This is a genomic window from Actinacidiphila acidipaludis, from assembly GCF_019890725.1.
Classification (GTDB): Bacteria; Actinomycetota; Actinomycetes; order Streptomycetales; family Streptomycetaceae; genus Actinacidiphila; species Actinacidiphila acidipaludis.
Genome location: NZ_JAINZZ010000056.1, coordinates 1 through 53,269, shown reverse-complemented (window position 1 = coordinate 53,269; position 53,269 = coordinate 1). Strand labels below are relative to the sequence as shown.

Genomic DNA, 53,269 nt, shown 5'->3' with positions numbered 1-53,269 from the left:
ACTCACGGTCCGCTCCTACAACTGCCTCAAGCGCGAGGGCATCCACTCCGTGGGTGAGCTCGTCGCCCGTTCCGAGGCCGACCTGCTCGACATCCGCAACTTCGGTGCGAAGTCGATCGACGAGGTCAAGGCGAAGCTGGCCGGCATGGGCCTGGCCCTCAAGGACAGCCCGCCCGGATTCGACCCCACTGCCGCGGCCGACGCGTTCGGCGCCGACGACGACGTCGACGCCGGTTTCGTGGAGACCGAGCAGTACTGAACTCTCCGAGGGTCCGTCGCGTAGTGCGGCGGGCCCGGAGTACCCAGGGGCGTGAGCCCTGGCAGTCCGGGGCGAGCCCGGAACCCACGAGCTGGCAGCCGCCAGTTCGCACTGACATCGGTACCTGACACGGCCGGTGCAGCGTAGAAGGAGAAAGACATGCCTCAGCCCGCCAAGGGTGCCCGTCTGGGCGGCAGCGCCGCGCACGAGAAGCTGCTCCTCGCGAACCTCGCGAAGTCGCTCTTCGAGCACGGCCGCATCACCACCACCGAGGCCAAGGCGCGGCGTCTGCGCCCGGTCGCGGAGCGTCTGATCACCAAGGCGAAGAAGGGCGACATCCACAACCGTCGCCAGGTGCTGCAGCAGATCACGGACAAGGGCGTCGTCCACACGCTCTTCACCGAGATCGCGCCGCGGTACGAGAACCGCCCCGGTGGTTACACCCGCATCACCAAGATCGGCAACCGTCGTGGCGACAACGCCCCGATGGCCGTGATCGAGCTGGTCGAGGCCCTGACCGTGCAGCAGTCCGCGGTCGGCGAGGCCGAGGCCGCCACCAAGCGTTCCGCCAAGGACCGCGCCGGTGACGAGGCTCTGGCCGAGGTCAAGGACGCCAAGTCCGAGGAGACCACGGAGGACGCGGCCCCCGCCGAGGCCGCGGACGAGGAGTCCAAGGACGCCTGAGCGTCCCGAGACCGGTGAGCGGGCCCGTACCCCTGGGGGTGCGGGCCCGTTCCGTATGGGCAGCGAGTGGTGAGGAGGCAGGCGTGAGCGACGATCCCGCGCCCGGGCAGGTCCGGGTCCGGCTGGACCTGTCGTACGACGGGGCGGAGTTCTCCGGCTGGGCCAAGCAGCGCAGCCGGCGCACCGTGCAGGGCGAGCTGGAGTCGGCGATCCGCACGGTGCTGCGGCTGCCGGAGCCGGTGGAGCTGACGGTGGCGGGCCGCACCGACGCCGGTGTGCACGCCCGCGGGCAGGTCGCGCATGTCGACCTGCCGGCCGAGGTGTGGGCCGCGGAGGGGGAGAAGCTCCGCCGGCGGCTGGCCGGGCGGCTGCCGTGGGACGTACGGGTCTGGCAGGTCGGCGAGGCCCCGGCGGGCTTCAACGCGCGGTTCTCGGCGATCTGGCGCCGCTACGCCTACCGCGTCGGCGACCACCCCGGCGGCGTCGACCCGCTGCTGCGCGGGCACGTGCTCTGGCACGACCGTCCGGTGGACGTGGATGCGATGAACACCGCGGCCGCCCTGATGCTCGGCGAGCACGACTTCGCGGCGTACTGCAAGAAGCGGGAGGGTGCGACGACCATCCGCACCCTGCTCGACCTGCACTGGGAGCGCACCCCCGAGGGCCTCGCGGTGGCGACCGTGCGGGCCGACGCGTTCTGCCACAACATGGTCCGCGCGCTGGTCGGCGCGATGCTCCTGGTGGGCGACGGGCACCGCGCGCTCGGCTTTCCGGCGGAGGTGCTGGCCGGACGGGTCCGGCACTCCGCGGTCAACGTGGTGCGGCCGCACGGCCTGACCCTGGAAGAGGTCGGCTACCCGCCGGACGACCAGCTCGCCGCCCGCAACCTCCAGGCCCGCAACCTGCGCACCCTCTGCCGGTAGGTGTCGCCCGCCCCGGGCGGAGGTCTCCGCGACGGCGCCCCGCCCGCGCACGGGCGGGGCGCCGGCAGGTCAGTTGCGGGACGGGTCCGCCGCGGCGGCGTCGCGCCCGCGCTGGATGATCCGCTGGAACGCGAAGTTCGAGGCGTCGTTGGCGGACTGGAGCGCCACCGTGTCGGACGCCGTGATGGTCTTGCCGTTCTTCAGTCCGGCGATCGCGAAGTAGGCGTACCGGCCGACCGCGTTGGACGTCATCCGGCAGGCCACCGCGTGGCAGAAGTCCGCCACTCCGCCGCCGTTGAGCGGCGCCAGGTACTGCGCGACCTTCTGCACCTTCTGCGCGTGCGCCTTGTCGTCGAAGACGGCCACGCCCACGGTGACCGCGGTGCCGCCGTTGGTGTACGTGACGCGGATGAGCTTGCGGCAGGCGCTCTTGCCCAGCGCCACCGACAGGTTCGCGCGCGCGGCGCCCGCGCACGCGTTCGTCGACGTGATCGCGGTCTTGACGTACACCCGGCCGTCCATCAGGAACTGCTTCCCGGGGAAGAGCGAGTTCGCGGTGAGCGGGGCCGTGTCCTTCCCGGCCGTCGACAGGTAGTCCAGCGGGTTCGCGGGCGGCGGCGGGGCGACCGAGGAGAACGACGGCGCCGGCGGCAGCGCGGAGGTGCCGGCCGTGCCGGAGCTGCTCGGCCCGGCGATGGTCGGCTTGGAGCTCTTGCCGGACATCACCACCGCGGTGGCCACACCGCCCGCGATGACGGCGATCGCCACGATGCCGCCGGTGAGCATCATCACCTTGCGGCGGCGGGCGCCGCTGGCCTCCTGCTGCTCGGCCAGCGCGCCCCAGTCCGGCGTACCCGAGGCCGACGACGGCGCCGGGCGGCGGCCGGTCGTGCCCGTGCCCATGGGGAAGGACCCGGAGGACCCCGAGGACCCGGTGGACGCGGGGGAGGGACTCTGGCGGGGGAGTCCCGCGCCCGGGCCCTGCGGGGGCGGCCCCTGCTGCGGGAAGCCCTGCGGGGGGATGCCGCCGTGCTGCGGGCCACCGCCCTGCTGGGGTGCGCCGCCCCACGCCTGCGGTTCCCCGGCGCCCGGCTGCTGCCCGCCGGGGCCCTGCGGTTCCGGAAGCTGGGTCTGCGGCGGGCGGGCCTGGCCCTGCTGGTGCGGGCCGGGCCGCTCCGAGGCGGGCCCCTCGCGGTGCGGCAGCGGCGGCTGACCGGTCTGGCCGCCCTGACCCCCCGACCCGCTCTGGCCGCCCGACCCGCCCTGGCCGGCCTGGGCGGCCTGCGGGACAGAGCCCTGGGGGATCTGCGGCGCCTGGCCCTGCGGGATCTGCGGCGCCCGGCCCGCCGTCGCCGGGGCCTGCGGTGACGACCACGGCTCGCCCTGCGGGCCGGGCCCGGCGAACTGCTCGCGCGGGTCCTGCGGGGCCGGTTGCTGCTGGTGCGCCTCGAACGAGCGCTGCTGCTGCCGGCTGGAGGGGATGACGCGTCCCTCCAGGACCTCGCGCCCTTCGGGGGCGCTGGGGCGGGGACGCTGCGATGGCTGCTGCCCGGGGCCTTCAGTCATGGGGCGCATCATAGGGCCGTCGCGGCCCGCCACCTATCGCGGGAAGCCCACGGCGAATCCTCACAGGAGGACCGGAGGAAGCGGCCCCGGGAAAACGACTTGGGGCCTCCGGCGGCGGCGGGGAGAATTCAGGACATGGGTCATGTGGAAGCAGCGCACGTGGAGTACTACCTGCCGGACGGGCGGGCGCTGCTCGGCGACGTCTCGTTCCGGGTGGGCGACGGCGCCGCGGTGGCCCTGGTCGGCCCCAACGGCGCCGGCAAGACCACCTTGATGCGGCTGATCGCGGGCGAGATCAAGCCGCACGGCGGGACGGTCACGGTCAGCGGCGGCCTGGGTGTCATGCCGCAGTTCGTCGGCAGCGTGCGGGACGACCGCACCGTCCGGGACCTGCTGGTCTCGGTCGCGCACCCGCGGCTGCGGGTCGCCGCCGAGGCGGTGGACGCGGCGGAGCTGGCGATCATGGCGCAGGACGACGAGCCGGCGCAGATGGCGTACGCGCACGCGCTGAGCGAGTGGGCCGAGGCCCGCGGCTACGAGGCCGAGACGCTGTGGGACATGTGCACGATGGCCGCCCTCGGCGTCCCGTACGAGCGGGCGCAGTGGCGCGAGGTGAAGACGCTGTCCGGCGGCGAGCAGAAGCGGCTGGTGCTGGAGGCGCTGCTGCGCGGCCCCGACGAGGTGCTGCTGCTCGACGAGCCGGACAACTACCTGGACGTGCCGGGCAAGCGCTGGCTCGAGGACCAGATCGCGCAGACGAAGAAGACGGTGCTGTTCGTCAGCCACGACCGCGAGCTGCTGGCCCGCACCGCCGAGAAGATCGTCAGCGTGGAGACCGGCCCGGCCGGCTCGACGGCCTGGGTGCACGGTGGCGGCTTCGACACCTTCCACGAGGCGCGCAAGGAGCGGTTCGCCCGCTTCGAGGAGCTGCGCCGCCGGTGGGACGAGGAGCACGCCAAGCTCAAGGCGATGGTGCTGCGGCTGCGGCAGCAGGCGGCGATCAGCCCCGACATGGCCTCGCGGTACCACGCGGCGCAGACCCGGCTGAAGCGGTTCGAGGAGGCCGGCGCCCCGCAGGAACCGCCGCGCGAGCAGGACATCCGGATGCGGCTGCACGGCGGCCGGACCGGCGTACGGGCGGTGACCTGCGAGAAGCTGGAGCTCACCGGCCTGATGAAGCCGTTCGACCTGGAGGTCTTCTACGGCGAGCGGGTCGCGGTGCTGGGCTCCAACGGCTCCGGCAAGTCCCACTTCCTGCGGCTGCTGGCCGGCGATCCGTCGGTCGCGCACAGCGGCACCTGGAAGCTGGGCGCCCGGGTGGTCCCCGGCCACTTCGCGCAGACCCACGCGCACCCGGAGCTGGTCGGCCGCACCCTGGTGGACATCCTGTGGACCGAGCACGCCCGGGATCGCGGCCGGGCGATGTCCGTGCTGCGCCGCTACGAGCTGGAGCGGCAGGGCGACCAGCCCTTCGACAAGCTCTCCGGCGGCCAGCAGGCCCGTTTCCAGATCCTGCTGATGGAGCTGGAGGGCACCACCGCCCTGCTGCTCGACGAGCCGACCGACAACCTGGACCTGGAGAGCGCCGAGGCGCTGCAGGACGGCCTGGAGTCGTACGAGGGCACGGTGCTGGCGGTCACGCACGACCGCTGGTTCGCCCGCTCCTTCGACCGCTATCTGGTCTTCGGCTCGGACGGCCTGGTCAGGGAGACGAGCGAGCCGGTCTGGGACGAGCGCCGGGTCGAGCGCGAGCGCTGAACGGGCGGGCCGGCTGCGGCCCGTCCCACCGCCCCGCGGCGACACCCGCGGGGCGGTCCCGCGGCCCGGAGGCCCGGCGTTTTGACCCGCCCGCGCCCGCACGGGTATTCTTGCGGTTCGTTATGCGTATTGGCTTGCTCTATCTCACGTGAGGGGCCCTTACGCCGGTCCACCGGGCCGATGACCAGCGGCAGGCGAACGGGTTGCGTCCCCGTGCGTCGCCAGGGCTGTCGTGATCGTCCGGGTGGCCTTGCCAGGACCCCTCCTCCTGGTCCGAGCGGCCGGGGGGAAACCACTACTGAGAAGAAGCGAAGGCTACGACCGTGCGTACGTTCAGCCCCAAGCCCGGCGATGTCCAGCGCCAGTGGCACATTATCGACGCGCAGGACGTCGTCCTGGGCCGTCTGGCCTCCCAGGCCGCCAGCCTCCTGAGGGGCAAGCACAAGCCCATCTACGCGCCCCACGTCGACACCGGCGACTTCGTCATCGTCATCAACGCCGACAAGATCCACCTCTCCGGGAACAAGAAGACCCAGAAGATGGCGTACCGCCACTCCGGGTACCCGGGCGGTCTGCGTTCGGTGCGGTACGACGAGCTGCTCGCCAAGAGCCCCGAGAAGGCCATCGAGAAGGCCGTCAAGGGCATGCTCCCGAAGAACTCCCTGGGCCGTCAGATGCTCTCGAAGCTGAAGGTCTACGCGGGCGACCAGCACCCGCACGCTGCGCAGCAGCCGGTCCCGTTCGAGATCACCCAGGTCGCGCAGTAGTCCCGGCCACCAGCTACCAGAAAGAACCTGAGGAGAATCGTGGCTGAGACCACCGCCGAGACCCCGCTCGAGGGCGAAGAGTCCTACGACGAGATCACCACCTTCGAGTCCGAGGCCGTGGAGTCGGAGTACACCTCCGAGTCCCTCGCCTCGCGCTTCGGTGACCCGCAGCCGGCCGCCGGTACCGGCCGTCGCAAGCAGTCCATCGCCCGCGTCCGGATCGTCCCGGGCTCCGGCAAGTGGAAGATCAACGGCCGCACCCTCGAGGGCTACTTCCCGAACAAGGTGCACCAGCAGGAAGTCAACGAGCCCTTCAAGGTGCTCGAGCTGGACGGCCGTTACGACGTGATCGCCCGCATCAGCGGTGGCGGCATCTCCGGCCAGGCCGGTGCGCTGCGCCTGGGCGTGGCCCGCGCCCTGAACGAGGCGGACGTCGACAACAACCGCGGCCCGCTGAAGAAGGCCGGCTTCCTGACCCGTGACGACCGCGCGGTCGAGCGGAAGAAGGCCGGTCTGAAGAAGGCGCGCAAGGCGCCGCAGTTCAGCAAGCGCTAAAGCCCGACAAAGTCGCCTCCTGCGCGGGAACCGATCCCGCGCCCGGCGCATCGAACGCCTCGGAGACACTCTGGTGCCTCCGAGGCGTTCGCATTACCGGGAACCGGCGTATATGTCTGTTGATATGCCCCTGCGTGCTGGATGGTTGAGGCAGGTCCCCGAGCGGGGACGTGGCCGCGGACGACGCCGGGTGTCACCAGAGCGCAGCGCCGCCGTACGGCTGCACCACCGCACAGATCATCGGAGGAAATACTGTGGGACGACTCTTCGGCACCGACGGAGTGCGGGGTATCGCCAACGCGGACCTGACCGCCGAGCTGGCACTGGGCCTGTCGGTCGCGGCGGCACACGTGCTGGCCGAGGCGGGCAGCTTCGCCGGGCACCGGCCGGTCGCCGTGGTCGGCCGTGACCCCCGGGCCTCGGGCGAGTTCCTGGAGGCCGCCGTCGTGGCCGGCCTGGCGAGCGCGGGCGTGGACGTCCTGCGGGTCGGTGTGCTGCCCACCCCGGCGGTGGCGTATCTCACCGGTGCGCTGGGTGCCGACCTCGGCGTGATGCTGTCCGCCAGCCACAACGCGATGCCGGACAACGGGATCAAGTTCTTCGCCCGCGGCGGCCACAAGCTCGACGACGTCCTGGAGGACCGCATCGAGGAGGTCTACGGCGAGCACCGCACCGGCGCCCCCTGGAACCGTCCCACCGGGGCGGGCGTCGGCCGGGTCAAGGACTACGACGAGGGCTTCGACCAGTACGTCGCCCACCTCATCGGCGTGCTGCCGAACCGCCTCGACGGTCTGAAGATCGTCCTGGACGAGGCGCACGGCGCCGCGTCCCACGTCTCGCCCGAGGCGTTCTCCCGGGCCGGCGCCCAGGTGATCACCATCGGCGCCCAGCCCGACGGCCTCAACATCAACGAGGACTGCGGCTCGACCCACCTGGACCTGCTGAAGTCCGCGGTCGTCGAGCACGGCGCGGACTTCGGCATCGCCCACGACGGTGACGCCGACCGCTGCCTGGCCGTGGACGGCAGCGGCGCGGAGGTGGACGGCGACCAGATCCTCGCCATCCTCGCCCTGTCGCTGCGCGAGCGCGACGCGCTGCGGGAGAACACCGTCGTCGGCACCGTGATGTCCAACCTCGGCTTCAAGCTGGCGATGGAGCGCGAGGGCATCCACGTGGTGCAGACCGCCGTCGGCGACCGCTACGTGCTGGAGTCCCTGAAGGAGTACGGCTACGCGCTCGGCGGCGAGCAGTCGGGGCACGTCATCGTGCTCGACCACGCCACCACCGGCGACGGCACCCTGACCGGCCTGCTGCTGGCCGCCCGGGTCGCGGCCACCAAGCGCCCGCTGGCCGAACTGGCCGCCGTGATGGACCGGTTGCCGCAGGTCCTGATCAACGTCCCGGACGTGGACAAGAGCCGGGTGGCGAGCACCCCCGAGCTGTCCGCCGCGATCGCCGAGGCCGAGGCCGAGCTGGGCACCACCGGACGGGTGCTGCTGCGCCCCTCGGGCACCGAGCCGCTGGTGCGGGTCATGGTCGAGGCCGCGGACATCGACCACGCCCGTGCGGTGGCCGGCCGCCTCGCCGACGTGGTGAAGTCCACCCTCGGCTGACCGCCCTGATCCCTTCCCGGCTCACGCGCCGTCGCGCTGCCTCGCCCAGAACCACTGCTGGGCGAGCAGCGTGAGCGTGCCGGCGAGCACGATGCCGGCCAGGTTGACCGCCAGTTGCGCGGTCGAGCCGCGGACCTCGTGCCAGTTGCCGAAACTGAGGGCCAGCGCGGCGTTGGCCGCGGCCGGCACCGTCGTCACCGAGATCGCGACGCCGACGAGCGCGCCGGACTTGGCCGACGTCAGCGAAAGAATCCCGGCCACGCCGGCCAGCAGGGCGACCACGAAGGAGTCCCAGGTCGGCTGCCAGATGAAGCCGGTCGCCGGGTGCGGCGCGTCGAACCGTGCCCGCGTGAACAGCCCGAACACGTCCATCAGGCCGCTGAACGCGCCCGTCAGCAGCATCGCCACCAGAAAGCCCACGGCGAGCGCGACGACGGAGCGCGCGAGCAGGCCGCGGTCGCGCCGCACCAGCGACGTGCAGACTCCGGCGAGCGGCCCGAACTCCGGGCCGACGACCATCGCGCCGACGATGAGGATCGAGCTGTCCAGCATCACGCCGTAGGCGGCGAGCATGGTGGCCACGGTGAGGAAGCCCAGATAGGTGAAGGTGAGAGTGGACTCCTCGTGGGTCTCCTCGACCAGGGACTCCCACAGCACGGCGTCGGTGCCCTCACCCGGAGCTGCCGCCTCGGCGCGGTCGGCGCTCGCGGACAGCGTCAGGTCGACGTCCTCCACGGTGATCGCGCCGGCGTCGGCGATCCCGTCGGCGCGCAGCCGCTCCAGCAGACCGTCGGCCGCCTCCCTGGCCACATCGCAGGTCAGCACGTCGCCGGGCGGGTCGAGCGCGGCGCCTCTGAGCAGCGTCAGATGGGTGGTGCCGACGCTGTTCGCGAGCAGCGTGGCGACGTCGTCGGTCCGGTCGGACGGCACGATCATCCGCAGGTGAAGCACTCGGCGCTCCCGTTCACAGCTTGCGCAGCGAGAGCCGCTGCACCTTGTGCTGCGGGCCCTTGCGCAGGACCAGGGTGGCCCGGCTGCGGGTCGGCTCCACGTTCTGCTGGAGGTTGGGACGGTTGATCGTGCGCCACATCAGCCGGGCGTAGTCCAGTGCCTCGTCCTCCGGCACCTGGGTGTACCGGCGGAAATAGGAGTCGGGGTCCTGGAACGCGGTCTGCCGCAGCTTGCGGAACCGGCCCAGGTACCACTGCTCGATGTCCTCGGTCCGCGCGTCCACGTACACGCTGAAGTCGAAGTAGTCGGCGAGGCCGATCCGGGTGCGGCCGTCCTTGCCGGGCAGCGCGGGCTGCAGGACGTTGAGGCCCTCCACGATGAGGATGTCCGGGCGGCGCACCACCAGCCGCTCGCCGGGCACGATGTCGTAGATCAGGTGCGAGTACACCGGCGCGCTGACCTCGGGCTTCCCGGCCTTCACATCGGCGACGAAGCGGGTCAGGGCGCGGCGGTCGTAGGACTCGGGGAAGCCCTTGCGGGACATCAGGCCGCGCCGGTGCAGCTCGGCGTTGGGCAGCAGGAAGCCGTCGGTGGTCACCAGCTCCACCCGGGGGTGCTCCGGCCAGCGGGCCAGCAGCGCCTGCAGCAGGCGGGCGGTCGTGGACTTGCCGACCGCGACACTGCCGGCGACGCCGATCACGAACGGCGTCCCGGGCTGCGCGCCCTCGCCCAGGAACGTGTTGAGGGCGCCGCGCAGTCCGCTGTGCGCGCCGACGTAGAGGTTGAGCAGCCGCGACAGCGGCAGGTAGACGTCCACCACCTCGTCGAGGTCCACCACGTCCCCGAGCCCGCGCAGCCGCTCGACCTCCTCGGCGGTCAGCGGCAGCGGGGTGCGGTCGCGCAGGGCGCTCCACTGGTCCCGGGTCAGATCGACGTACGGGCTGGTGGGGGTGATCGTCGTCGTCGGCACGGGCCTCATTGTCCTGCGCGACGGCCTGCGTTTCCCGTCGAAGACCGGGTGGTCTGCGTCACTGCCCGGCCACCACGCCCTAAGCTGACGGCCATGTGCGGCATCGTGGGGTACGTCGGCGGGCAGAGCGCGCTGGACGTCGTGATGGCAGGTCTGGAACGCCTGGAGTACCGCGGTTACGACTCCGCCGGGGTCGCCGTGCTGGCCGACGGCGGGCTGGCCGTCGCCAAACGGGCGGGCAAACTGGCGAACCTGCGCGAGGAACTCGCCCGGCAGCCGCTGCCGGACGGCCGTACCGGCATCGGGCACACCCGCTGGGCCACCCACGGCGCACCCACCGACGGCAACGCCCACCCGCACCTGGACAACGCCGGCCGGGTCGCGGTGGTCCACAACGGCATCATCGAGAACTTCGCGGACCTGCGCACCGAGCTGGCCGAGCGCGGTCACGACCTGGGGTCTGAGACCGACACCGAGGTCGTCGGGCACCTGCTGGCCGAGCAGTTCTCGTCGTGCGGCGACCTCGGCGAGGCGATGCGGCAGGTGTGCCTCCGGCTCGACGGCGCGTTCACCCTGGTCGCCGTGCACGCCGACGACCCGGACGTGGTCGTCGGCGCCCGGCGCAACTCCCCGCTGGTGGTCGGCGTCGGTCGGGGCGAGAACTTCCTCGCCTCCGACGTCTCGGCGTTCATCGCGCACACCCGCGAGGCCGTCGAGCTCGGCCAGGACCAGGTGGTGGAGCTGCGCAGGGACGGCATCACCGTCACCTGCTTCGACGGCAGCCCGGCCGAGATCCGCCCCTACAACGTCGACTGGGACGTCTCCGCCGCCGAGAAGGGCGGCTACGACTACTTCATGCTCAAGGAGATCGCCGAGCAGCCCAAGGCGGTCGCCGACACCCTGCTCGGCCGGATCGACGCCTCCGGCCGCCTCACCCTGGACGAGGTGCGCATCCCCGACGCGGTGCTGCGCGAGATCCAGAAGATCGTCATCGTGGCGTGCGGGACGGCGTTCCACGCCGGGATGATCGCCAAGTACGCCATCGAGCACTGGACGCGGGTGCCCTGCGAGGTGGAGCTGGCCAGCGAGTTCCGCTACCGGGACCCGATCCTGGACCGGCGCACCCTGGTCATCGCGGTGAGCCAGTCGGGCGAGACGATGGACACCCTGATGGCGCTGCGGCACGCCCGCGAACAGGGCGCCAAGGTGCTGGCCGTGTGCAACACCAACGGCTCCACGATCCCCCGCGAGTCCGACGCGGTCCTCTACACCCGGGCCGGGCCGGAGGTCGCCGTCGCCTCCACCAAGGCCTTCCTGACCCAGCTCGTGGCGTGCTACCTCGTCGCCCTGTGGTTCGGCCAGACCCGCGGCACCCAGTGGGGCGACGAGATCCAGGTCGTGATCCGCGAACTCGCCGAGATCTCCGGCAAGGTCGAGCAGGTCCTCACCACGATGGAGCCGGTCCGGAAGCTGGCGCGGTCGCTGTCCGACCGCAACACCGTGCTGTTCCTGGGCCGTCACGTGGGATACCCGGTGGCGCTGGAGGGCGCGCTCAAGCTCAAGGAGCTCGCCTACATGCACGCCGAGGGCTTCGCGGCGGGCGAGCTGAAGCACGGCCCGATCGCGCTGGTCGAGGAGGGCGTGCCGGTGGTCGTGGTGGTGCCGTCCCCGCGCGGGCGCTCGGTGCTGCACGACAAGATCGTGTCCAACATCCAGGAGATCAGGGCGCGCGGCGCCCGCACGATCGTCATCGCGGAGGAGGGGGACGAGGCGGTCGTCCCGTTCGCCGACCACCTCGTGCGGGTCCCGCAGACCCCGGTGCTGCTGCAGCCGATGGTCACCACCGTGCCGCTGCAGGTGTTCGCGTGCGAGTTGGCGACCGCCCGCGGCAACGAGGTGGACCAGCCCCGGAACCTGGCCAAGTCGGTGACCGTCGAGTGATCGTCGGCATCGGCATCGACGTGGCCGAGATCGAGCGGTTCCAGGCCGCGCTGGACCGCACCCCGGGCATGGCCGAGCGCCTGTTCACCCCGGCCGAACTGCTGCTGCCCTCCGGTGAACCGCGGGGTATCGCCTCGCTCGCGGCCCGGTTCGCGGCGAAGGAGGCGCTCGCCAAGGCCCTCGGCGCCCCGCCCGGCCTGTCCTGGCTCGACGCCGAGGTCACCGTCTCCGACAACGGCCGCCCCCACCTCACCGTCACGGGCACCGTCGCCGCCCGCGCCGACACCTTGGGCGTCCGCCACTGGCACGTCTCCCTGAGCCACGACGCGGGGGTGGCCTCGGCGGTGGTGATAGCGGAGGGCTGACGCTCGAGCTCCCGGAGTGGCCGGCTGATGGGCCCCTCCTGCCCGATGGCGGGCAAGGAGGGAGAGGCCGTCCGCGGAGGGAGGGAGGAGGAAGCCCGACCGAAAAGGCGGAGGGCTGACGCTCGGGCTCCCGGAGCGGCCGGGTCAGGTAAGAGGCCGTCCGCGACGGGGGCGGGTGACGTGATGTTGTGCTGCCTGGCAAGGGGGGTACGGCGTCCGTAAGCTCGGGCGCACCGAGCGCGGGAGGATCACGATGAGGTACGGGCACACCGTCGAGACCGTCCGGGCCGCGGAACAGGCCCTGATGGCGCGGCTCCCCGAGGGCGCGCTGATGCAGCGGGCCGCCGCCGGACTCGCCGCGGTCTGCGCGGACGCCCTCGGCCGGGTGTACGGCACCCGGATCGTGGTCCTCACCGGCAGCGGCTCCAATGGCGGCGACGCCCTCTACGCCGCCGCCCGGCTCGCCCGGCGCGGCGCGCAGGCCACCGCGGTGCTGCTCGTCCCCGACCGCGCCCACCAGGAGGGGCTGGCCGCGCTGCGGGCCACCGGCGGCCGGGTCGTCGAGGCCCGCGACGGCGCGGCGGCGATCGCCCGCGCCGACCTCGTCCTGGACGGCATCACCGGCATCGGCGGCAAGGGCGGGCTCCGCCCGGAGGCCGTCCCACTGGCGGAGGCGGCCCACGAGGCACGGGCGGCCGTCGTCGCCGTGGACTTGCCCAGCGGCGTGGACGCCGACACCGGCGAGGTGCAGGGCCCGGCCGTCCACGCGGACGTCACCGTCACCTTCGGCACGTACAAGCCGGGCCTGCTCGTCGACCCGGCGGCCGCATCGGTCGGCGCGCTGCGGCTCATCGACATCGGCCTCGGCCCCGACCTCGGCGCCCCGGCGCTCGAAGCGCTCCAGCACGCGGACGTCGCGGCGCTGCTGCCGCGGCCGACGGGGGAGAGCGACAAGTACCGGCGGGGTGTCGTGGGCATCGCCGCCGGTTCGCAGCGGTACCCCGGCGCGGCGGTGCTCGCCGTGTCCGGTGCGCTGCGCGCGGGTGCGGGGGCCGTGCGGTACGCGGGGCCGGGCGGGGACGCGGTGCTCGCCGCGCACCCGGAGACGCTGGTCTCCGCGGGCCCGCCGCACGCCGCGGGCCGCGTCCAGGCCTGGGTGGTCGGGCCCGGGCTCGGCGACACGGCGGACGCCCGCACGGCGGTGGAGCAGGTGCTGGCCTCCGACGTGCCGGTGCTGGTCGACGCGGACGGACTGCGGCTGCTCGACGCCGAGACGCTGCGGAGGCGGCAGGCGCCGACGGTGCTGACCCCTCACGCCGGGGAGGCGGCGGCGCTGCTCGGGCGCGCCCGGGAGGAGGTCGAGGCCCGACGCCTCGACGCGGTACGGGAGTTGGCGCGGCGCTTCGGGGCGACCGTCTTGCTCAAGGGGTCCACCACGGTGGTGGCCGGGCCCGACGAGGGCCGGGCGGTACGGGTGAACGCGACGGGGACGCCGTGGCTGGCCACGGCGGGCAGCGGGGACGTGCTGTCCGGGCTCACCGGGTCGCTGCTGGCGGCGGGGCTCGCGCCGGTCGACGCGGCGTCCGTCGGGGCGTATCTGCACGGGCTGGCCGCGCGGCTGGCCGAGGGGCCGCTGTCGGCGCTGGACGTGGCCGATGCGGTGCCCACTGCGTGGCGCAACGCCCTGTCCTGAGCTCGGGTAGGTTCCCGTGCCCCTGTGCGGCTTCCGGGGTGCCCCCCGGGCTGCTCGTCGGCGTCTGACGGTGCGTTGTGGCTTGTCGCGCGGTTCCTCGCGCCCCTGCGGGGCCTGCGCGGCCCGGGCCGGGGGCTTTCAGGCGGCGGGGCGGTGAACTTTAGGTCAGGTGACTGATCGCTCCGCAGTCGCGGAGGTGGCGATACTCACGTCGCGCGCACCGCCTCCCCCGACAGTCAACGGAGACCAGCATCGTGACCCGTTCTGGTGAGGACGCCCCGAACGACGGGCGTCCGGCCGGACCACGCCCTCCGGACGGCCCCGCGCCGTCCGAGGAGGAGCAGAACCCTCCCGAAGCCACCCGGCCCCCGACGGACCCGGACGACGACCCCTTCACCGGCTACGAGCCCGTGTGAAGCGGACGCTCCGGGATCCCGACCACCGAAAGGCGACCACCGCAGTGAATCGACGCATACCCCTGCCCGGGCACCGCAGGCGCCCGCTGCTGGCCCTCGGACTCGCCGCCGCCTGCGGCCTGTTCGTCGTGCCGGCGTCCCACGCCCAGGGCGCGCCGCCCGCGGCCTTCACCCCGACCGCCGCCGCGCACACCGCCGCCGCGCACTGCCGCGTCACGCTGCCCGGCGGGCTCCAGGCGACCGTCACCTCCGACGGCACCCGCCTCACCGACCCGGCCGCGGCCGCCGGCCGGACGATGCTCGGCTTCCGCGACGAGGGCCACCAGTACCTCGTCCCGCAGGACGTCGCCGTGCACGCCGCGACGAGGAGCCTGGCCGCGTACGACACCACCGCGCTCGCGGCGCGGACCTGCGCCGGCGACTGGCTCGCGCCCGCCGCGCGGCCCGCGGCGGCGGCCGCCGCCCACCGGCCTTACACGATGGGCCGGTTGACCACGCACCTGATCAACGACCAGGGGCGGCCCGCCTTCCAGGGGCTGCTCTTCCTCGTCGACGCGGACCACACCACCTATGCGAACCAGCTCTTCGGCGTGGTCAACGGCAGCCTGAGGATGGCCGTGCCGACCGGCCACTACGCGGCCGTGTACGTCGACACCTCGCACATCACCGTCGCGCCCGACGTGACGGTCGGCGACGGCACCAGCATCACGCTGGACGCCCGCACCTCCACGCACGAGATCCCGGTGCCGGCCACGCCCCGCCCGGCGACGCTCACCAACACCGAGCTGTCCCTGTACCGCAGCGACGGCACGCCGAGCGGCGACGACGCCGGCCCGGTCCTGCAGATCCAGAACATGGGCTCCTCGCCGTCCGGCCTCACCCTCAACACCACGGCGCCCGTTAGTCACGGCCGGTTCGCCGCGGTGACCACCACCGACCTCGCCTCGCCGGACGGCACGCAGCCGTACGCGTACCACCTCGCCAACTCCTACGACCACCTGCCGAGTTCGTACCCGGCCTCGGTCGCGCAGTCGTCGCTGGCCACGGTCACCCGGACGTACTCCGCGCCCGCCGGGGCCACCGGCACCGACCTGCTGGTGGAGAACGTGACGCCGCTGTGGGCGTCGACGGCGGGCATGCAGACCGCCACCGGCTTCGAGTTCCTGACGCCCGGCACGGTCCGCACCGAGTACATCGGCTCGTCCACCGGCCTCAACTGGCGGACCCAGGTGGAGGACGAGCAGACCGCGAACACGCTCACCGGCGCCGACACCGTCTACCGCCCCGGCGCCCGGCTGTCCGAGACCTGGGAGGCCGGCGCCCCGCATCCGAGCGTGCAGCTCGACATCGGCAACGCGGCCGTCTACTGCGGCGCGTGCGCGAGCGCGGACACCATGGTCTTCGCCATCGGCTCCGACGGCGACAGCTCGCCCGGCACGATCGGCCTGGGCTTCGACGAGACGAACTCCGTCAGCCTGACCCGCGACGGCACGCTGCTGGCCACCGGCGACGACGGCCTGTTCGAGGCGAGCGTCCCCGTCCCGGCGGGCCGCGCGACCTACCGCCTGGAGCAGCGGACCGCCCGCAACGGGCAGGACCTGTCGCCGGGCACCGACACGACCTGGACCTTCACCGCCGACCCGGGCAAGGGCGCGGCCCTGCCGGACCGGGTGCACTGCGCCGGGCCCGTGGACTCCTGCGCCGCGCTGCCGCTGCTGTTCGCCTCGACCAGCACCGACGCCGACCTCCAGCACCAGGTCACGCCCGGCCCGCACACCCTCGGCCTCACCGTGACGCGGCAGCAGTACGCCGCCGCCGCGGCCGTGGCCGGTGCCTCGCTGCAGGTGTCGTACGACGGCGGCACGAGCTGGCAGAGCCTGCGGGTGACCGGTGACCACGGCTCCTACCGGGCCGCCTACACCGTCCCGGCCGCCGCGGCCGGCAGCACCGTCTCGTTCCGGCTCGCCGCCTGGGACAGCCGGGGCAACCGGATCGACCAGGTGCTGCCGCGCGCCTACCGGGTGCGGTGACCGTGACCACCTCAGCTTCCCAGGAGCCCTCCGTGACGAAGACCTCCGTGACGAAGACCTCCGTGACGAAGAACCACCTCATCCGGCCGCTGGCCGGCGCGGTCGCGGTCGCCGGGACAGTCGTCGGCCTGGTCACCGCCGTCTCGCCCACGTCCTTCGGGGCCGGCGACGACACCGCCGGCGCCGCCGCGCCGGTCAGCGTCTGCTCGACGCCGCCGCCCGGGCAACTCGCCTGCCAGGCCGAGGTGATGCCGGACCATTCGGTGCCGGGGGCGCGGTCCTTCACCGCCAGGAGCGGCGCGGCGCTGCCCGCGGGCTACGGCCCGGCGGACATCCAGTCCGCGTACGCGGTCGCGGCCGACGTGCGGGCGCATGCCGGGAAGGGCCGGACCGTCGCCATCGTCGACGCCTACGACGCGCCGACGGCCGAGGCCGACCTCGCGGTCTACCGCGCCACCTACGGGCTGCCGGCCTGCACCACGGCCAACGGCTGCTTCCGCAAGGTCAACCAGCGGGGCGACGCGGCGCCGCTGCCGCAGGCCGACCCGAGCTGGGCGGTGGAGATCAGCCTGGACGTGGACGCCGTCTCGGCGGCCTGTCCCGACTGCGACATCCTGCTGGTCGAAGGGGACATGCCCGCCGCGGCGGCGCTCGCGGAGAGCGTGGACACCGCGGTGCGGCTCGGCGCCGCCGCCGTCTCCAACAGCTACAGCGCCGCGGAGTCCGCGGTCACGGACAACGACCTGACGGCGAAGGGCGGCCTGCCCGCGAGCGCCGCCTCGTACGCCCACCCGGGCGTGCCGATCCTCGCCGCGTCCGGCGACTCCGGCTTCCAGCTGGACGCCCCCTACCCCGCCGACCTCACCTCGGTCATCGCGGTCGGCGGCACCTCGCTCAGCCGCAGCGACGCCCCGCGCGGCTGGACCGAGACCGCGTGGGGCCCGGTGCAGCGGCCCTCGGGCGCGGGAGCGGCCTGCTCGGCGCACGTGGACAAGCCGTCCTGGCAGCACGACGCCGCGTGCCCCGGGCGGACCGTCGCCGACATCTCCGCGGACGCCGATCCCTACACCGGGCTCGCCGTGTACGACAGCACCCCTGACCCGGCCGACGGCCTGCCCGGCGGCTGGCTGCGGGCGGGCGGCACCAGCGCGGCCACCCCGCTCGTCTCGGCGATGTACGTGATGGCGGGACCGGCGGCGGGCGTCAAGGGTGCCGCGGGGCTGTACACCCACCGCGACCACCTCGACGACGTGGCCGGCGGGGCGAGTGTCAGCATCCCCGGCAGCGGCCACGAGTGCCCGGCCAGCAGCACCATGTGCGCCGCGCTCCCGGGCTACGACGCCCCCACCGGCCTCGGCTCGCCCGACGGCCTCGCGTCGCTGCGGTACTGAGGTCCGGGCCGGCTCTCCGGGCCGGCCCGCACGGCCGGACCCGCGGCGTCCGGCACTCCCTGCAGGGCGAGTGCCGGACGCCGCGGCGGCCCGACGCCCCTGGACTTGGCGCCGGTCGCCGTCGCCAAGTGCAGGGGCGAGCTCAGCCCCGGAGGGTCCGCAGTGCCCGGGCGAAGGAGGGGAGGCCGTCCCCGAGGGCGGCGAAGAAGTCCCCGTCGCAGGCCTCGACCGAGGCCACCGCCCGGTTCGCCAGGTCCCTGCCCTCCGCGGTGGCGGTCAGCGCCCGCGCCCGCGCGTCGTGCGGGTGCGGGCCGCGCACCAGCAGCCCGCGGTCCTCCAGGGCCCGCAGCACCTGTGACGTCATCATGGGGTCCGTGACCGCGTGGTCCGCCAGCGCCCGCTGGGTGACCGGCTCGTCCGACATCCCCTCCAGCCAGGTCAGCGACGCCAGCAGGACGAACTGCACGTGCGTCAGGCCGTACGGCTTGAGCGCGGCCCGCTGGGCGGCCTGCCACCGGTTGGTGACCTGCCACAGCAGCAGCCCGGGACTCTCCTCGGCCGCCCCGAACCCGGTGGAGAGCCCGGTCACGCCACGGTCCCGGCGCCGGCCTCGGTCCCGGCTCCAGCCCCAGCCCCAGCCCCAGCCCCAGCCCCGGTTCCGGTCCCCGCCCCGGCCCCGGCCTCGTGCTCCGCGGCGGCCGCCGCCAGCCGGTCGAGGTCGGCCGGGAGGCTCGCCGTGATGCCCTTGCCCAGGGGCAGGTTCCAGAAGAAGGCCAGCGGCCCGGTGAGGGTGACCTCGACGTCGACCCGGGTGGCGCCCGCCGCGTCCCGGCTGACGAGGTGACGGAACGTCAGCCGTGCGCCGGGCAGCCGGGAGACGTCGGTGAACTCCCGGCCGGGCACCAGCACGGCCACCTCGAACGGCACCTTCGGGCCGCCCTTGGGTTTCAGCGCGCCAGTGGCGCCCTGGGCGAACGGGCCGTCGAGCCGCACCCACGCGGTGTCGGTGTTCCACTGCGGCCAGGTGGCCATGTCGGCCCAGCGGGCGAAGAACGCGGCGGGGGAGGCGGAGGAGGTCACATGCGCCTGTGCGATCGTCGTCATGGCATTTAGTATGCGCGCATATCAATCGCGGGCGCAAGACCTTCCGGCGGTCCGACCGCCGATTTCCCGCCGCTCGCCTGAGAGACTGGGCGGGAACGAGCGAACGGAACGACGTGGACGCGAACGACACCTGTACGCGCGCCTGGGCGCGCATCGACCTGGCGGCACTGCGGGCGAACGTCACGGCACTGCGGGCGAAGGCCCCCGGCGCCGCGTTCATGGCCGTGGTGAAGGCGGACGGCTACGGCCACGGCATGGTGCCGTGCGCCCGCGCCGCGCTGGAGGCCGGTGCGACGTGGCTGGGGGCGGCGACACCCCACGAGGCGCTGGCCCTGCGGGCGGCGGGCCTCGGCGGCCGGGTGCTGTGCTGGCTGTGGACGCCCGGCGGCCCCTGGCGCGAGTGCGTCGAGGCCGACATCGACGTGACCGTCAGCGGGCGCTGGGCGCTGCACGAGGCGGCGGCCGCCGCCCGGGACGCCGGCCGGCAGGCCCGTGTGCAGCTCAAGATCGACGCGGGCCTGGGCCGCAACGGCGCCCAGCCGGCCGACTGGCCCGACCTCGTGCGGGCCGCCCGGCGGGCCGAGCGCGACGGCCTGGTCCGGGTCACCGGCGTGTGGGCGCACTTCTCCTGCGCCGACGAGCCCGGCCACCCGTCGACCGAGCGCGAGCTGGACGTCTTCCGCACCGCCGTGGCGCAGGCCGAGGACGCCGGGCTGACCCCCGAGGTGCGGCACATCGCCAACTCGCCGGGCACCCTCACGCTGCCCGAGGCGCACTTCGACCTGGTCCGGCCCGGCGTGGCGATGTACGGCATCTCGCCGGTGCCGCAGACCGGAGGGCCGGCGGACTTCGGGCTGCGCCCGGTGATGACGCTGGCCGGCCGGCTGGCCTCGGTCAAGCGGGTGCCCGGCGGACACGGCGTCAGCTACGGCCACCAGTACGTCACTCCCGGCGAGACCACGCTTGCGCTGATTCCCCTGGGGTACGCAGACGGTGTGCCCCGGCACGCGTCCGGTGCGGGCCCCGTACTGGTGGCCGGGAAGTGGCGGACGGTGGCGGGACGGGTGGCGATGGACCAGTTCGTGGTGGACCTCGGCGGGGACACCGCGTCCCCCGGTGACGAGGCGGTGCTCTTCGGTCCCGGCGACCGCGGCGAGCCGACCGCCGAGGACTGGGCCCGGGCCTGCGGCACCATCGCCTACGAGATCGTCACCCGGATCGGCCCCCGGGTGCCCCGCGTGTACGCCGGCGCCCGCTGATGGCCGACGTGAAGTGGGAGCGCGCCGGGCTCGTCGGCGCCGCGATCGGCGTGGTCGCCGCGGGCGCGGCGGCGGGCGTGGCCATAGAGCGGGCCACCGTGGGCCGCGGGGTGCGCCGCAAGGCGCGGCTGGCGCTGGACGCCGCCGGCTCCTACGGCAGTCTGCGCGGCACGCCCGGCACGGTGATCGCCGAGGACGGCACCGAGCTGTACTTCGAGGTCGAGGAGGGGGCGCCGCCGGCCGAGCCGCCGCGCCAGCGCACCAAGCGCGGCTGGCGGCGCGGCCGCAGCCGCCCGGAGCCGCTGCCGGTCACCGTCGTCTTCTCGCACGGCTACTGCCTGACCCAGGACTCCTGGCACTTCCAGCGGGCCGCGCTGCGCGGCACCGTCCGGGCGGTCTACTGGGACCAGCGCAGCCACGGCCGCAGCGGGCACGGCCGCGACCAGGCCGAGGGCGGTCCGGTCAGCATCGACCAGCTCGGCCGGGACCTGAAGGCGGTGCTCGACGCGGCCGTGCCCGAGGGGCCGGTCGTCCTGGTCGGCCACTCGATGGGCGGCATGACGGTGATGGCCTTCGCCGACCAGTTCCGCGAGTACGTCGCCGAACGGGTCGCGGGCGTGGCCCTGGTGTCGACCTCGGCCGGCAAGCTCGCCGCGGTGACCCTCGGGCTGCCGGCCGCCGGCGCCCGGGCCTTCCGGGCGGTCGCGCCCGGGCTGCTGCGGATACTCGGCAGCCAGGTGGACCTGGTGGAGCGGACACGCCGGGCGACCGCGGACCTCTTCGCCGGGGTCATCAAGCGCTACTCCTTCGGCTCCGAGGACGTCGACCCCGGCGTGGCGCGGTTCGCCGAGCGGCTCATCGAGGGCACCCCGATCGACGTGGTCGCCGAGTTCTACCCGGCCTTCACCGAGCACGAGAAGGGCGAGGCGCTGGCCGTGCTGGACGGGCTGCCGGCCCTGGTGCTCGCCGGCGAGAAGGATCTGCTGACGCCGAGCGCGCACAGCACCGAGATCGCCGAGCGGCTGCCCGGCGCCGAGCTGGTGCTGGTTCCCGGCGCGGGCCATCTGGTCCTCATGGAGCAACCCGAAGTGGTGAACGCGGCGCTCGCCCGGGTGATCGCGGAGGCCGCCGACGCCGTCCGCGCACCGGTCCCGCCGCGCCTGCGTGAGCTGACCGCCGCGGTCGACGCGTAGCATTCGCCGATATGGGCACACCGCACGACCGGTACCCCGCGGGTACCGCCGAAGACGCTCCGGCCGTCCGTATCACCGTCCGCACCGCCGAACGCATGCGGGAGCTGGGCCGGCGGCTGGCGGCCCTGCTGGCCCCCGGCGACCTGGTCCTGCTCAGCGGTGAGCTGGGCGCCGGGAAGACCACGCTGACCCGGGGGCTGGGCGAAGGCCTCAACGTCCGTGGCGCGGTCACCTCGCCGACGTTCGTCATAGCCCGCGTCCACCCGTCGCTGACCGGCGGTCCCGCGCTCGTGCACGTGGACGCCTACCGGCTCGTCGGCGGCCTCGACGAGATGGAGGACCTCGACCTGGACGTGTCGCTGCCGGAGTCGGTGGTGGTCGTCGAGTGGGGCGAGGGCAAGGTCGAGGAGCTCTCCGAGGCCCGGCTGCAGGTGGTCATCTCCCGCACCATCGGCGGCCCCCACGGCACCGCGCAGGGCGCGGCCCCGGGGGCGGAGGACGGCACGCACACGCCCGCCGCCGGCGGCGGGAACGGCGCCGTGACCGCGGACGACGTGCGCGAGGTGACGGTCACCGGCGTCGGCTCGCGCTGGGCCCAGGAGGACCTGACGGCGCTGGCGCGGTGAGTGCTCCCCCCGCGCCGGGGCGAATGCGCCGACAGTGTGTCGGGAAGATGTTGCGCAGGGACGGGCGCCCGTGGTGTGCTGGATACGGGCACCTACTTAGGGCTGCCTAACTTCGTCCGCTTGGGGAGGCGCGCATGTCGGCCCACGACCCGCAGGACCAGCACCACGACGCTCCTGTCCCGCCCGGCCGTCCGCAGGTCAGCCCCGGTGCCCCCGGGGACGCGACCCCGTCGGTCCGGGATCTGCTGGCGTCCTGCGAAGCCGCCCGCACCGTCTCCACGCCGCCCGCCGACACGCCGGCGCCCCGGCCTGCCTCCCGCGGGCAGGACGCGGCCTGACGGATCCGGTCCGGCGCACCGGATCCGTCAGGCCGCGTCCTCCTTCACCCGTACGAGTGATTCTCGCCACGAGTTGCGGGACCGCCGGATTGTGCGTCCCCCGCCGGGACCTCCGGCGGGGACGGCCGCGGCGTCACTCCACCACCTCGACGGTGGTGCCGATCGTCGCGAACTGCCAGAGCGCGGCGCCGTCCGGCCGGGTCTCCCGGATCGCCGGCGTCGGCTCCGCGGTGTGCCCCTTCCTCGCGCGGCCGACTGCCGCGCTGAAGCCGATGTTGCTGCCGCCGGTCTGCGCGAAGAGCACCACGTGCTCGACGGGGGCGCCGTCGCCGCCCTGGCCGCGCGCCCCACGGGCGAAGACCTGATGGGTGCCGAGCGCCGGCGGCGGGTCGCCGGCCGTCACCTCGTAACTGCGCAGCACGCGTTCGTCGTTCCTGACCAGCCACACCCGGTGCCGGCTGACGCTGTAGACCACGCGCATCCCCGAGCCGCAGTCGGCCGGCAGCCCGGCGTGCCGGCACGCGCCGTCCGAGGCGCCGGCCGCGCCGTGCCCGGCGGAGTAGCGTCCGGCGGGTGCTGACCCGGTGGCGGCCGCGGTCAGTCCGCAGACGGTGGCCAGGGCCGCGGTGACGATGCCGGCCACCAGGGTGCCGGAGGTGAACCGTGGCAAGGGAGCTCCCTCGGGGTCCGCGCCTGCTCCGGCGCCGTTGCCGACATGAGGACGGTCGGCGGGCGCGCCCGGCGGGGCCGTCCCAGCCGTCCGGTTGGCACGGCCCTTCCCCGGCGGTGTCCTCTGTGAACCGTTCTGTCCGGAAATGCGCCCGCCCGGCGGGTACGGTGATCCCGCCCGCCACCCGTGTGGCCGCGGCGCGCGCCGTACTCTGGGGGCGTGCTGCTGCTTGCCTTCGACACCGCCACTCCCGCCGTGACCGCCGCCCTTCATGACGGGGAGCGGGTGCTCGCCGAGTCCACGGTCGTCGACGCGCGCAGGCACGGCGAGCTGCTGGTCCCCGCCGTCGACCGTGTGATGGCCACCGCCGGGCGCACCCTGGCCGAGCTCACCGGCGTCGTCGTCGGCGTCGGTCCCGGCCCCTACACGGGCCTGCGGGTGGGCCTGGTGACCGCGGCGGCGTTCGGCGACGCGCTCGACGTCCCCGTGCACGGCGTCTGCACCCTCGACGGCCTGGCCTGGGCCGCCGGCGAGGCCGGTCTGGAGGGCCCGTTCACCGTGGCCACCGACGCCCGCCGCAAGGAGGTCTACTGGGCGCGGTACGACGGCCCCGCGCAGCGGGTCACCGAGCCCGCCGTGGACCGCCCGGGCGCGCTGCCGGAGGACGTCACCATCCTGCCGTCGGTCGGCGCCGGCGCCGCGCTCTACCCCGACGTCTTCACCGACCACCGCCCGGACCCCGCCCACCAGTCCGCCGGGGCGCTGGCCGCGCTCGCCGCCCGCCGCCTCGCCGCGGGCGAGCCGTTCGAGCCCGCGCTGCCGCTGTACCTGCGGCGGCCGGACGCGCAGGTGCCGGCGGGCTACAAGGCGGTCCTGCCGACGTGACCGGAGCCGTCCTGCGGGACATGCGCTGGTGGGACCTGGACGCGGTGCTCGCCCTCGAACACGACCTCTTCCCCGAGGACGCCTGGTCGCGCGGCATGTTCTGGTCCGAGCTCGCCGACGCCCGGCACCCGGCCGCGACCCGGACATACGTCGTCGCCGAACAGGGCGACGGGCGGATCGTCGGGTACGCCGGGCTCGCCGCGGTGGCCGGCACCGCCGACGTGCAGACCATCGCCGCCGCCCGCGACCACTGGGGCACCGGCCTGGGTGCCCTCCTGCTGACCACACTGCTCCGGGCCGCGACCGCCGCCGAGTGCCACGAGGTGCTGCTGGAGGTCCGGGTCGACAACCCCCGCGCGCAGCGCCTGTACGAGCGGTTCGGTTTCGCGGCGATCGGCGTCCGCAAGGGCTACTACCAGCCCGGCAACGTGGACGCGGTCGTCATGCGGCTCGCCGATCCGGCACAGAACACCGTTGAGGACATCCATGGCTGACGAACCCCTAGTGCTCGGTATCGAGACCTCGTGCGACGAGACCGGCGTCGGCATCGTGCGCGGGCACACCCTGCTCGCCGACGCGGTCGCCTCCAGCGTCGACGAGCACGCCCGCTACGGCGGGGTCGTCCCCGAGGTCGCCAGCCGCGCCCATCTGGAGGCGATGGTCCCGACCATCCAGCGGGCGCTGAAGCAGGCCGGCGTCTCCGCCCGCGACCTCGACGGCATCGCCGTCACCGCGGGGCCGGGGCTGGCCGGCGCGCTGCTGGTCGGGGTGTCGGCGGCCAAGGCGTACGCGTACGCGCTCGGCAAGCCGCTGTACGGCGTCAACCACCTGGCCTCGCACATCTGCGTCGACCAGCTGGAGCACGGCGCGCTGCCCGAGCCGACGATGGCCCTGCTGGTCTCCGGCGGCCACTCCTCGCTGCTGCTCGCGCCGGACATCACCAGCGACGTCCGCCCGCTCGGCGCCACCATCGACGACGCGGCCGGCGAGGCGTTCGACAAGGTCGCCCGCGTACTCGGCCTCGGCTTCCCCGGCGGCCCGGTCATCGACCGGTACGCGCGTGAGGGCGACCCGGAGGCGATCGCGTTCCCGCGCGGCCTGAGCGGCGGCCGCGACCCGATCTACGACTTCTCCTTCTCCGGCCTGAAGACCGCGGTCGCCCGCTGGGTGGAGGCCCGCCGCCGGGACGGCCAGGACGTGCCGGTCGCCGACGTGGCCGCCTCGTTCCAGGAGGCCGTGGTGGACGTGCTCACCCGCAAGGCGGTCCGCGCCTGCCGCGACAACGGCGTCGACCATCTGATGATCGGCGGGGGAGTGGCCGCCAACTCCCGGCTGCGCGCGCTCGCCGAGCAGCGCTGCACCGACGCCGGGATCCGGCTGCGGGTGCCGCGGCCCGGCCTGTGCACGGACAACGGCGCGATGGTCGCCGCGCTCGGCGCGGAGATGGTCGCCCGCGGCCGTGCCGCCTCCACCCTGGACCTGCCGGCCGACTCCTCGCTGCCCGTCACCGACGTCTCCGTGCCGGGCTACGCCCAGCTCCCGGCGCCCGTGCCGACCGGCGGCGGCGCGGGCCACGGGCACGGCCACGGCCACGGCCACAGTCACAGTCACGGGCACGACCATGTGCACGAGGTCAGCAAGGACAACCTCTACGGATGACCGTCACCCTGATGTGGGAGGCCGCCGCGGCCGACGGCCGCGGCGCCGAACTCCTGTCCTGGGCACGGGAGCAGGCCGCCACGCTGCCCGGTGAGCCGCGCCGCCGCGAGTTCCTGACCGCGCCCGGCGACCGGGTCCTGGTGCTCACCTGGTGGGACGCCCCGTACTCCGCCGACCTGCCCGATCTGGCCGACGCCCCGGCCGCGCTGGTCCGCCGCGAGGTGCACCGCTGGCGGTTCGTGTCCGTCTCGGTGGAACCCGGGGACTGAATCGCGCATCACCGTGAATGAGTGCGCGGCCCGGCTGACCGGTCCCGTGTTCGCCCGGGCTTCCTCCTCCCTCCCTGCGCGGACGGCCTCGTACCTCGGCCGGCCACTACGGGAGCTCGAGCGTCACCCCTCAGCCGGGCCGCGCACTCGTTCCTTCTCCTCCGCGCGGTCCGGCTTCGAGGTAGGCGCTCCCGTCATGCGTGTCAGTGTCAGAGTCAAGCGTGCCCACATACGGCGGTTCAGGGCCGTGGTCCCGGCCCTGGCGGTGAGCGGGGTGCTGGCCCTCGGCGGCTGCGCGCCGTCCTCGCACGCCGCGCCCCGGCCGACCGGGACGGCCTCCGGCGGCCCGTCGGCGAGCGGAACCGCCGCGCCGGGCAGCGGCGGTCCGGGGAAGTCCGGCGCCGACCGCGCCGCCGCGTTCCGCCGGTGGGGCGTCCCGCTGCTCGCACCGCCCCCGCCGCCCCCGGCCGTCAAGCCGGTGCGGACCGGCGGCGGGGTGATACCGGTGGTCAGCCGCGTCCCCACCACGCGCAAGATCGTCTTCGTCACCTTCGACGACGGCGCCGAGAAGGATCCGCGCTTCGTGGCGATGATGAGGGACCTGAAGGTCCCGTTCACCATGTTCCTGACCGACAGCATCATCAAGAACGACTACGGCTTCTTCAAACCGCTGCAGGCGCTGGGCAATCCGATAGAGGACCACACCCTCACCCACCCCGACCTGCGCACCAGGACGTTCGCCCAGCAGCACACCGAGATATGCGGTCAGCAGGCCCGGCTCACCCACGAGTACGGCACCCGCCCCGGCCTGTTCCGCCCGCCGTACGGCGCCTACGACTCCGCCACCCGGGCGGCAGTGAAGGCCTGCGGGGGCCTGCGGGCGATCATCCTGTGGCGCGAGTCGATGCAGATCAAGAACGTGGCCTTCCAGGACCCTGCCAAGCACTTCCACCCCGGCGACATCATCCTCGCCCACTTCCGCGGCCCCTCCGAACTCAAGGGCGAGACGATGACGGTGATGGTGCGGAACATGCTGCGGGAGATCGCCCGTCAGGGGTACACGGTGGCGCCGCTGGAGGACTACGTCTGACGGCCGGTGCGTGCGGGCGCCTGGCGCCGCTGCCGGGTGCCCGTGGCCCCGAGAGCGGGTGACCGGACGTCAGGCGGTGTCGGCGGGCTGCCCGATGAGCATCGAGGGCGCGCCGGCCACCCGGGTCAGGAAGACCGTCGCCGCCTTCGGGCCCTGCACCTTCACCCGGCGCCGCACCTCCTCCGGCTCGACCGCGGAACCGCGCTTCTTGACCGTGAGCGTCCCCACCGCTCGCTCGCGCAGCAGCGCCTTGAGCCGCTTGAGGTTGAACGGCAGGACGTCGGTGATCTCGTAGGCGGTCGCATACGGCGTCGGCCGGGCCTCGTCCGCCGTCACATAGGCGATGGTCGGATCGATCAGGCCGCCGCCCAGCTGCTCGGCGACCGCGGCCACCAGATGGGCGCGGATGACCGCGCCGTCCGGCTCGTACAGGTACCGGCCCGGCGCCCGCACCGGCGGGTCGGGCAGCCGGCCGGTGCCGCTCAGCGCGGCGCCGGAGGGCAGCAGGGTCGCGGTGACGCCGCCCGGTGCGGTGCCGAACCACAGCGCGGCCTCCTTCACGTCCCCGCGGTCCGAGACCCACTCGGCCTCGGCGTCCGCGGGCACCGCCTCGTGCGGGATGCCCGGCGCGACCTTCACCGCGGCGACCGGCACGGTACGGGCGGCGGTCACCGCCCAGGACAGCGGCGGGGAGTACGCCTCGGGATCGAAGGTCCGGCCGCGCCCGGTCCGGCGGGCCGGGTCCACGAACACGGCGTCGAAGCCGGCGGTGGGCACGTCGGCGACGTCCGCGCAGCGCACCTCGATCCGGTCGGCCAGGCCCAGCGCCTCGGCGTTGGCGCGGGCGACCGCGCAGGTCAGCGGGTCGCGGTCCACCGCGAGCACGGAGATGCCGGCCCGGGCCAGCGCGACGGCGTCGCCGCCGATGCCGCCGCAGAGGTCGGCCACCCGGCTGACACCGGCGGCCCGGAAGCGCCCGGCGCGGTGGGCGGCGACCGAGGCGCGGGTCGCCTGCTCGACGCCGTTGGGCGTGAAGTACATGCGGGCGGCGTCGTCCGGGGCGAACTTGGCGGCGGCGCGCCCGCGCAGGCGGGCCTGCTCCAGGGCGGCGGACACCAGCGGCGCCGGATGGTCGCGGCGCAGCCGGGTCGCCGTCGCCAGCTCGTCCGCCGGGTCGTACTCCCGCACCTGGGCGAGCAGTTCCTGCCCGCGCGCGCCGATCAGTTCCCCGAACACCTCCACGTCCACGCCGCCATTCTCCCCGATCGGCGGGCCCCTCGGTCGCGGGCGGGGGAAGTGCGGCGCGGCCGTCCGTTCCGGCCGGGCACGGGGGGCCGCGGCGCGACACCCGGCGCGCGCCTGGCACTCCGCTTGACCGAGTGCTAAGAGCGTCCTAGTCTCGGACCTGGCACTCGGCACCGCTGAGTGCCAGCACTCAGCGACGGGCAGGTCCGGCACCCGCGACGACGGGCCTACCAGGTCGCCGACCCAGACAGACACTCCCGTGAGCCCTTTGAAGGGGGAGGTCGGATCGTGACGACCGCCAGCACCAAGGTTGCCATCAAGCCGCTTGAGGACCGCATCGTGGTCCAGCCGCTCGACGCCGAGCAGACCACGGCCTCGGGCCTGGTCATCCCGGACACCGCCAAGGAGAAGCCCCAGGAGGGCGTCGTCCTGGCCGTGGGCCCGGGCCGCTTCGAGGACGGCAACCGGCTGCCGCTCGACGTCGCCGTCGGCGACGTCGTGCTGTACAGCAAGTACGGCGGCACCGAGGTGAAGTACAACGGCGAGGAGTACCTCGTCCTCTCGGCTCGCGACGTCCTCGCGATCGTCGAGAAGTAAGTCATCGGCTTCACCGCGCAGCCGTGATCCCGCCCCGGGTTTTCCGTGTCGTTGAGGCCGGGCCCGGGGCGGTTTCCGTGACACACGACGACAAGACGAGGTAGTTCGCAGGCATGGCCAAGATTCTGAAGTTCGACGAGGACGCCCGTCGCGCCCTTGAGCGCGGCGTCAACAAGCTCGCCGACACCGTGAAGGTGACCATCGGCCCCAAGGGCCGCAACGTCGTCATCGACAAGAAGTTCGGCGCCCCGACCATCACCAACGACGGCGTGACCATCGCCCGTGAGGTGGAGATCGAGGACCCGTACGAGAACCTGGGCGCCCAGCTCGTCAAGGAGGTGGCGACCAAGACCAACGACATCGCGGGTGACGGCACCACCACCGCGACCGTCCTGGCCCAGGCGCTGGTCCGCGAGGGTCTGCGCAACGTCGCCGCCGGCGCCTCCCCGGCCGCCCTGAAGAAGGGCATCGACGCCGCGGTCAAGGCCGTCTCCGACGAGCTGCTCGCCTCCGCCCGCGCGATCGAGGGCAAGGAGGACATCGCCGCCGTCGCCGCGCTGTCCGCGCAGGACAAGCAGGTCGGCGAGCTGATCGCCGAGGCGATGGACAAGGTCGGCAAGGACGGCGTCATCACCGTCGAGGAGTCCAACACCTTCGGCCTGGAGCTGGACTTCACCGAGGGCATGGCCTTCGACAAGGGCTACCTGTCGCCCTACTTCGTCACCGACCAGGAGCGGATGGAGGCCGTCCTCGACGACCCGTACATCCTCATCCACCAGGGCAAGATCTCCTCGATCCAGGACATGCTGCCGCTGCTGGAGAAGATCATCCAGGCGGGTGCCTCCAAGCCGCTGCTGATCATCGCCGAGGACGTCGAGGGCGAGGCCCTGTCGACCCTGGTCGTCAACAAGATCCGCGGCACGTTCAACGCCGTCGCGGTCAAGGCGCCGGGCTTCGGTGACCGCCGCAAGGCCATGCTGGGCGACATCGCGACGCTGACCGGCGCCACGGTCATCGCCGAGGAGGTCGGCCTCAAGCTCGACCAGGCCGGTCTGGACCTGCTGGGCAGCGCCCGCCGCGTGACCGTCACCAAGGACGACACCACCATCGTCGACGGTGCCGGCGACAAGTCCGAGATCGAGGGCCGGGTCGGCCAGATCAAGGCCGAGATCTCCACCACCGACTCCGACTGGGACCGCGAGAAGCTGCAGGAGCGCCTGGCCAAGCTGGCCGGCGGCGTCTGCGTCATCAAGGTCGGCGCGGCCACCGAGGTCGAGCTGAAGGAGAAGAAGCACCGCCTGGAGGACGCGATCTCCGCGACCCGTGCGGCCGTCGAGGAGGGCATCGTCTCCGGCGGTGGCTCCGCGCTGGTCCACGCCGTCAAGGTGCTGTCCGAGAACCTGGGCAAGGAGGGCGACGAGGCCACCGGTGTCGCCGTCGTCCGCCGCGCCGCGGTCGAGCCGCTGCGCTGGATCGCCGAGAACGCGGGCCTCGAGGGCTACGTGATCACCTCCAAGGTGGCCGAGCTCGACAAGGGCCACGGCTTCAACGCGGCCACCGGCGAGTACGGCGACCTGGTCAAGGCCGGCGTCATCGACCCGGTCAAGGTCACCCGCTCCGCCCTGGAGAACGCCGCCTCCATCGCCTCCCTGCTGCTCACGACCGAGACCCTGGTCGTCGAGAAGAAGGAAGAGGAGCCGGCCGAGGCCGCGCACGGTGGCCACGGCCACTCGCACTGACGCGATGACGCGCCGGCGCGGGTGACGCCCCGGCCGCGGTGCACGACGGGTGAGGCCCGGCGTCCTTCGGGATGCCGGGCCTCACCCGTGCCCGGGCGCCGCTTCTCGGCGGTCGCGGGCGTTCTCGGCCTGCGCGGGCGCCGCTCCTCAAGCGGTGGGCAGGGTGACGACGCCGAGGTCGCGCATCATCCCGAGCGTGTCCCAGTGCCACCAGCCCTCCGCGATCCGGCCGTCACGGAAGGCGAACGTCGTGGTGCCCTCCATGTCCACGGTGTTGCCGGTGGCCGGGATGCCGCGCAGCGGGCCGGTGTTGGTGCCGTGCCAGGTCCAGCGGGTCACCACCCGGTCGCCCTCGGCGATCTGGTCCTCGACGGTGAAGGCGAAGTCCGGGAAGGCGTCGCGGTAGCCGAGGGTCTCCTCGCGGAAGGCGTCGACCCCGCGGGTCTCCGAGCCCTTGGCCACGTCGTGGTCCCGGTAGTCCGGTGCGAACAGCGCGCGGTAGGCGGCCGGCTCGTCGCGCCCGCACAGGTCGGTGAGGAAGTTCCGCACGGCGGTCTTGTTGAGCTGCTCGTCACGGACCACGTCCAGGTCGGTGAAGGTGGGCCGCTCGTCGCAGAGCGCGACCATCTCCTCGAAGATCCGGCCGGTCTCGGGCAGCCCGGAGTTCTTCATCGCCTGTTCGTAGGAGGGGAACTCCACGATCTCGACGTAGTGGCCCTCGGCGGACCGGTCCTTGCCGACGACGGCGTGCGTCGCGGTGCGGATGCCCTGCGTCGCCTCCGCCCAGTCGTCCATGAGCCGGTTCATGTCCTCGTACTTGCTGGTCCTGCAGTCGATGAGCTGGACGAACGTCATGGCGCCTCCTCGGGTCGCCCGCCGGTTGCCCTTCCCCTTCTGTTCCATTTTAGGGCGATTCGCCATGTCTTCCTGTGGGTGAGCGGGTGGGCGGCCCGGCAGGGTGCGACCCGCGGACGCGCGGCGAACGGCAGTTCGCCCGATGTGGTGGTCCCGGCGGGTCCGGTCGGGCAGATTGGCCGCATGACGCATGAGGTGACGCATGATCAGAACGGCCGCCCCCGTATCGACACCGGAGTCCCGCACTCCGCGCGCGTGTACGACTACTGGCTGGGCGGCAGCAGCAACTTCGCCGCGGACCGGGCGATGGGGCAGGCCGTCGAGCAGGCCATCCCCGGCATCAAGACCATGGCCCTGGAGAACCGCAGATTCCTCGGCCGGGCCGTGCGGTACATGGCCGAGGCCGGGATCCGGCAGTTCCTGGACATCGGCACCGGCATACCCGCCGACGGCGACACCGGTTCGGTGACCGCGATCGTCGCCCCCGACGCCCGGGTGGTCTGCGTCGACAACGACCCGATCGTGCAGGAGCACGCCAGGACCACCCTCACCGGTCCGGACGCCGAGCGGACGCTCTACCTGGAGGCGGACCTCCGCAAGCCGGCCGAACTGCTGCGCTCGCCGCAGCTCGCCGGCGCCCTCGATCTCGACCGGCCGGTCGGCCTGCTGCTGGTCGCCATCCTCATGCTCGTCGCCGACGACGAGGACCCGTGGACGGTGGTCCGGACCCTGCTGGACGCGATGCCCTCCGGCAGCCTGGTCGCCATCAGCCACCCCACCGCGGACTTCGACCCCGCGGCCATGGGACACGTCGTCCAGGCGGCGCAGCAGGGTCACATGACGCTGGTCCCGCGCGACCGTGCGGCGTGCACCCGCTTCTTCGAGGGCTGGGAGATGGCCGAGCCGGGCCTGGTCCCGGTCATGAGCTGGCGGCCCGACGGCGAACCGCCGGCCGACCCGCACTCCGCGTACTACTGGGCGGGGGTGGCCCGCAAGCCCTGACCCCGCCGCGGCGCCCGAGCGGACCCCGGCCCGTGCCCAGGCCGGGGTCTCGGGGGCTCAGCCGGCTCAGGGGGTCTCGGGGGCTCAGGAGTCCTTCGGGGTCTTCGGGGTCTTCGGGTCGTAGCGGCGGCCGGTCCGGGTCGAGGCGGCGGCGAACAGCCGCGTCGGCGTGTGGCGGGCGAGGGCGACGGCCACCTTGTACCGGGCGTCGGGGACGCTGACGGTACGGCCGCGGGCCAGGTCCCGCAGCGCCGCGGCCACCACCTTGTCCGCGTCGAGCCACGCCCACGACGGCAGCGCGTCGGCGTTCATGCCCGCCCGGGCGTGGAACTCGGTGCGCACGAAGCCCGGACACAGGGCGAGGAAGCGGATGCCGCTGCCGCGCAGCTCCTGGGCGGCGCCCTCGGTGAAGCGGACCACCCACGCCTTGCTCGCCCCGTAGGTGCCGCGCGGCATGAACGCCGCGACCGAGGCGACGTTGACCACCGCGCCGCGACCGCGCTCCCGCATGCCCTCGGCCGCGGCCGTGGTCAGCCGCAGCACCGCCTCGCAGTGCAGCCGCAGCATGCGCAGCTCGTCGGCGACGGGGGCGGTCAGATAGGTGCCGCGGTTGCCGAACCCGGCGTTGTTGACCAGGACGTCGACCGGGCGGGAGGCGTCGCGCAGCCGTTCCTCGACGGCCGCGATGCCGGCGTCCTCCGCGAGGTCGGCGGCCAGCACCTCGACCTCGACCCCGTAGCGCTGCCGCAGCTCCCCAGCGGTCCGCGCGAGCCGCTCCCCGTCGCGGGCGACCAGCACCAGGGCATGGCCCTTCGCGGCCAGTTGGCGGGCGAAGGCGGCGCCGATGCCCGCGGTGGGGCCGGTCACGAGTGAAGTGGTCATGGGCAGAAGCCTAGGACGGGCCGCCCGGGCCTTCGGCCGCCGTTGGTGTTCCGGTGCGGGCCAGCCGCTGCCGGACGGCCTCCCGGTCCTCGGCGGGCAGGGCCGGCAAGTCGGCCAGCAGCGGCAGCAGTTCGGGCTCGGTGGTGAGGGCGCGGAAGCACTCCGCGACGGTCACCCGCCGGTCCTGCGGCCGGTGCTCGACGACGAGATCGTCCCCGGCGGCGAGCTCCCCGGGCTCGACGACCCGCAGGTACGGGCCGGGCCGCGCGGCCCGCGTGAACGTGCGCATCCACCCCTTCTCGTCCAGCCACCCGGCGAACGTCGCGCACGGGATGCGCGGGGCCGAGACCTCCAGCAGCACCGTGCCGATCCGCCAGCGCTCGCCGATCAGCACCGCGTTGAGGTCCAGGCCGCAGGTGGTGAGGTTCTCGCCGAAGGAGCCGGGCGCGAAGGTACGGCCCAACTCGCCCTCCCAGTGGTCGAGATCCTCACGCGCGTAGGCGTACACCGCCTGGTCGTCGCCGCCGTGGTGCTTGACGTCGTAGGCACGGTCACCGGCCAGGCCGACGGCCCCGGTGCCCTTCGGGCCGGGCGCGGTCACGGCGACGCGGCCGCTCACCGGCTGCTTGTCGATGCCGGTGGCCGGCAGGCGCTTCCACGGATTCGGCCGCGGGCGGCCTATGTTGACGCTGAGCACGTACGGCACGGTCACCCCTGGATGAGATACGGCGTGGTGGTGCTGAGCGCCGCGAAGCCGAGGCGCTGCAGGATGGGACGGCTGTCGTCGGTCGCGTCGACCTGGAGGTAGCGGATGCCGCGGGCCGCGGCGAGCGCGGCCCGGTGGGCGACCAGCGCGCGGTAGATGCCGCGGCCGCGCCACTCCTCGACGGTACCGCCGCCCCACAGGCCGGCGAAGTCCGTGCCCGGTGTGATCTCCATGCGGGCCGCGCACACCGGCTCGTCGCCGGCCATCGCCACGGTCATGGTCAGGGACCCGTCGGCCGTCTGCGCGAGCTGGTCGAGGAGGCGGTCGCGCAGGCGGGCGGCGCTCGCGCCGAACGCCCGCTCGTGCACGGCGGCGACGAGGTCGACGCCGGCGGCGTCGGTCACCGGCTCCAGACGGACGCCGTCCGGCAGGCGGACCTCGGTCGGGAGGGCGGCGACCTCCGCGATCATCAGGGTCTCCGTGGGGTCGGGCACGAAACCCGCGCGGCGCAGGCGGTCACCGAGGTCGGCCGGGCGGTCGTGCGAGTACAGCTTCCACTCGAACTCGCGGCCGCGGCCCTCGGGGCCGGCCAGCCAGGCGGTCTGGGCGGCGATCGCCTCGTCGGCGGTGCCGTCGTCGAGGCCGGACCAGAGCACGCCGGCCCAGGTGTGGGCGGTGCCGCCCACCTGCCGGACGAGCCGTTCCGTCCGCTCCATCCGCGCGCCCAGGTCGTCCGACACCGCCTCTCGCCGCATCTGCCGGTCGAACTCCGCGAGTACCTCGTCCCGATCCATCCGCGCATTCCAGCACGCCCCGCCTCCCCCTCTCCACCGGATTACCGCGGCCCCGGGCCGGGGCCGCGGCCGCGGTAGGGCGCGGGCAGGCGGGCGTGGGGCCGGGTCACGCCAGGGCGTCCAGGGCGAGGGCGAGGTCGGCGGGGGCGGTGTAGAGGTGCGGGGCGAGGCGGAGATTGCCCGCGCGGGAGGAGAACCGGACGCCGGCCGCGGCCAGGCGGGCCTCGGCGGCGGGCGGGACACCGGGGACCGCGACGATCGCCGAGTCGCCGGGCACCGGCGCGTAGCCGAGCCCGGCCAGCCCCTCGCGCAGGCTCGCCGCCGCCGCGACGTCGTGGGCGTGGATGGCGGGCACGCCGATCTCCTCGATCAGGGAGAGGGAGGCGGCGGCCCCGACGAAGGACAGGTACGCGGGGCGGGCGTCGAATCGCCGGGCCCCGGGCGCGAGCCGCGGGACCGGCCCGTAGCAGGACGCCCACGGGTCGTCCCCCGCGTACCATCCGGCGAACCCCGGGGACAGCGTCGCCTCCGCCCCCTCGGCCACCGTCAGGAAACAGGCCCCGTGCGGACCGAGCAGCCACTTGTAGCCGTGGCAGACGACGTAGTCGTAGCGGGAGGCGTCCAGCGGGAGCCATCCCGCCGACTGGGTGGCGTCCAGCAGGACCCGGGCGCCGTGTGCGGCCGCCGCCTGCCGGATCGCGGGCAGATCCCCGACCCGCCCGTCCGCCGACTGCACCGTGCTGACCGCGACCAGCGCGGTCGACGGCCGCACGGCGGCGGCGACCTCCCCGAGCGGCACGATGCGCGGGCGCACGCCGGGCGCCCCGGCGAAGGGCTGCACGAGTGAGCTGAAGTCGCCCTCGGCGAGCACCACTTCGGCGCCTTCAGGGAGTTGCGCGGCGATCAGCCCGACCGCTCCGGCGACCGTGCTCGCCAGTGCCACCCGCTCCACCGCCACGCCGGTGATCCGCGCGTACGCGGCCCGCGCCGCCACCACGGCCGCCTCGTACCGGTCGGTGTACGACCGCCCGGACTCCCACGCGTCCAGCGCCTCCCGCATCGCCGTGACCGCGCGGCGCGGCGGCACTCCGAGGGTGGCGGTGTTCAGATAGCCGGGTTCGAGCCCGGGGAACTCAGCCGCGGCCACCGCGGCGGGTGACGGGCCGGCCGCGGCCACCGCGGCGGGTGACGGGCCGGCCGCGGGAACGGGAGAGGGCGGAACGGCCCCGGGCGGGGAGGGGACCGACGGGACCGGCGTGTGCGCATCCATGGCGTCCATGCCTCCTCAGCCTGACCGCACCCCACCTCAAAGTCCATCACCGATAACTGTCCGATACCCCTAAGCTCCGCTTATGGTTGAGGCATGATCGAGGCCCGTCATCTCCGCGTGCTGCGCGCCGTCGCCCGCACCGGCTCCTTCTCCGCCGCCGCCCGCGACCTCGGCTGCACCCAGCCCGCGGTCAGCCAGCAGATGAAGGCCCTGGAACAGAGCGCGGGCACCCCGCTGCTGGTCCGCGGCGCCCGCGAGATGCGGCTGACCCAGGCCGGCGAGGCGCTGGTACGGCACGCGGCCGGCATCCTGGCCGGCCTCACCGCCGCCGAGGAGGAGGTCGCCGCGATCGCCGGGCTGAGGGCCGGGCGGGTGCGCCTCGGCTCGTTCCCGTCCGGCAGCTCCACGCTCGTGCCCAGCGCCGTCGCGGACATGCGCGCCCACCACCCGGGCACGAAGATCTCCCTGGTGGAGGCCGAGCCGCCGCGCTCGGTCGACCTGCTGCGGGCCGGTGACGTCGACATCACGCTCGCGTTCCGGTACGTGGACCTGCCGACGCCCGCCGAGGAGTCGTGGGCCGACCTGGTGGTGCGCCCGCTGCTCACCGACCGGCTGGTCGGCCTGGTGCCGGCGGGCCACCGGCTGGCCGGCCGCACCGAACCCGTGGCCATCGGCGAACTCGCCGAGGAGGAGTGGATCGCCGGCTGCCCGCGCTGCCGGCGGCATCTGGTCGAGGTGTGCGAGCGGGCCGGTTTCAGCCCGCGGATCGATTTCGCGACGGACGACTACCCGGCCGTCGTGGGCCTCGTCGCCGCCGGGCTCGGGGTGGCGGTGCTGCCGCAGCTCGCGCTGGAGTCGGTGCGCCCCAAGGGGGTCGCCGTGGTGGAGATGCGGCCCGCGGTGGAGCGGGAGATCGTGGCCCTCACGCTGCCGGACCTGGCCCATGTGCCGGCCGTGGACATCATGCTCGGCCGCCTCGCCCGCGCGGCCCTGCGCCAGAGCGCCCAGCCGGCCCCCGCCTGACGGCCCGCGCCGTCCTGTGCCGCTCCGACGTCACTGCCCCTCCCGTCGCCCCCGCCCCCCTCCCCGTTGCTCCCCCTGCTCCCGGTCGCTCCCGCCCCTCCTGCCGTGACCGTCGCCCTGATCCCGCCCCGACGGCGTTCCCCCGGCCCCGTTGCCCCACCTGGGTGATGTCATGGCGGCGAACGGGGGGATCGTCAGAAGAATCGATTCTTCAGGGCGACAGCGAACTCGCGTGCCCCTGGTACTCGTCGTGGTACTCGTGGTACTCGTGTTCCTGGTGGTACTCGGCCCGGTGCTCGTACGCGTGCTCACGCCGGCGGTGGCGGTGCTCCCGGTCGTGCTGCAGCTCGCGGTCGCCGTCCAGGTCGTGGTCGAGGTGCTCGTCGTCACGGTCGGCGGACCGGTTGCGCGAGCGGCCCATCATCGCCTCGCGCTCGTCCTCGGTGAGTCCGCCCCACACCCCGTACGGCTCGCGGACGGCCAGGGCGTGCGTCGCACACTCGGCGCGTACCGGGCAGCGCATGCACACCTCCTTGGCGGCGGCCTCACGTGCGCTGCGAGCGGCCCCCCGCTCGCCCTCGGGGTGGAAGAACAGCGAGCTGTCGACACCGCGGCAGGCGGCAACGAGCTGCCAGTCCCAGAGATCCGCGTTCGGTCCGGGAAGGCGGGAGAAGTCGGCCATTGCTCATCCCCTCAGAGTGTGCGGGAAGGTCATGGAGCTCGATCTTCCGATCGCCTCCGACCGTACATCTACTGTCGTAGTAGATGTAAATATGACTCATCGCCAATCTAGCGACGATTACCCCGCACATCAGAAAAGAGCCGCCAAACAGTGCAAACCCCGACATCGAGCACGTAACGGCTGATCGGCAGCATCGGGGTGGGCTGCGGAGGGGCGCGCGAGCCGGTTCCGGGCGCCGGGAAAGCGCTGTCTCACCCGTTCCGACCTGCGGCGTGGGCGATCCGTATGTGCATGATCACGTAGAGTGCCGAAAGCTACGACCAAACTTCGTAACTCTTTCGGGTGAGGGTCGTTGAGTCTGGCGGAAGCGGTTGGCGCGGCACATGAATCGGGCATCTGCCCGAGGCCGTCCACCGCCTCGGTGAAGACACGGTGAAGATTCGTACTTCGTACAGCCTGGAGGCACAACGTGACGCGGTTCAGCTGCGGGGGGCGGCCATGACATCCGTCCTCGTCTGCGACGACTCCCCGCTCGCCCGAGAGGCCCTGCGCCGCGCGGTTGCCACCGTGCCCGGCGTCGAGCGTGTAACCACCGCCGCCAACGGCGAGGAAGTCCTCCGCCGCTGGGGCGCCGACCGGTCGGACCTGATCCTGATGGATGTCCGCATGCCCGGTCTCGGCGGCGTCGAGACGGTACGGCGGCTGCTGTCCGCCGACCCCGGCGCCCGCATCATCATGCTGACCGTCGCCGAGGACCTCGACGGTGTGGCGCTCGCCGTCGCCGCCGGCGCCCGCGGCTACCTGCACAAGGACGCCTCGCGCGCCGAACTGCGGGCCACGGTCACGCAGGCGCTGGCGGACCCCACCTGGCGGCTCGCCCCGCGCCGGCTGCGGTCGGCGGAGATGGGCGCGGCCCCCACCCTCACCGCCCGGGAGATCCAGGTGCTGGAGGGGATGAGCCACGGACGCTCCAACGCGGAGATCGGCCGCGAGCTGTTCCTCTCCGAGGACACGGTGAAAACCCACGCCAGGCGGCTGTTCAAGAAGCTCGGCGCCTCGGACCGGGCCCACGCGGTGGCACTCGGCTTCCGCTGGGGCCTGGTGCGCTGAGCCGGGCCGAACGCACCCCGGCCCACGGTGGCATCGCCCACGAGTCCTCGGTTTCCCGGGGGAGGACGCATGCTTGATGTATGGACTTCCTCGGGGATCGGCGGGGGCCGCACATGGTGGAGATGACAGCGGCCGTGACAGTGCGGGCGTCGGGCACGGACGAAAGCGCCCGCGACGACACGGCTCATAACGCTTCGGTGCAGAAGTACGGCCGCGATGCGGCGGAACGTCCCGGGGCGAGGCACCATGGGTGGATGCGCGACGACGACACTCCGGCCATCGGTGCCCTCGTCCGTCGCGCCGTCGACGGCGACCAGCGGGCCACGCACGACCTCCTCGCGCACGTCCACCCGCTCGCCGAGCGCTACTGCCGCACCAAGCTGTCCCGGCTGCCCGGTGACGCCCGGCACTTCGTGGACGACCTGGCGCAGGAAGTGTGCCTGGCGGTGCTGTGCGCGCTGCCGCGGTACCGCGACCTCGGGCGGCCGTTCGAGGCGTTCGTCGTCTCCATCGCCGCCCACAAGGTCGCCGACCTGCAGCGGGCCGCCATGCGCGGACCGGGCAGCACCGCGGTGCCGTCCGACGAGATGCCCGAGAAGCCGGACGACTCGCTGGGTCCCGAGGAGCGGGCGCTGCTCAACAGCGACGCCGCCTGGGCCAAGAAGCTGCTCGACCGGCTGCCGGACCACCTGCGCGAGCTGGTGCTGCTGCGGGTCGCGGTCGGGCTCAGCGCCGAGGAGACCGGACAGGTGCTCGGGATGTCACCCGGAGCGGTACGGGTCGCGCAGCACCGCGCGCTCAGCCGGCTGCGGGCGATCGCCGAGGAGACGGCGGAAGCGCGGGCCACGGACGCCCCGGGGCTCAGCGCGTAACGTGCGAACGGCGCGCAGTGCTGCCGGGACGTACGGGATGGCTGCCGGGATGCACGGGATGTACGTGATGTACCGCCTGTACGCCGTGTACCACCCGCAAGCCGTGTACGGGGTGTAAGTGGCGTACCCGGCGGTCAAGGGAATACCGGCGTAGCCACTACCATTGAACATCTCGCCGGGCAAGACCATTCGGGAAGGTGTCATGTCGCTGAACGCCGACGGAGTAGCCGAGAAGTTCGCCACGCTCGGACTGACCTACGACGATGTGCTGCTCCTGCCGGGGGCGTCCGAGGTTCTGCCCAACGAGGTCGACACATCCTCGCTCATCTCCCGCAACGTCAGGGTGAACATCCCCCTGCTCTCGGCGGCGATGGACAAGGTCACCGAGGCGCGGATGGCCATCGCGATGGCCCGCCAGGGCGGCGTGGGCGTCCTCCACCGGAACCTGTCCATCGAGGACCAGGTCAGTCAGGTGGACCTGGTCAAGCGGTCCGAGTCCGGCATGGTCACCGACCCGATCACGGTCCGCCCCGACGCCACCCTCGCCGAGGCCGACGCCCTGTGCGCCCGGTTCCGCATCAGCGGTGTGCCCGTCACCGACGAGTCCGGGCGGCTGCTCGGCATCGTCACCAACCGCGACATGGCCTTCGAGACCGACCGCACCCGCGAGGTCCGCGAGGTCATGACCCCGATGCCGCTGGTCACCGGCAAGGTCGGGATCTCCGGCGTCGACGCGATGGCGCTGCTGCGCCGCCACAAGATCGAGAAGCTTCCGCTGGTCGACGAGGACGGCCGGCTGCGCGGCCTGATCACCGTCAAGGACTTCGTGAAGGCCGAGCAGTACCCGCACGCCGCCAAGGACGCCGACGGCCGGCTGCTGGTGGGCGCGGCCGTCGGTGCGAGCCCCGAGGCGCTGGACCGCGCCCAGGCGCTGGTCGGCGCCGGCGTCGACTTCCTGGTCGTCGACACCTCCCACGGCCACAACAGCAACGCGCTGAACTGGATGGCGAAGATCAAGTCGAACGTCCCGGTGGACGTCGTCGGCGGGAACATCGCCACCCGGGACGGCGCGAAGGCGCTGATCGACGCGGGCGTGGACGGCGTGAAGGTCGGCGTCGGCCCCGGCTCCATCTGCACCACCCGCGTCGTCGCGGGCATCGGCGTCCCGCAGGTCACCGCGATCTACGAGGCCGCGATGGCCTGCCAGGACGCCGGGGTGCCGGTGATCGGCGACGGCGGCCTGCAGTACAGCGGCGACATCGGCAAGGCGCTGGCCGCGGGCGCGAACAGCGTCATGCTCGGCAGCCTGCTGGCCGGCTGCGAGGAGTCGCCGGGCGAGCTGCTCTTCATCAACGGCAAGCAGTTCAAGTCCTACCGCGGCATGGGGTCGCTCGGCGCGATGCAGTCGCGCGGGCAGGGCCGGTCCTACTCCAAGGACCGCTACTTCCAGGCCGAGGTCGCCTCCGACGACAAGCTCGTGCCCGAGGGCGTCGAGGGCCAGGTGCCCTACCGGGGCCCGCTGTCCGCGGTGCTGCACCAGCTCGTCGGCGGCCTGCGCCAGACGATGGGGTACGTCGGGGCGGTGACCGTTCCGGAGATGCAGACCAAGGGGCGGTTCGTGCGGATCACCGCGGCCGGGCTGAAGGAGTCGCACCCGCACGACATCCAGATGACGGTCGAGGCGCCCAACTATCACGGCTGAGGCTTCGCCTCGGAACAGCCCGTAAGAGCCGGGCCCTCTCCCCCCGGCCACGGGTCCCCCACCCGTCCCACGGTTCGCCTCCCCGGGCTGGGGTTCCATTTCTCTGGGGAGAGGGCAACCCGTAGGGGCGCGGGGAACTGCGCGACCAGCCACGACGGCGCCGCACTCCGTCTGCCGCCCCGAAGGGGCTGTTCGGTCCGCTCCGGACCACCGGCCGGTGGCCGGTTGCTCGCGTTGGGGGCACCTTCCGGGCGAAGCCTGGGGGACCCCGCGCCCCTGATGGTTGCCCTTCGTCCGCACAGGGCGAATCGGGGCACACCGCAGGTGGACGGAGGCCGGACAGAGCGAACCGTCGCCACGGGGGTGCGGGATACTGAGGGCGGAGCCGGAAAAGAGAGGCACAGGACGTGACTGAGATCGAGATCGGGCGGGGCAAGCGAGGCCGCAGGGCCTACGCCTTCGACGACATCGCCGTGGTGCCGAGCAGGCGGACCCGGGACCCCAAGGAGGTCTCGATCGCCTGGCAGATCGACGCCTACCGCTTCGAGCTGCCGTTCCTGGCCGCCCCCATGGATTCCGTCGTCTCCCCGGAGACGGCCATCCGCATCGGCAAGCTCGGCGGCCTGGGCGTGCTGAACCTCGAGGGCCTGTGGACCCGCTACGACGACCCCGAGTCGCTGCTCGCCGAGATCGCCGAGCTGGACGACCACCGCGCCACGGCCCGGCTGCAGGAGATCTACAGCCAGCCGATCCGCGAGGAGCTCATCGGCCAGCGGATCAAGGAGGTGCGCGAGGCCGGTGTGGTGACCGCCGCCGCGCTCTCCCCGCAGCGCACCGCGCAGTTCTCGAAGGCCGTGGTCGACGCGGGCGTGGACCTCTTCGTGATCCGCGGCACCACCGTTTCGGCCGAGCACGTCTCGGGCTCGCACGAGCCGCTGAACCTCAAGCAGTTCATCTACGAGCTGGACGTCCCGGTGATCGTCGGCGGCTGCGCCACGTACACCGCGGCCCTGCACCTGATGCGGACCGGCGCGGCCGGCGTCCTCGTCGGCTTCGGCGGCGGCGCGGCGCACACCACCCGCAACGTCCTCGGCATCCAGGTCCCGATGGCCACCGCGGTGGCCGACGTCGCCGCGGCCCGCCGCGACTACATGGACGAGTCCGGTGGCCGCTACGTGCACGTCATCGCCGACGGCGGCTTCGGCTCCAGCGGTGACCTGCCCAAGGCGATCGCCTGCGGCGCGGACGCGGTGATGATGGGCTCGCCGCTGGCCCGGGCGACCGACGCCCCCGGCCGCGGCTTCCACTGGGGCATGGAGGCGGTCAACACCGAGCTGCCGCGCGGCAAGCGCATGAACCTGGGCACCGCGGGCACCACCGAGGAGATCCTGCTCGGCCCCTCCCACGCCCCCGACGGTTCGATGAACTTCTTCGGCGCGCTGCGCCGCTCGATGGCCACCACCGGCTACTCGGACCTCAAGGAGTTCCAGCGCGTCGAGGTCACCGTCTCGCCGACCCACCACCGCTGAGCCGCCCGGTCCGACCGGAGCGCGTCACGCACGAGGGCCCGTACCGCCACCGCGGTACGGGCCCTTTAGTTCGGTGACCGGTCGTGGCCGGTCAGCGCGCGACACGCTTGGTGAAGACGAAGCCCTCGAGGCCGGCGATGCCGAAGAACAGGAAGTCCTTGGCGCCCAGGGACTCCTTCCAGGCGTGCTGCAGGAAGCTGAAGTGCTGGGTGAAGACGTCGACGACGCCGACGTCGTTGGCACTCGCCGCGATCAGCGCGAGGCCGAAGAGCTGGCCGAGGTAGACGCCGAGCAGCGCGAGCGGGATCCCCACGAAGGGCAGCACCGGGTTGCGGCCGCCGACCTTGCCGAGCGCCAGCCCGACCAGGGCGCCCACGGCCAGGGCCGCCCAGCCGATCTCGTGTTTGGTGCCCTTGATGAGCAGGCCGTACAGGAGCGCCGAGACGACGACCGCGCCGAGCCCGGCGAGGATGCCGAGGCCGGCGTTGTCGCGCTGGGCCATCGGCGCCATCGGGGCCGGCGGCGGGTAGGCGGCGCCGTTGAAGCCGGGCTGCTGCGGCGGGGCGCCCCAGGCACCCTGCGGCGGGGCGCCGTACGGCGCCTGCGGCGGCGGGCCGTACGGGTTCTGGCCGGGCGCGGGCTGCTGCGGCGGCGGGTAGTTGGCGCTCATGGAAGGTTCCCCCGGGGACATGTGACGGAATCGCACGCGATCGCGGTGTACGACGAATGACGCCGAAATCTAGCAGTGCGGAACGACATCCGGACAAGACGATTCATCCGGTCGTTACACGACCACTACACCGCGTACCGGAAGCCGGCCGCCCCCCCGTCGAGCCCCCGTCCAGCCCCCTCGTCAGAGCCGGGCGGCGGCGCCTGCCGGGGTCGCGCCCCGGGTGTCGAGCAGCAGCTGCGCCTTGACCGCCAGCCCCTGCAAGTCGTAGGTGCGGTGGTGCTGCAGAAGAAGCGTCAGGTCCGCGTCCGCCGCGGCCTCCCACAGGGAGTCGGCGCGCGGCACCGGCCGGTCCAGGACCCGCCACTGCGGCACATAGGGGTCGTGGTAGCCGAGCTGGGCGCCGAGTTCGATGAGCCGGGCGCCGATCTCCCGGGCGGGGGCGCCCTCCTGGTCCGCGAGGTCGGCCTTGTAGGTGACGCCGAGCAGCAGCACCCGGGCGCCGCGCAGCGACTTGCCGTGCTCGTTGAGCAGGGCGGCGGCCCGCTGCACCACGTAGCGGGGCATCCGGCCGTTGACCTCCTGGGCCAGCTCGACCATCCGCAGCGGGTGGCCGGGCAGCCGGGAGCGGCCGTCGACCGCTGCGGTGGCGAACAGCGGCGCCGCGCCCGGGTCCAGGGCCGGCGCGTGCCCGCCGACGCCGGGGCCGGGTCGGAACGCCTGGAAGCCGAACGGCTTGGTCTCGGCGCACCGGATGACGTCCCAGACGTCGATGCCGAGGCTGTGGCAGAACACCGCCATCTCGTTGGCGAAGGCGATGTTGACGTGCCGGTAGTCGGTCTCCAGCAGCTTGACCGCCTCGGCCTCGCGCGGCCCGCGGGCCCGTACCACCCGCTCGGTGAACCGGCCGTAGAACGCGGCCGCCGCCTCCGTGCAGGCCGGGGTGCAGCCGCCCACCACCTTCGGCGTGTTGGCCAGATGGAAGGCCCGGTTGCCCGGGTCGAGGCGGCTGGGGGAGTACGCGAGGTGGAAGTCGCGCCCGGCCCGCAGCCCGTGCGCCTCCAGCAGCGGCCGCAGGAACTGCTCGGTGGTGCCGGGGTAGACCGCGGACTCCAGGACGACGGTGGTGTGCGGGCGCAGATGGGCGGCCAGCGCGCGGGCGGCGGCGGCCACCGCGGTCAGGTCGGGGCTGCCGCCGTCGACGGCCTCGCCGAGCGGGGTGGGGGCGCAGATCACCGCGGTCCGCACCCGGCCGAGGACGGTGGGGTCGCAGCTCGCCCGGAAGCCGCAGGCGAGCATCCGGCGCAGGTCGGCGGCGGCCAGGGCGCCCGGGGGGACGCGACCGGCGTTGATGTCGGCCACCGCCACGGGGTCGGGGTCCCAGCCGATGACGCCGACGCCCGCGGCGGTGGCCGCCTGGGCGAGGGGGAGTCCGGTGTGGCCGAGTCCGAGCACTGCGAGGTCTGCGGGCATGGCGTCGGTCCTCCACGAGTGGCCCCAGAAAGAGCGTTAAAACAGGCTAACCAGACAAATCACTGATATGACCAAGCGGCGCGCCGTGCGAGCTCGCGCGTCAGCCCTCGGTTTTGTCGCTCGGTCTTCCTTCTCACTCACTCCGCGGGCGGCCTGCCCTGCTTGTCCGCCACGTGCGGGAAGCCCGGGGGCCGCCCACTGCGCGAGCTCGCGCGTCAGCCCTCGGTTTTGTCGCTCGGTCTTCCTTCTCACTCGCTCCGCGGGCGGCCTGCCCTGGTTGTCCGCCACGTGCGGGAAGCCCGGGGGCCGCCCACTTCGCGAGCTCGCGCGTCAGCCCTCGGCTGGTGGGTAGCCGTCATCCCCGTCACTATCGAGAGAGCATCAGGAAACTCAGGGAAAGCGGCCCGCTGGCGGGCGGCGCAGTCACGGAGGCACGGATGCGAACGACAACTCTCGGCCCGACCAACCGGTCCGAAGCACTGGCCCGGATGGCGGAGCGGGAACTGGACATCCTCGTGGTGGGCGGCGGCGTCGTCGGCGCCGGCACCGCGCTGGACGCGGCCACCCGCGGCCTGTCGACCGGCCTGGTCGAGGCCCGCGACTGGGCGTCCGGAACGTCCAGCAGGTCGAGCAAGCTCATCCATGGCGGCCTGCGCTATCTCGAGATGCTCGACTTCGCCCTGGTCCGCGAGGCCCTCAAGGAACGCGGCCTGCTGCTGGAGAAGCTGGCCCCGCACCTCGTGCGGCCGGTGCCCTTCCTGTACCCGCTGGAGCACCGCGGCTGGGAGCGGCTGTACGCCGGATCCGGCGTGGCCCTGTACGACGCGATGTCCGTCTCCTCGGGCCACGGCCGCGGCCTGCCCCTGCACCGCCACCTGACCCGCAAGCACGCGCTGCGCGTCGCGCCCTGTCTGCGCAAGGACGCCCTGGTGGGAGCGCTGCAGTACTACGACGCCCAGATGGACGACGCACGTTTCGTCGTCTCCCTGGCGCGTACCGCGGCCGGCTACGGCGCCCACGTCGCCAACGGCGCGAAGGTGGTGGCCTTCCTGCGCGAGGGCGAACGCGTGGTCGGCGCCCGGGTCCAGGACGTGGAGGCGGGTGGCGAGTACGAGGTCAGGGCCCGCCAGATCGTCAACGCGACCGGTGTGTGGACCGACGACACGCAGGCCCTCATCGGCGAGCGCGGCCAGTTCCACGTCCGTGCCTCCAAGGGCGTCCACCTCGTGGTGCCCAAGGACCGGATCCACTCCACCACCGGCCTGATCCTGCGCACCGAGAAGAGCGTGCTGTTCGTCATCCCCTGGGGACGGCACTGGATCGTCGGCACCACCGACACCGACTGGGACCTCGACAAGGCCCATCCGGCCGCCTCCAGCGCGGACATCGACTACGTGCTCGAACACGTCAACTCGGTGCTGTCCACACCGCTCACCCGGGACGACGTCCAGGGCGTGTACGCCGGGCTGCGGCCGCTGCTGGCCGGCGAGTCCGACGCCACGAGCAAGCTGTCCCGCGAGCACACCGTCGCCCACCCGGTGCCGGGCCTGGTCGTGGTGGCCGGCGGCAAGTACACGACGTACCGGGTGATGGCCAAGGACGCCGTCGACGAGGCGGTGCACGGCCTGAACCAGCGTGTCGCGCCCTGCTGCACCGAGGAGGTGCCGCTGGTCGGCGCCGACGGCTACCAGGCGCTGTGGAACGCCCGCGCCCGCACGGCCGCCCGCACCGGGGTGCACGTGGCCCGCGTGGAGCACCTGCTGAACCGGTACGGCTCGCTCGCCGAGGAGGTCCTCGACCTCATCGCGGACGACCCGTCGCTGGGCGCGCCGCTGCCCGCCGCCGACGACTACCTGCGGGCCGAGATCGTGTACGCGGCCAAGGCCGAGGGCGCCCGCCACCTGGAGGACGCGCTGACCCGCAGGACCCGGATCTCCATCGAGACCTTCGACCGCGGCACCCTCAGCTCGCGCGACGCCGCGGAGTTGATGGCACCGGTCCTGGGCTGGGACCAGGCGCAGATCGACCGCGAGGTGGAGTACTACGACAAGCGCGTCGAGGCCGAGCGCGAATCCCAACTCCAGCCCGACGACCAGACCGCGGATGCCGCCCGGCTGGGCGCTCCCGATATCGTTCCTCTCTAGGCGGATTGCCTGGGCGCGGCGGTACGGACGCGCGATCGGGGGAGCCGGCGGAGGGGCGCGAGATGGTCGGGCAGGTCGACGAGGGACGGTTGGTGGCGGGCCGCTACCGGCTGCTGGAGCGGATAGGCCGCGGCGGGATGGGCACGGTCTGGCGTGCCGAGGACGAGTTGCTCGGCCGTCAGGTCGCGGTGAAGAAGCTGCACCCGCCGCAGCCGCACATGGAGGACGACGAACTCGCCACCCTCTTCGAGCGCACCCGCCGCGAGGCCCGGGCCGCGGCCCGGATCAGCCACCCGAACGTCATCGTCGTGCACGACGTGGTCGACGACGCGGGCCTGCCGTCCATCGTCATGGAGTACGTCCCGTCCATGACCCTCGGTGAACTCCTCAAGGAGCGCGGGGCGCTGCCCGTCGACGAGGTCGCCCGCATCGGCCGCGGCATGATCGCCGCGCTGCGGGCCGCGCACGCCGCCGGGGTGCTGCACCGCGACGTCAAGCCCGGCAACGTGCTGCTGGGCGAGGCCGCCGGGGACGGGCAGGACCAGGACGGCGCCGGCCGCGGCCGGGTCGTCCTCACCGACTTCGGCATCGCCCAGGCGTCGGGCACCTCCACGCTGACCCGCACCGGCGAACTCATCGGCTCCATCGACTTCCTGTCGCCGGAACGGATCCGCGGCGCCATGCCCGGCCCGGAGGCCGACCTGTGGGCGCTGGGCGCCACGCTCTACCAGGCGGTGGAGGGCAGTTCGCCGTTCCGCCGGCCCACCGCCATCGAGACCGCGTACGCGATCGCCGAGGAGCCGGTGGCGCCGGCCCGCAACGCGGGGGCGCTCACGCAGGTGATCGCCGGACTGCTGGCCAAGGAGCCCGAGCAGCGGCTGTCGGCGGAGCAGGCCGAGCGGATGCTGCGGAGCCTGGCCGCCGACGAGGACACCGCGCTGGTCGGCCGGTACACCAAGGGCTCCGCCGGCCAGGAGGCCCCGACCGCGGTCGTCCCCCATCCGCGGGGCCCGGTGGCCCCGTCCCCGTACGGCCCGGCCGGTCACCCCGCCTACGGCACGGGCCCGCAATCTCCGTACGGCACAGGCCGGCAGCAGCCCCACGGCACGGCGGTGCAGCCCCCGTACGGCGCCGGGGGCCCGCCGCCCTACGACACCGGCAGCGGCCGGCAGCCGCACCCGCCGCGGCGCAGGCGCCGGGTGACGCCGTGGCTCGCGGCCGCGGCGGTCGTGGTGGTGCTGGCGGCGGGCGCGGCCTTCGCGGTCCGGCAGTACGTCGGCACGTCCGGGGACCCGCAGGCCGGACCCACCACCGGGCCCGTCACCACCGGCGGCCCGGCGGCCACCCCGACCACGACGGCGCCGGCGACCCCGACGACACCGCTCACCACGCCGCCGCCTCCCGTCCCCGACGGCTACCACCTGGTCAGCATGCCCAGCCGCGGCTACTCCGTGCCCGTGCCCGAGGGCTGGCACCGCCAGGTCGCGGAGGGCGGCGACCAGATGGACTACATCGACCCGACGGGCAAGGTCGACCTCAAGATCAGCGCCCTGGAGTACGGGAGCACCAGCCCGCTGGAGCACTGGAAGAACCTGGAACCGCAGACCCGCCACCAGGTCGGGCCCACGTACCACCGCGAACGCCTGGACCCGACCGAGCAGTTCGGGGAGCCGGCGGCCATCTGGGAGTTCACCTTCCAGGGGACGTCGCGCAAGTTCCACGCGATCGACCTCGGTTTCGGCAAGCCGGGCGGCACCGAGTACGCGGTGTACCTGTCGGCGCCGGACGCCGTCTGGGAGCAGTACCGGCCGGTTTTCGACAACGCCGTGGCCGGTTTCCGGCTCTCCGCCGGATAGGACGCGATCGCCGGGTAGGAGATGTTCGCCGGGTAGGCCGGGTTCGCATCGCCGTCCCCGCTTCGGGGATGATGGGGACTCACACCTGCCGCCCACCGACCCCCCGCCGACCACTCCGACTCATCGCCGCGACCGCCACAGCACCGCCACACGATCATCACCATCGCCTGAACAGATGCCGGCACAGCAGAGGGAAGCCATGACCGAGGTCGAACGTACCGACGGACGCCTACTCGCCGGCCGGTACCGACTCGGCGCCATGCTGGGCAAGGGCGGCATGGGCACCGTGTGGCGCGCGGTGGACGAGACGCTCGGCCGCACGGTCGCCGTGAAGGAACTGCGCTTCCCCGGCAACGTCGACGAGGACGAGAAGCGCCGGCTGGTGACCCGCACCCTGCGCGAGGCCAAGGCCACCGCGCGGATCCGCAACACCGGCGCCATCACGGTCTTCGACGTCGTCAAGGAGGACGACCGGCCGTGGATCGTCATGGAACTGGTCGAGGGCCGCTCGCTGTCCGACGTGATCCGCGAGGACGGCCCGCTCACCCCGCGCCGCGCCGCCGAGGTCGGCCTGGTGCTGCTGGACGTGCTCAAGGCCGCGCACGCCGAGGGCATCCTGCACCGTGACGTCAAGCCGTCCAACGTGCTGATCGCCGACGGGCGTTCGGACGGCCCGGGCGGCGGCGGCCGTGTCGTGCTCAGCGACTTCGGCATCGCGCAGATCGACGGCGACCCGTCGGTGACCTCCACCGGCATGCTCGTCGGCGCGCCCTCGTACATCTCGCCCGAGCGCGCCCGCGGCCAGAAGCCCGGGCCGCCGGCCGACCTGTGGTCGCTGGGCGCCCTGCTCTACGCCGCCGTGGAGGGCCGCCCGCCCTACGACAAGGGCTCGGCGATCGCCACGCTCACCGCCGTGATGACCGAGCCGGTCGGCCCGATGACCAACGCCGGCCCGCTCGCCGATGTCATCCGGGGCCTGCTGGTCAAGGACCCGGCGCAGCGCCTCGACGAGCCCGGCGCCCGCGCCCTGCTCGTCTCCGTCGCCAGCACCCCGGACCGTCCCGCGACCCCGCCCCCGGCCTCCGCGAACGCGCGCACCGCCGTGCTGGCCGTCGAGCCCCCCGCGGAGCCCGCGGACACCCCGCCGCCGTCCGACGGCCGCACCTCCGTGCTGTCCTCCGACACGCCTCCCGCCCCGCTGACCCCGCCCGCGGACCAGACGAAGGTCCGCGACGCGCTGCGGTCGGTGCGCAAGGCCGCGGCCAAGCCGAGACCGGCGCCCGAGCCGGGCACGCCCGAGGTCGCCCGCCCGCCCGCGCCCTCCTCGATCACCGACGTCGTACCGCGCCGCACCCTCGTCATCGCCGCCGTGGTGCTGGCGATCGCCGTGCTCGGCACGGTCATAGGCGTCGTCGTGGCCAACTCCGGCGGCAGCGGCGGCGGCTCCGGGGACACCAAGAACGGCTCCACCGGCGGCACCACCACGTCGTCGTCCACCTCGCCCAGCGCCACTCACGGCAACGGCAAGAACGGGAAGGGCGACAAGAAGGGCAAGGACGACGGGCAGGGGGGCTCGGCGGACTCCGGCAGCCCCAAGGCGTCGTCCCAGCCGTCCACCGGAGGGGCCTCGACGCCGGCGCGTTCGGGTCCGGGGGCGGTGCCGGCGGGGTGGCACAAGGTCACCGATGCGAAGTACCACTTCTCCATCGCCCTGCCGCCCGGCTGGAGTCGGACCGGTACCACGCAAGGCGGCGGCGGTGCCATCTTCAGCGCGAGCGGCGGATATCCGCGGGTGCAGGTCGACTTCACGTCCTCGCCCCACAAGGACGCCGCCGCGGACTGGCGGAGCGCCGAGCCCGGCGTGGCGGCCTCGACTCCCGGCTACAAGCTGCTCTTCATCAAGCCGGTCAGCTACCGCGACTACCCCACCGCCGCCGACTGGGAGTTCACGCGCACCGGTGGCGGGGAGAAGATCCACGTCAGGAACCGCGGATTCGTCACGGACAGCACCCACGGGTACGCGATCATGGTCTCGCAACCGCAGACCGACTGGGGCAGCGGCGCCGCCACGGCGATCCGTGAGGGCTTCTTCTCGTCGTTCGAGCCGACGGACTGACCGGCGGCGCCCTTAGCACGTATCGTGAGGAGGCGTGGACCGTCCGCATCCGGAAGTGTCCGGAACGGATCGGTTCAGGCGGGAGAACGACCGGGCCGAAGGGGGGCACCGTGGACGAATACGCAGGGCGGGTGCTCGCCGACCGCTACCGGCTGCCCAGGCCGCCGGCCGACGAGTTCGAACTGGTCGAGACCCGCGCCTTCGACACGTACAGCGGGCAGGAGGTCCTGGTCCACCAGGTGCTGCTGCCGGAGGTCGTGAGCGCCGAACTGCCGGACGGCGCGGGGAGTTCCGACGACCCCGACGGGCCCGGGGACAGCGCGCGGCGCGCCCTGGAGGCCGCGCGGGCCGCCGCGGCGGTGCCGGACCACCCGCGCCTGGTGCAGGTCTTCGACATCTTCGTCGAGGGCGGCAGCCTGTGGATCGCCAGCGAGTTGGTGCCGGGACGCCCGCTGGCCGCGTTACTCGCCGAGCGCCCGCTGGACGCCTTCCGTGCGGCCGAGGTGGCCGCCGACGTGCTCACCGCGCTGCGCGCCCTGCACGCCAACGGCTGGGTCCACCGCAACGTCACCGCCTCCACCGTGCTGGTCTGCGACGACGGCCGGGCGATGCTCGCCGGGCTCGCGGCCGGCGCCGCGCAGGAGGCGGTGTGCGGGTACGACCCGGTGCCCGAGGAGGTGCTGGCCGGCGTCGAGGGCGGTGCCGAACACGCCTGGCACGGACCGCAGTCGGCGCTTGAGGTGGAGCGGGCCCGGCAGAACCGGATCACCGTCGTCGGCGCCGTCACCGAACGGTGGGCACCCGAGCAGGCCCACGAGGTGCACGAGAACTGGCGGCTCTCGCCGCCGGTGGGTCCGGCCGCCGACCTGTGGGCGCTCGGCTCGCTGCTGTTCCGCAGCGTCCAGGGGCACCCGCCGTACCCCGAGGAATCCGCCGCGGAACTGGTGCAGTTGGTGTGCGCCGAGCCGCCCGCGTTCGCGGAGGACTGCGGCCCGCTGCGGCCGGTCGTCGAGTCGCTGCTCCGTCCGGACCCCGAGGAGCGGCCCGAGGCCGAGGAGCTGGGCGGCTGGCTGCGGTCGCTCGTCCGGTCCGCGCCCGAGCCCGAACTCGGCGTGGACACCGTGCAGGTGCCGACCGACCCGACGCGGCTGCCGGTCAAACGGCGCCGCGGCGAACTCGTCCGGCGGCGGCGGAAGGCCGCGGCGGCGGCCGAGGGCGGTGTGCAGCACCGCCGGCACGCCCGCGGCAAGCAGGCCAGGACGGCCAGGATCCCGAAGCAGGCCAAGCCGGGCAGGCAGCCGCACGCGTCCGTGGCGGTGGCCCCGGCCAAGGCGCGCATTCCGCGGCAGTCCACGGCCGAGCGCGCCTCGATGCGGCAGGAGCAGCTCTACCACCGCGAGCAGGTCGTCTCGCGCCGGCCCGCGCGCGGCGAGGACGCGCCGCGGCGCCTGGGAGCGCGGCTGCTGATCGCGGTGCTGGTGGTGCTGGTCGCCGTGGTGCTGTACGCGCTGCTGGCCATGCCGCACCGCGACACCTCCAACGGCGGTGCGCACGGGACGCGTTCGGTGCCGGCCGCGATGTCCGGCGGGGCCGGGGACGGCGGCGCGAAGCCGACGACGCACGCGCCGACGCATTCCGCCGCGCCCACGAACGCGGCCACCACACCGCCCGCCCAGCACACGGCCGGGGCGCCGCCGGACCTCGGCACGGACTTCGCGATGCGCCAGGACCCGGCGGGCTTCACGGTCGCCGTGCACACCGGCTGGGCGCGGGCGGGGGAGAACGGGCGGCACCAGCTCCGCTACAGCGGGAGCGACCTGCAGATGCTGGTGGTCCCCGGGCGGGACCGGGCGTCCGGCGACAACGAGGACCCGCTGGCCTACCAGCTGGTCGAGCCGGAGCTGGCCGACTTCCGGTCCTCTGCGTGGTCCTCGGCGTCCAACCTCCAGAGCCTGAGCCTGCGCGGGCACAGCGCGGCCGAGGGGGAGTACACGTGGCGTGACGCGAACGACCGGACGGTGTACGCG

Annotated in this window: 48 protein-coding genes and 1 pseudogene; 34 read left to right on the top strand and 15 right to left on the bottom strand. The window is 73.7% G+C overall.

Annotated elements, in window-relative coordinates:
- The 3 genes from K7862_RS30025 to truA form a co-directional block, all read left to right on the top strand.
- On the top strand, positions 1-259 hold a 259-nt coding region (locus K7862_RS30025; RefSeq protein ID WP_272493244.1), incomplete at its 5' end, for a DNA-directed RNA polymerase subunit alpha C-terminal domain-containing protein.
- A 159-nt stretch (positions 260-418) separates the two neighbouring features.
- Positions 419-943, top strand: coding sequence for a 50S ribosomal protein L17 (gene rplQ, locus K7862_RS30020; RefSeq protein ID WP_222967924.1), 525 nt, complete (start codon positions 419-421; stop codon positions 941-943).
- Between the two features lie 83 nt (positions 944-1,026).
- Positions 1,027-1,866 (top strand): tRNA pseudouridine(38-40) synthase TruA, encoded by an 840-nt coding sequence (truA, locus tag K7862_RS30015; RefSeq protein ID WP_222967922.1) that lies wholly within the window; start codon positions 1,027-1,029, stop codon positions 1,864-1,866.
- Positions 1,867-1,935: 69 nt separating this feature from the next.
- Here truA and K7862_RS30010 read toward each other — a convergent pair whose 3' ends face one another.
- Positions 1,936-3,432: a hypothetical protein gene (locus K7862_RS30010; protein ID WP_222967920.1), complete on the bottom strand. Its 1,497-nt coding sequence runs from the start codon at positions 3,430-3,432 to the stop codon at positions 1,936-1,938.
- 135 nt (positions 3,433-3,567) lie between these two features.
- Between K7862_RS30010 and K7862_RS30005 the strand changes: the two genes are divergently transcribed.
- The 4 genes from K7862_RS30005 to glmM all read left to right on the top strand — a co-directional run bounded on the left by K7862_RS30005 (position 3,568) and on the right by glmM (position 8,125).
- Positions 3,568-5,190, top strand: coding sequence for an ABC-F family ATP-binding cassette domain-containing protein (locus tag K7862_RS30005; RefSeq protein WP_222967918.1), 1,623 nt, complete (start codon positions 3,568-3,570; stop codon positions 5,188-5,190).
- Positions 5,191-5,513: 323 nt separating this feature from the next.
- Positions 5,514-5,957: a 50S ribosomal protein L13 gene (gene rplM, locus K7862_RS30000; protein ID WP_222967917.1), complete on the top strand. Its 444-nt coding sequence runs from the start codon at positions 5,514-5,516 to the stop codon at positions 5,955-5,957.
- A gap of 39 nt (positions 5,958-5,996) precedes the next feature.
- A complete protein-coding gene (rpsI, locus tag K7862_RS29995) occupies positions 5,997-6,512 on the top strand; it encodes a 30S ribosomal protein S9 (protein WP_222967916.1) in 516 nt (171 codons plus the stop codon).
- Between the two features lie 254 nt (positions 6,513-6,766).
- Positions 6,767-8,125, top strand: a complete 1,359-nt coding sequence (gene glmM, locus K7862_RS29990) for a phosphoglucosamine mutase (protein WP_222967915.1) — start codon at positions 6,767-6,769, stop codon at positions 8,123-8,125.
- 21 nt (positions 8,126-8,146) lie between these two features.
- On the opposite strand, the gene K7862_RS29985 is transcribed toward glmM, so the two are convergent.
- Complete coding sequence (locus tag K7862_RS29985; protein WP_222967914.1) at positions 8,147-9,076, bottom strand: DUF389 domain-containing protein; 930 nt, start codon at positions 9,074-9,076, stop codon at positions 8,147-8,149.
- Between the two features lie 13 nt (positions 9,077-9,089).
- On the bottom strand, positions 9,090-10,055 hold the full coding sequence (gene coaA / locus K7862_RS29980) for a type I pantothenate kinase (protein WP_222967913.1): 966 nt from the start codon (positions 10,053-10,055) through the stop codon (positions 9,090-9,092).
- Positions 10,056-10,139: 84 nt separating this feature from the next.
- Between coaA and glmS the strand changes: the two genes are divergently transcribed.
- The 6 genes from glmS (at position 10,140) to K7862_RS29950 (ending at position 17,882) form a co-directional block, all read left to right on the top strand.
- Positions 10,140-11,987, top strand: coding sequence for a glutamine--fructose-6-phosphate transaminase (isomerizing) (glmS, locus tag K7862_RS29975; RefSeq protein ID WP_222967912.1), 1,848 nt, complete (start codon positions 10,140-10,142; stop codon positions 11,985-11,987).
- Positions 11,984-12,352: a holo-ACP synthase gene (locus K7862_RS29970; RefSeq protein WP_222967911.1), complete on the top strand. Its 369-nt coding sequence runs from the start codon at positions 11,984-11,986 to the stop codon at positions 12,350-12,352. The genes glmS and K7862_RS29970 overlap by 4 nt, the downstream gene beginning before the upstream one ends.
- Positions 12,353-12,605: 253 nt before the next feature.
- Positions 12,606-14,045, top strand: coding sequence for an NAD(P)H-hydrate dehydratase (locus K7862_RS29965; RefSeq protein WP_222967910.1), 1,440 nt, complete (start codon positions 12,606-12,608; stop codon positions 14,043-14,045).
- 254 nt (positions 14,046-14,299) lie between these two features.
- Complete coding sequence (locus K7862_RS29960; protein ID WP_222967908.1) at positions 14,300-14,461, top strand: hypothetical protein; 162 nt, start codon at positions 14,300-14,302, stop codon at positions 14,459-14,461.
- 44 nt (positions 14,462-14,505) lie between these two features.
- Positions 14,506-16,491, top strand: coding sequence for a hypothetical protein (locus tag K7862_RS29955; protein ID WP_222967906.1), 1,986 nt, complete (start codon positions 14,506-14,508; stop codon positions 16,489-16,491).
- A gap of 32 nt (positions 16,492-16,523) precedes the next feature.
- Positions 16,524-17,882, top strand: a complete 1,359-nt coding sequence (locus tag K7862_RS29950; RefSeq protein WP_222967905.1) for a S53 family peptidase — start codon at positions 16,524-16,526, stop codon at positions 17,880-17,882.
- Between the two features lie 142 nt (positions 17,883-18,024).
- On the opposite strand, the gene K7862_RS29945 is transcribed toward K7862_RS29950, so the two are convergent.
- Complete coding sequence (locus K7862_RS29945) at positions 18,025-18,471, bottom strand: MarR family winged helix-turn-helix transcriptional regulator (protein WP_222967904.1); 447 nt, start codon at positions 18,469-18,471, stop codon at positions 18,025-18,027.
- On the bottom strand, positions 18,468-18,986 hold the full coding sequence (locus K7862_RS29940; RefSeq protein ID WP_222967903.1) for an SRPBCC family protein: 519 nt from the start codon (positions 18,984-18,986) through the stop codon (positions 18,468-18,470). The genes K7862_RS29945 and K7862_RS29940 overlap by 4 nt, the downstream gene beginning before the upstream one ends.
- Positions 18,987-19,099: 113 nt before the next feature.
- Here K7862_RS29940 and alr point away from each other — a divergent pair, with 113 nt between their 5' ends.
- The 4 genes from alr to K7862_RS29920 all read left to right on the top strand — a co-directional run bounded on the left by alr (position 19,100) and on the right by K7862_RS29920 (position 22,402).
- A complete protein-coding gene (alr, locus tag K7862_RS29935; protein ID WP_222967902.1) occupies positions 19,100-20,245 on the top strand; it encodes an alanine racemase in 1,146 nt (381 codons plus the stop codon).
- Positions 20,245-21,438: an alpha/beta fold hydrolase gene (locus K7862_RS29930; RefSeq protein ID WP_222967901.1), complete on the top strand. Its 1,194-nt coding sequence runs from the start codon at positions 20,245-20,247 to the stop codon at positions 21,436-21,438. Before alr ends, K7862_RS29930 begins: the two co-directional genes overlap by 1 nt.
- Positions 21,439-21,449: 11 nt before the next feature.
- Positions 21,450-22,064: a tRNA (adenosine(37)-N6)-threonylcarbamoyltransferase complex ATPase subunit type 1 TsaE gene (gene tsaE / locus K7862_RS29925; protein ID WP_222967900.1), complete on the top strand. Its 615-nt coding sequence runs from the start codon at positions 21,450-21,452 to the stop codon at positions 22,062-22,064.
- Positions 22,065-22,198: 134 nt separating this feature from the next.
- A complete protein-coding gene (locus tag K7862_RS29920) occupies positions 22,199-22,402 on the top strand; it encodes a hypothetical protein (RefSeq protein WP_222967899.1) in 204 nt (67 codons plus the stop codon).
- 133 nt (positions 22,403-22,535) lie between these two features.
- Here the strand turns inward: K7862_RS29920 and K7862_RS29915 are convergent, their stop codons facing one another.
- Complete coding sequence (locus K7862_RS29915) at positions 22,536-23,072, bottom strand: L,D-transpeptidase (RefSeq protein WP_222967898.1); 537 nt, start codon at positions 23,070-23,072, stop codon at positions 22,536-22,538.
- Positions 23,073-23,291: 219 nt separating this feature from the next.
- On the opposite strand from K7862_RS29915, the gene tsaB reads away from it, so the two are divergent.
- From tsaB to K7862_RS29890, 5 genes are all read left to right on the top strand, one after another.
- Entirely contained in the window at positions 23,292-23,957 is a 666-nt protein-coding gene (gene tsaB, locus K7862_RS29910) for a tRNA (adenosine(37)-N6)-threonylcarbamoyltransferase complex dimerization subunit type 1 TsaB (RefSeq protein WP_222967897.1), read from the top strand.
- A gap of 20 nt (positions 23,958-23,977) precedes the next feature.
- Positions 23,978-24,451: a ribosomal protein S18-alanine N-acetyltransferase gene (rimI, locus tag K7862_RS29905; RefSeq protein WP_222967930.1), complete on the top strand. Its 474-nt coding sequence runs from the start codon at positions 23,978-23,980 to the stop codon at positions 24,449-24,451.
- Entirely contained in the window at positions 24,444-25,616 is a 1,173-nt protein-coding gene (gene tsaD, locus K7862_RS29900) for a tRNA (adenosine(37)-N6)-threonylcarbamoyltransferase complex transferase subunit TsaD (protein WP_222967896.1), read from the top strand. Before rimI ends, tsaD begins: the two co-directional genes overlap by 8 nt.
- Positions 25,613-25,885, top strand: a complete 273-nt coding sequence (locus K7862_RS29895) for a hypothetical protein (RefSeq protein WP_222967895.1) — start codon at positions 25,613-25,615, stop codon at positions 25,883-25,885. The genes tsaD and K7862_RS29895 overlap by 4 nt, the downstream gene beginning before the upstream one ends.
- A 247-nt stretch (positions 25,886-26,132) precedes the next feature.
- A complete protein-coding gene (locus K7862_RS29890) occupies positions 26,133-26,975 on the top strand; it encodes a polysaccharide deacetylase family protein (protein ID WP_308012264.1) in 843 nt (280 codons plus the stop codon).
- 69 nt (positions 26,976-27,044) lie between these two features.
- On the opposite strand, the gene K7862_RS29885 is transcribed toward K7862_RS29890, so the two are convergent.
- Positions 27,045-28,217, bottom strand: a complete 1,173-nt coding sequence (locus tag K7862_RS29885; RefSeq protein WP_443611937.1) for a THUMP-like domain-containing protein — start codon at positions 28,215-28,217, stop codon at positions 27,045-27,047.
- Positions 28,218-28,508: 291 nt separating this feature from the next.
- Here K7862_RS29885 and groES point away from each other — a divergent pair, with 291 nt between their 5' ends.
- Positions 28,509-28,817 carry a co-chaperone GroES gene (gene groES, locus K7862_RS29880; RefSeq protein ID WP_075017238.1) on the top strand — a complete coding sequence of 103 codons (309 nt, stop codon included), beginning with the start codon at positions 28,509-28,511 and terminating at the stop codon, positions 28,815-28,817.
- Between the two features lie 113 nt (positions 28,818-28,930).
- The gene (gene groL / locus K7862_RS29875) at positions 28,931-30,556 is read left to right on the top strand and encodes a chaperonin GroEL (protein ID WP_222967892.1); all 1,626 of its coding nucleotides are present in this window, start codon (positions 28,931-28,933) and stop codon (positions 30,554-30,556) included.
- Positions 30,557-30,703: 147 nt separating this feature from the next.
- Here the strand turns inward: groL and K7862_RS29870 are convergent, their stop codons facing one another.
- Complete coding sequence (locus K7862_RS29870) at positions 30,704-31,411, bottom strand: ester cyclase (RefSeq protein WP_222967891.1); 708 nt, start codon at positions 31,409-31,411, stop codon at positions 30,704-30,706.
- 183 nt (positions 31,412-31,594) lie between these two features.
- On the opposite strand from K7862_RS29870, the gene K7862_RS29865 reads away from it, so the two are divergent.
- Positions 31,595-32,413 (top strand): SAM-dependent methyltransferase, encoded by an 819-nt coding sequence (locus K7862_RS29865; RefSeq protein ID WP_222967889.1) that lies wholly within the window; start codon positions 31,595-31,597, stop codon positions 32,411-32,413.
- An 84-nt stretch (positions 32,414-32,497) separates the two neighbouring features.
- Here the strand turns inward: K7862_RS29865 and K7862_RS29860 are convergent, their stop codons facing one another.
- From K7862_RS29860 to K7862_RS29845, 4 genes are all read right to left on the bottom strand, one after another.
- Entirely contained in the window at positions 32,498-33,295 is a 798-nt protein-coding gene (locus tag K7862_RS29860) for an SDR family NAD(P)-dependent oxidoreductase (RefSeq protein WP_222967888.1), read from the bottom strand.
- A 10-nt stretch (positions 33,296-33,305) separates the two neighbouring features.
- The gene (locus K7862_RS29855) at positions 33,306-34,001 is read right to left on the bottom strand and encodes an MOSC domain-containing protein (RefSeq protein WP_222967928.1); all 696 of its coding nucleotides are present in this window, start codon (positions 33,999-34,001) and stop codon (positions 33,306-33,308) included.
- Between the two features lie 2 nt (positions 34,002-34,003).
- A complete protein-coding gene (locus tag K7862_RS29850; RefSeq protein WP_222967887.1) occupies positions 34,004-34,795 on the bottom strand; it encodes a GNAT family N-acetyltransferase in 792 nt (263 codons plus the stop codon).
- A gap of 106 nt (positions 34,796-34,901) precedes the next feature.
- Positions 34,902-36,065, bottom strand: a complete 1,164-nt coding sequence (locus tag K7862_RS29845; RefSeq protein WP_222967886.1) for an aminotransferase class V-fold PLP-dependent enzyme — start codon at positions 36,063-36,065, stop codon at positions 34,902-34,904.
- A gap of 93 nt (positions 36,066-36,158) precedes the next feature.
- Between K7862_RS29845 and K7862_RS29840 the strand changes: the two genes are divergently transcribed.
- On the top strand, positions 36,159-37,088 hold the full coding sequence (locus K7862_RS29840) for a LysR family transcriptional regulator (protein WP_222967884.1): 930 nt from the start codon (positions 36,159-36,161) through the stop codon (positions 37,086-37,088).
- Between the two features lie 400 nt (positions 37,089-37,488).
- Here K7862_RS29840 and K7862_RS29835 read toward each other — a convergent pair.
- Positions 37,489-37,770: pseudogene (locus K7862_RS29835) on the bottom strand (WhiB family transcriptional regulator); the annotation flags it as partial.
- Positions 37,771-38,268: 498 nt separating this feature from the next.
- Here K7862_RS29835 and K7862_RS29830 point away from each other — a divergent pair.
- The 4 genes from K7862_RS29830 to K7862_RS29815 all read left to right on the top strand — a co-directional run bounded on the left by K7862_RS29830 (position 38,269) and on the right by K7862_RS29815 (position 42,983).
- On the top strand, positions 38,269-38,880 hold the full coding sequence (locus K7862_RS29830) for a response regulator transcription factor (protein WP_003948568.1): 612 nt from the start codon (positions 38,269-38,271) through the stop codon (positions 38,878-38,880).
- A 254-nt stretch (positions 38,881-39,134) separates the two neighbouring features.
- Complete coding sequence (locus K7862_RS29825; protein WP_262414038.1) at positions 39,135-39,752, top strand: sigma-70 family RNA polymerase sigma factor; 618 nt, start codon at positions 39,135-39,137, stop codon at positions 39,750-39,752.
- Positions 39,753-39,954: 202 nt separating this feature from the next.
- Positions 39,955-41,454, top strand: a complete 1,500-nt coding sequence (guaB, locus tag K7862_RS29820) for an IMP dehydrogenase (protein ID WP_222967882.1) — start codon at positions 39,955-39,957, stop codon at positions 41,452-41,454.
- Positions 41,455-41,861: 407 nt separating this feature from the next.
- On the top strand, positions 41,862-42,983 hold the full coding sequence (locus tag K7862_RS29815) for a GuaB3 family IMP dehydrogenase-related protein (RefSeq protein ID WP_222967880.1): 1,122 nt from the start codon (positions 41,862-41,864) through the stop codon (positions 42,981-42,983).
- A gap of 91 nt (positions 42,984-43,074) precedes the next feature.
- Here K7862_RS29815 and K7862_RS29810 read toward each other — a convergent pair whose 3' ends face one another.
- Both K7862_RS29810 and K7862_RS29805 read right to left on the bottom strand, forming a co-directional pair.
- The gene (locus K7862_RS29810; protein ID WP_222967878.1) at positions 43,075-43,653 is read right to left on the bottom strand and encodes a hypothetical protein; all 579 of its coding nucleotides are present in this window, start codon (positions 43,651-43,653) and stop codon (positions 43,075-43,077) included.
- A 183-nt stretch (positions 43,654-43,836) separates the two neighbouring features.
- Positions 43,837-45,126, bottom strand: coding sequence for a nucleotide sugar dehydrogenase (locus K7862_RS29805; RefSeq protein WP_222967876.1), 1,290 nt, complete (start codon positions 45,124-45,126; stop codon positions 43,837-43,839).
- 437 nt (positions 45,127-45,563) lie between these two features.
- Here K7862_RS29805 and K7862_RS29800 point away from each other — a divergent pair, with 437 nt between their 5' ends.
- The 4 genes from K7862_RS29800 to K7862_RS29785 form a co-directional block, all read left to right on the top strand.
- Positions 45,564-47,270: a glycerol-3-phosphate dehydrogenase/oxidase gene (locus tag K7862_RS29800; protein WP_222967874.1), complete on the top strand. Its 1,707-nt coding sequence runs from the start codon at positions 45,564-45,566 to the stop codon at positions 47,268-47,270.
- 62 nt (positions 47,271-47,332) lie between these two features.
- Positions 47,333-49,126, top strand: coding sequence for a serine/threonine-protein kinase (locus K7862_RS29795; RefSeq protein ID WP_222967872.1), 1,794 nt, complete (start codon positions 47,333-47,335; stop codon positions 49,124-49,126).
- 199 nt (positions 49,127-49,325) lie between these two features.
- Positions 49,326-51,242 carry a serine/threonine-protein kinase gene (locus K7862_RS29790; protein WP_222967870.1) on the top strand — a complete coding sequence of 639 codons (1,917 nt, stop codon included), beginning with the start codon at positions 49,326-49,328 and terminating at the stop codon, positions 51,240-51,242.
- A gap of 110 nt (positions 51,243-51,352) precedes the next feature.
- The coding region (locus K7862_RS29785) for a serine/threonine kinase C-terminal domain-containing protein (protein ID WP_222967868.1) at positions 51,353-53,269 on the top strand (1,917 nt) is incomplete at its 3' end.

Excerpts from the sequence above, each read along its gene's own strand:
- rplQ (WP_222967924.1), top strand. The coding sequence starts at position 419 with ATGCCTCAGCCCGCCAAGGGTGCCCGTCTGGGCGGCAGCGCCGCGCAC.
- K7862_RS30010 (WP_222967920.1), bottom strand. The coding sequence starts at position 3,432 with ATGACTGAAGGCCCCGGGCAGCAGCCATCGCAGCGTCCCCGCCCCAGC.
- K7862_RS30005 (WP_222967918.1), top strand. The coding sequence starts at position 3,568 with ATGGGTCATGTGGAAGCAGCGCACGTGGAGTACTACCTGCCGGACGGG.
- coaA (WP_222967913.1), bottom strand. The coding sequence starts at position 10,055 with ATGAGGCCCGTGCCGACGACGACGATCACCCCCACCAGCCCGTACGTC.
- glmS (WP_222967912.1), top strand. The coding sequence starts at position 10,140 with ATGTGCGGCATCGTGGGGTACGTCGGCGGGCAGAGCGCGCTGGACGTC.
- K7862_RS29965 (WP_222967910.1), top strand. The coding sequence starts at position 12,606 with ATGAGGTACGGGCACACCGTCGAGACCGTCCGGGCCGCGGAACAGGCC.
- K7862_RS29940 (WP_222967903.1), bottom strand. The coding sequence starts at position 18,986 with ATGACGACGATCGCACAGGCGCATGTGACCTCCTCCGCCTCCCCCGCC.
- K7862_RS29930 (WP_222967901.1), top strand. The coding sequence starts at position 20,245 with ATGGCCGACGTGAAGTGGGAGCGCGCCGGGCTCGTCGGCGCCGCGATC.
- tsaE (WP_222967900.1), top strand. The coding sequence starts at position 21,450 with ATGGGCACACCGCACGACCGGTACCCCGCGGGTACCGCCGAAGACGCT.
- K7862_RS29920 (WP_222967899.1), top strand. The coding sequence starts at position 22,199 with ATGTCGGCCCACGACCCGCAGGACCAGCACCACGACGCTCCTGTCCCG.
- rimI (WP_222967930.1), top strand. The coding sequence starts at position 23,978 with ATGCGCTGGTGGGACCTGGACGCGGTGCTCGCCCTCGAACACGACCTC.
- tsaD (WP_222967896.1), top strand. The coding sequence starts at position 24,444 with ATGGCTGACGAACCCCTAGTGCTCGGTATCGAGACCTCGTGCGACGAG.
- K7862_RS29895 (WP_222967895.1), top strand. The coding sequence starts at position 25,613 with ATGACCGTCACCCTGATGTGGGAGGCCGCCGCGGCCGACGGCCGCGGC.
- groL (WP_222967892.1), top strand. The coding sequence starts at position 28,931 with ATGGCCAAGATTCTGAAGTTCGACGAGGACGCCCGTCGCGCCCTTGAG.
- K7862_RS29870 (WP_222967891.1), bottom strand. The coding sequence starts at position 31,411 with ATGACGTTCGTCCAGCTCATCGACTGCAGGACCAGCAAGTACGAGGAC.
- K7862_RS29865 (WP_222967889.1), top strand. The coding sequence starts at position 31,595 with ATGACGCATGAGGTGACGCATGATCAGAACGGCCGCCCCCGTATCGAC.
- K7862_RS29860 (WP_222967888.1), bottom strand. The coding sequence starts at position 33,295 with ATGACCACTTCACTCGTGACCGGCCCCACCGCGGGCATCGGCGCCGCC.
- K7862_RS29850 (WP_222967887.1), bottom strand. The coding sequence starts at position 34,795 with ATGGATCGGGACGAGGTACTCGCGGAGTTCGACCGGCAGATGCGGCGA.
- K7862_RS29845 (WP_222967886.1), bottom strand. The coding sequence starts at position 36,065 with ATGGATGCGCACACGCCGGTCCCGTCGGTCCCCTCCCCGCCCGGGGCC.
- K7862_RS29840 (WP_222967884.1), top strand. The coding sequence starts at position 36,159 with ATGATCGAGGCCCGTCATCTCCGCGTGCTGCGCGCCGTCGCCCGCACC.
- K7862_RS29830 (WP_003948568.1), top strand. The coding sequence starts at position 38,269 with ATGACATCCGTCCTCGTCTGCGACGACTCCCCGCTCGCCCGAGAGGCC.
- K7862_RS29825 (WP_262414038.1), top strand. The coding sequence starts at position 39,135 with ATGCGCGACGACGACACTCCGGCCATCGGTGCCCTCGTCCGTCGCGCC.
- guaB (WP_222967882.1), top strand. The coding sequence starts at position 39,955 with ATGTCGCTGAACGCCGACGGAGTAGCCGAGAAGTTCGCCACGCTCGGA.
- K7862_RS29810 (WP_222967878.1), bottom strand. The coding sequence starts at position 43,653 with ATGAGCGCCAACTACCCGCCGCCGCAGCAGCCCGCGCCCGGCCAGAAC.
- K7862_RS29805 (WP_222967876.1), bottom strand. The coding sequence starts at position 45,126 with ATGCCCGCAGACCTCGCAGTGCTCGGACTCGGCCACACCGGACTCCCC.
- K7862_RS29800 (WP_222967874.1), top strand. The coding sequence starts at position 45,564 with ATGCGAACGACAACTCTCGGCCCGACCAACCGGTCCGAAGCACTGGCC.
- K7862_RS29795 (WP_222967872.1), top strand. The coding sequence starts at position 47,333 with ATGGTCGGGCAGGTCGACGAGGGACGGTTGGTGGCGGGCCGCTACCGG.
- K7862_RS29790 (WP_222967870.1), top strand. The coding sequence starts at position 49,326 with ATGACCGAGGTCGAACGTACCGACGGACGCCTACTCGCCGGCCGGTAC.